This is a genomic window from Chitinophaga tropicalis, from assembly GCF_009758205.1.
GTDB lineage: Bacteria > Bacteroidota > Bacteroidia > Chitinophagales > Chitinophagaceae > Chitinophaga > Chitinophaga tropicalis.
On record NZ_WRXN01000023.1, the window covers coordinates 1 to 49,568 of the forward strand.

The 49,568-nt window shown below is 45.5% G+C and carries 40 protein-coding genes, 2 tRNA genes and 1 rRNA gene; 24 read left to right on the forward strand and 19 right to left on the reverse strand.

Annotated features, from left to right (window positions below; translation table 11 throughout):
• Nucleotides 1-464: 464 nt before the first annotated feature.
• A tRNA-Glu gene (locus GO493_RS28975) sits at nucleotides 465-539 on the reverse strand.
• A gap of 97 nt (nucleotides 540-636) precedes the next feature.
• Between GO493_RS28975 and GO493_RS28980 the strand changes: the two genes are divergently transcribed.
• Entirely contained in the window at nucleotides 637-1,023 is a 387-nt protein-coding gene (locus tag GO493_RS28980) for an ANTAR domain-containing protein (protein ID WP_157309741.1), read from the forward strand.
• A gap of 68 nt (nucleotides 1,024-1,091) precedes the next feature.
• Here GO493_RS28980 and GO493_RS28985 read toward each other — a convergent pair whose 3' ends face one another.
• Nucleotides 1,092-1,931, reverse strand: coding sequence for a dienelactone hydrolase family protein (locus GO493_RS28985; RefSeq protein ID WP_157309742.1), 840 nt, complete (start codon nucleotides 1,929-1,931; stop codon nucleotides 1,092-1,094).
• Between the two features lie 236 nt (nucleotides 1,932-2,167).
• On the opposite strand from GO493_RS28985, the gene GO493_RS28990 reads away from it, so the two are divergent.
• Nucleotides 2,168-2,617: an Hsp20/alpha crystallin family protein gene (locus tag GO493_RS28990; RefSeq protein ID WP_157309743.1), complete on the forward strand. Its 450-nt coding sequence runs from the start codon at nucleotides 2,168-2,170 to the stop codon at nucleotides 2,615-2,617.
• A 134-nt stretch (nucleotides 2,618-2,751) separates the two neighbouring features.
• A complete protein-coding gene (locus GO493_RS28995) occupies nucleotides 2,752-3,006 on the forward strand; it encodes a hypothetical protein (RefSeq protein WP_157309744.1) in 255 nt (84 codons plus the stop codon).
• Between the two features lie 50 nt (nucleotides 3,007-3,056).
• On the opposite strand, the gene GO493_RS29000 is transcribed toward GO493_RS28995, so the two are convergent.
• Both GO493_RS29000 and GO493_RS29005 read right to left on the reverse strand, forming a co-directional pair.
• A complete protein-coding gene (locus GO493_RS29000; protein WP_157309745.1) occupies nucleotides 3,057-3,989 on the reverse strand; it encodes an alpha/beta fold hydrolase in 933 nt (310 codons plus the stop codon).
• A gap of 126 nt (nucleotides 3,990-4,115) precedes the next feature.
• On the reverse strand, nucleotides 4,116-5,381 hold the full coding sequence (locus GO493_RS29005; protein WP_157309746.1) for an erythromycin esterase family protein: 1,266 nt from the start codon (nucleotides 5,379-5,381) through the stop codon (nucleotides 4,116-4,118).
• Nucleotides 5,382-5,552: 171 nt separating this feature from the next.
• On the opposite strand from GO493_RS29005, the gene GO493_RS29010 reads away from it, so the two are divergent.
• Together GO493_RS29010 and GO493_RS29015 are read left to right on the forward strand one after the other, a co-directional pair.
• Entirely contained in the window at nucleotides 5,553-6,602 is a 1,050-nt protein-coding gene (locus GO493_RS29010) for a sensor histidine kinase (protein ID WP_157309747.1), read from the forward strand.
• Nucleotides 6,603-7,283, forward strand: a complete 681-nt coding sequence (locus GO493_RS29015; RefSeq protein ID WP_157309748.1) for a LytR/AlgR family response regulator transcription factor — start codon at nucleotides 6,603-6,605, stop codon at nucleotides 7,281-7,283.
• Nucleotides 7,284-7,291: 8 nt separating this feature from the next.
• Here GO493_RS29015 and GO493_RS29020 read toward each other — a convergent pair whose 3' ends face one another.
• The 5 genes from GO493_RS29020 to GO493_RS29040 form a co-directional block, all read right to left on the reverse strand.
• A complete protein-coding gene (locus GO493_RS29020) occupies nucleotides 7,292-7,705 on the reverse strand; it encodes a DsrE family protein (protein ID WP_157309749.1) in 414 nt (137 codons plus the stop codon).
• 10 nt (nucleotides 7,706-7,715) lie between these two features.
• Nucleotides 7,716-8,657, reverse strand: a complete 942-nt coding sequence (locus GO493_RS29025) for a c-type cytochrome (protein ID WP_157309750.1) — start codon at nucleotides 8,655-8,657, stop codon at nucleotides 7,716-7,718.
• Nucleotides 8,658-8,662: 5 nt separating this feature from the next.
• Nucleotides 8,663-9,373: a twin-arginine translocation signal domain-containing protein gene (locus tag GO493_RS29030; protein ID WP_157309751.1), complete on the reverse strand. Its 711-nt coding sequence runs from the start codon at nucleotides 9,371-9,373 to the stop codon at nucleotides 8,663-8,665.
• Between the two features lie 129 nt (nucleotides 9,374-9,502).
• Nucleotides 9,503-10,270 carry a helix-turn-helix domain-containing protein gene (locus tag GO493_RS29035; RefSeq protein WP_157309752.1) on the reverse strand — a complete coding sequence of 256 codons (768 nt, stop codon included), beginning with the start codon at nucleotides 10,268-10,270 and terminating at the stop codon, nucleotides 9,503-9,505.
• Nucleotides 10,271-10,424: 154 nt separating this feature from the next.
• Entirely contained in the window at nucleotides 10,425-12,308 is a 1,884-nt protein-coding gene (locus GO493_RS29040) for a chloride channel protein (RefSeq protein ID WP_157309753.1), read from the reverse strand.
• A gap of 149 nt (nucleotides 12,309-12,457) precedes the next feature.
• Here GO493_RS29040 and GO493_RS29045 point away from each other — a divergent pair, with 149 nt between their 5' ends.
• Entirely contained in the window at nucleotides 12,458-13,090 is a 633-nt protein-coding gene (locus tag GO493_RS29045; protein ID WP_232539151.1) for a Crp/Fnr family transcriptional regulator, read from the forward strand.
• 53 nt (nucleotides 13,091-13,143) lie between these two features.
• Here GO493_RS29045 and GO493_RS29050 read toward each other — a convergent pair whose 3' ends face one another.
• Both GO493_RS29050 and GO493_RS29055 read right to left on the reverse strand, forming a co-directional pair.
• Complete coding sequence (locus GO493_RS29050) at nucleotides 13,144-13,905, reverse strand: hypothetical protein (RefSeq protein ID WP_157309755.1); 762 nt, start codon at nucleotides 13,903-13,905, stop codon at nucleotides 13,144-13,146.
• Between the two features lie 102 nt (nucleotides 13,906-14,007).
• A tRNA-Glu gene (locus tag GO493_RS29055) sits at nucleotides 14,008-14,082 on the reverse strand.
• 163 nt (nucleotides 14,083-14,245) lie between these two features.
• On the opposite strand from GO493_RS29055, the gene gap reads away from it, so the two are divergent.
• The 4 genes from gap to GO493_RS29075 all read left to right on the forward strand — a co-directional run bounded on the left by gap (nucleotide 14,246) and on the right by GO493_RS29075 (nucleotide 21,139).
• Nucleotides 14,246-15,262: a type I glyceraldehyde-3-phosphate dehydrogenase gene (gap, locus tag GO493_RS29060; protein ID WP_157309756.1), complete on the forward strand. Its 1,017-nt coding sequence runs from the start codon at nucleotides 14,246-14,248 to the stop codon at nucleotides 15,260-15,262.
• 114 nt (nucleotides 15,263-15,376) lie between these two features.
• Nucleotides 15,377-16,573 carry a phosphoglycerate kinase gene (locus tag GO493_RS29065; RefSeq protein WP_157309757.1) on the forward strand — a complete coding sequence of 399 codons (1,197 nt, stop codon included), beginning with the start codon at nucleotides 15,377-15,379 and terminating at the stop codon, nucleotides 16,571-16,573.
• Nucleotides 16,574-16,689: 116 nt separating this feature from the next.
• Nucleotides 16,690-17,946, forward strand: a complete 1,257-nt coding sequence (gene dctA / locus GO493_RS29070; RefSeq protein ID WP_157309758.1) for a C4-dicarboxylate transporter DctA — start codon at nucleotides 16,690-16,692, stop codon at nucleotides 17,944-17,946.
• A gap of 16 nt (nucleotides 17,947-17,962) precedes the next feature.
• The gene (locus tag GO493_RS29075; RefSeq protein WP_157309759.1) at nucleotides 17,963-21,139 is read left to right on the forward strand and encodes a sensor histidine kinase; all 3,177 of its coding nucleotides are present in this window, start codon (nucleotides 17,963-17,965) and stop codon (nucleotides 21,137-21,139) included.
• 59 nt (nucleotides 21,140-21,198) lie between these two features.
• Here the strand turns inward: GO493_RS29075 and GO493_RS29080 are convergent, their stop codons facing one another.
• The 3 genes from GO493_RS29080 to GO493_RS29090 are packed head-to-tail and all read right to left on the reverse strand — an operon-like array spanning nucleotide 21,199 to nucleotide 23,064.
• A complete protein-coding gene (locus GO493_RS29080; RefSeq protein WP_157309760.1) occupies nucleotides 21,199-21,990 on the reverse strand; it encodes a TPM domain-containing protein in 792 nt (263 codons plus the stop codon).
• Between the two features lie 13 nt (nucleotides 21,991-22,003).
• Nucleotides 22,004-22,459 carry a TPM domain-containing protein gene (locus GO493_RS29085; protein WP_157309761.1) on the reverse strand — a complete coding sequence of 152 codons (456 nt, stop codon included), beginning with the start codon at nucleotides 22,457-22,459 and terminating at the stop codon, nucleotides 22,004-22,006.
• Between the two features lie 14 nt (nucleotides 22,460-22,473).
• Nucleotides 22,474-23,064 (reverse strand): LemA family protein, encoded by a 591-nt coding sequence (locus GO493_RS29090; protein WP_157309762.1) that lies wholly within the window; start codon nucleotides 23,062-23,064, stop codon nucleotides 22,474-22,476.
• Nucleotides 23,065-23,389: 325 nt separating this feature from the next.
• Between GO493_RS29090 and GO493_RS29095 the strand changes: the two genes are divergently transcribed.
• The gene (locus GO493_RS29095) at nucleotides 23,390-23,854 is read left to right on the forward strand and encodes a response regulator (RefSeq protein WP_157309763.1); all 465 of its coding nucleotides are present in this window, start codon (nucleotides 23,390-23,392) and stop codon (nucleotides 23,852-23,854) included.
• 5 nt (nucleotides 23,855-23,859) lie between these two features.
• On the opposite strand, the gene GO493_RS29100 is transcribed toward GO493_RS29095, so the two are convergent.
• Nucleotides 23,860-25,068, reverse strand: coding sequence for a FecR family protein (locus GO493_RS29100; RefSeq protein WP_157309764.1), 1,209 nt, complete (start codon nucleotides 25,066-25,068; stop codon nucleotides 23,860-23,862).
• Between the two features lie 77 nt (nucleotides 25,069-25,145).
• Nucleotides 25,146-25,394, reverse strand: a complete 249-nt coding sequence (locus tag GO493_RS29105; RefSeq protein ID WP_157309765.1) for a sigma-70 family RNA polymerase sigma factor — start codon at nucleotides 25,392-25,394, stop codon at nucleotides 25,146-25,148.
• A gap of 266 nt (nucleotides 25,395-25,660) precedes the next feature.
• Between GO493_RS29105 and GO493_RS29110 the strand changes: the two genes are divergently transcribed.
• From GO493_RS29110 to GO493_RS29125, 4 genes are all read left to right on the forward strand, one after another.
• Nucleotides 25,661-27,040, forward strand: a complete 1,380-nt coding sequence (locus tag GO493_RS29110) for a dipeptidase (RefSeq protein WP_157309766.1) — start codon at nucleotides 25,661-25,663, stop codon at nucleotides 27,038-27,040.
• Between the two features lie 41 nt (nucleotides 27,041-27,081).
• Nucleotides 27,082-27,477, forward strand: a complete 396-nt coding sequence (locus GO493_RS29115; protein WP_157309767.1) for an RNA-binding S4 domain-containing protein — start codon at nucleotides 27,082-27,084, stop codon at nucleotides 27,475-27,477.
• Between the two features lie 114 nt (nucleotides 27,478-27,591).
• Complete coding sequence (lysA, locus tag GO493_RS29120) at nucleotides 27,592-28,812, forward strand: diaminopimelate decarboxylase (protein WP_157309768.1); 1,221 nt, start codon at nucleotides 27,592-27,594, stop codon at nucleotides 28,810-28,812.
• A 507-nt stretch (nucleotides 28,813-29,319) separates the two neighbouring features.
• A complete protein-coding gene (locus tag GO493_RS29125) occupies nucleotides 29,320-31,653 on the forward strand; it encodes a GAF domain-containing protein (RefSeq protein WP_157309769.1) in 2,334 nt (777 codons plus the stop codon).
• A 78-nt stretch (nucleotides 31,654-31,731) separates the two neighbouring features.
• Here GO493_RS29125 and GO493_RS29130 read toward each other — a convergent pair whose 3' ends face one another.
• Both GO493_RS29130 and GO493_RS29135 read right to left on the reverse strand, forming a co-directional pair.
• Nucleotides 31,732-35,397 (reverse strand): BamA/TamA family outer membrane protein, encoded by a 3,666-nt coding sequence (locus tag GO493_RS29130; protein ID WP_157309770.1) that lies wholly within the window; start codon nucleotides 35,395-35,397, stop codon nucleotides 31,732-31,734.
• An 11-nt stretch (nucleotides 35,398-35,408) separates the two neighbouring features.
• Nucleotides 35,409-36,248: an SdiA-regulated domain-containing protein gene (locus GO493_RS29135; protein WP_157309771.1), complete on the reverse strand. Its 840-nt coding sequence runs from the start codon at nucleotides 36,246-36,248 to the stop codon at nucleotides 35,409-35,411.
• A 123-nt stretch (nucleotides 36,249-36,371) separates the two neighbouring features.
• On the opposite strand from GO493_RS29135, the gene GO493_RS29140 reads away from it, so the two are divergent.
• The 5 genes from GO493_RS29140 to GO493_RS29160 are packed head-to-tail and all read left to right on the forward strand — an operon-like array spanning nucleotide 36,372 to nucleotide 42,166.
• Complete coding sequence (locus GO493_RS29140; RefSeq protein ID WP_157309772.1) at nucleotides 36,372-37,619, forward strand: Pycsar system effector family protein; 1,248 nt, start codon at nucleotides 36,372-36,374, stop codon at nucleotides 37,617-37,619.
• Nucleotides 37,620-37,642: 23 nt separating this feature from the next.
• Complete coding sequence (gene ppk1 / locus GO493_RS29145) at nucleotides 37,643-39,706, forward strand: polyphosphate kinase 1 (RefSeq protein WP_157309773.1); 2,064 nt, start codon at nucleotides 37,643-37,645, stop codon at nucleotides 39,704-39,706.
• Between the two features lie 20 nt (nucleotides 39,707-39,726).
• On the forward strand, nucleotides 39,727-40,233 hold the full coding sequence (locus tag GO493_RS29150; RefSeq protein WP_157309774.1) for a thioredoxin family protein: 507 nt from the start codon (nucleotides 39,727-39,729) through the stop codon (nucleotides 40,231-40,233).
• A 7-nt stretch (nucleotides 40,234-40,240) separates the two neighbouring features.
• Nucleotides 40,241-40,744, forward strand: a complete 504-nt coding sequence (locus tag GO493_RS29155; RefSeq protein ID WP_157309775.1) for a DUF4442 domain-containing protein — start codon at nucleotides 40,241-40,243, stop codon at nucleotides 40,742-40,744.
• Nucleotides 40,745-40,762: 18 nt separating this feature from the next.
• Nucleotides 40,763-42,166 (forward strand): MBL fold metallo-hydrolase, encoded by a 1,404-nt coding sequence (locus GO493_RS29160; protein ID WP_157309776.1) that lies wholly within the window; start codon nucleotides 40,763-40,765, stop codon nucleotides 42,164-42,166.
• Between the two features lie 116 nt (nucleotides 42,167-42,282).
• Here GO493_RS29160 and GO493_RS29165 read toward each other — a convergent pair whose 3' ends face one another.
• Complete coding sequence (locus GO493_RS29165; RefSeq protein WP_157309777.1) at nucleotides 42,283-44,820, reverse strand: M1 family aminopeptidase; 2,538 nt, start codon at nucleotides 44,818-44,820, stop codon at nucleotides 42,283-42,285.
• A gap of 262 nt (nucleotides 44,821-45,082) precedes the next feature.
• On the opposite strand from GO493_RS29165, the gene GO493_RS31380 reads away from it, so the two are divergent.
• The 4 genes from GO493_RS31380 to GO493_RS29185 all read left to right on the forward strand — a co-directional run.
• Entirely contained in the window at nucleotides 45,083-45,583 is a 501-nt protein-coding gene (locus GO493_RS31380; protein WP_157309778.1) for a biotin/lipoyl-containing protein, read from the forward strand.
• A gap of 111 nt (nucleotides 45,584-45,694) precedes the next feature.
• The gene (locus GO493_RS29175) at nucleotides 45,695-47,425 is read left to right on the forward strand and encodes a hypothetical protein (protein ID WP_157309779.1); all 1,731 of its coding nucleotides are present in this window, start codon (nucleotides 45,695-45,697) and stop codon (nucleotides 47,423-47,425) included.
• A gap of 300 nt (nucleotides 47,426-47,725) precedes the next feature.
• Nucleotides 47,726-48,478, forward strand: coding sequence for a tRNA pseudouridine(38-40) synthase TruA (gene truA, locus GO493_RS29180; protein WP_157309780.1), 753 nt, complete (start codon nucleotides 47,726-47,728; stop codon nucleotides 48,476-48,478).
• 761 nt (nucleotides 48,479-49,239) lie between these two features.
• A 16S ribosomal RNA gene (locus GO493_RS29185) occupies nucleotides 49,240-49,568 on the forward strand; the annotation flags it as partial.

Below are 49,568 nucleotides of genomic sequence, written 5' to 3' on the forward strand. Positions count from 1 at the left end.
TCAATGCTAAGATTAAAGCCTTTAGAAATGCACTAAGGGGAGTCAGAGATGTAGAGTTTTTCCTTTACAGATTAGCCAAAATCTATGCTTAGAATCAAAATCCCCCAAGTTTTCAACTTGATCCGATTTATACGAGGAGTTCACAACAAAACTTATTGGAGAACGGAAGGCAACTGCGGAGGAATTGGGAAAGATGGGAAATGAGGTGTCGAACCTGGATAAGTGTGTCGATGAGATCATTAACTACGCAGCTAACCTCGCCACCACCTGGGATTTAGGCGCCTACGCCGAAAAACAACAACTTCAATTCTTACTTTTTCCCGAAGGAATGTCCTATAACCGGAAAAATGACCAGTGTCGAACCACACGCGTAAATGAAGTCTTCCTCTCCATCGCCCAACTGTCGCACGAATTAGCTCAAAAGAAAAACGGAGATAATACTTTCGTACTATCTCCGTCATCTTTGGTACCGCGTACGGGAGTCGAACCCGTCATTCCTCCGTGAAAGGGAGGCGTCTTAGCCGATTGACCAACGCGGCCTTTCCCGTTTGGGATTGCAAAGGTAGGAAAAAACTTTATTCAACAAAATTTATTTTCAACCATTTTTCAGCCTATCACATTTCCTACATTTGTACCATGAGGAAACTGAACATATTAATAGCTGAAAACGATACAGACGGCAGAGCGCTGATCAAATCATCTTTTGATGGTTCCGGTCTCTTTAATGTGATGGCTGTTGCTGCAGACGGCAAAGACCTGCAGGATATTATGGAAAGCGGGGACATTTTCTACCCTGATGCCATCCTATCATCTGCCGCTCCGGGATCTGACATCCTGTATTTTATAAAGACAAACGATGCTTTCCGGGAAATACCCGTGGTAACTTACTCGCACTCCGCTACAGACAGCAACGTGGAAAAGTGTGAAAGAATGGGTACGCTGAAACATTTTATTCAGCAAAGAGAAGCTCCGGCATATGAGAAATTTGCAAAAGAGCTATATGATTTTCTTTCAGGAGAATAGTTTCTATGCTATAAAATGGAAAGGGCCGGTTTTTACAAAACCGGCCCTTTCTCATTCAAAAAGCGCTATTACTTAAATATCTGTGCAAAAAACGCCTGCATATCTTTAAAAGATGCCGTATCTGCCGCTGCGTTATAAACAATAGGCAAATTAAACTTCTTACCTTTCTCTGTAGCTGCAGGATTAGTAAACGCATGAGTAGCATTTGCATACTCCTTGAAAGTATACGGGATGCTCAGGGAATCCAGCTGTTTCCTGAAAAGAACCACATCTGCATGAGGTACCAGTGAATCTGCCGCACCATGACAAACCAATATCTGTGCTTTTAGCAGCTCTTTCACCGGAGGCACGCCCTTCAGTCCGCCATGAAAGCTTACTACACCATTTACAGGCAATCCCAGCTTAGCGCCATTCAGCACCATAGATCCGCCAAAGCAATACCCGATAGCCGCAATACGGGTAGTATCTACGCCAGGAAAGGTCTTGGCTTTAGCCAGCGCCGCTTCCAGACGACTTTTACCCAACTGTGGATCTGTATAGAAAGGTGTAGCATATTTACCCGCCAGTTCAGGATTTTCTGCTACTTTACCGTTACCATACATATCTATGCCCAGGGCAAAATAACCAAGCTCTGCCAGCTGTTTAGCCCTGCCTTTTACATAATCATCAAGGCCCCACCATTCAGGAACGATCAGGACAATAGGCTTTTTCGCTGTGGTATCATCACTGTAAGCTACAATGCTTTTCAGCGTAACACTATCCGCCTGGATATCTACAGCCTCTTCTTTAATGGTAACGGCCGCGGTGCTGTCGGCCTTCTTCTCTGAAGTGCCCGTACCACTGTTACAGGCTGCCATAAAGAGAGCAATGGCAGCAGGGGCGAGGATAGTTGCAATGTTGAATTTCATGTGATAGTTATTGAGTTATATAATGATGTTATAACAAATGATGGTAAAGGTAATAATTCCATGATTCTTCCCGGATTTGTCATGTTAACATTCACCCCGAAAAGTTGTCAGACTTACTGAAAAAAAATCAGTCCTTTTCTTCATGGCATTTAGTTTGTTTCATAAAAATGAAAGCTACCTGTTATAAGGGTTCATTTATATTTTATTTGTTCACTTATTAAAAAAGGAGGTTAATTATGTCACTTGTTAAAAGAGATGGAAGTCGCATCCCATCAATCTCTTCATTATTCGACGACTTTTTTAGCCGCGAGCTTTTTAATTGGGGTAACAGTAACTTTTCTTCCACAAGCACAACAGTCCCGTCTGTAAACATCAGGGAAACGGCCGATAATTATGAGGTAGAAGTAGCAGCGCCAGGTATGGATAAAAAGGATTTCAATATAGCCCTTGACGGTAACCTGCTAACTATTTCTTCAGCCAAAGAGCGCCGGGAAGAAAAGAAAGAAGCTAATTATACCAGGAGGGAGTTTAGTTATCAGTCTTTCCAACGCAGTTTTGAACTGCCTAAAGACGTAGTGGACGAAGATAAGATCAACGCCAGGTATGAAAATGGGCTATTATACCTGACTATTCCTAAGAAGGAGGAAGCTAAACAGAAAGCTCCCCGGATGATTGAGATCAAATAAAAGATAGCTGAAGATATTGATATACGGCCTTTTCCAATACGCAGGCTGTCTTGCCTCAGGGCAGCCTGCTTTTGCCTTAACCCAAATACACCATTATCATTATGACTCAGGACTTATTTCAAATCACCGTCAACATGCGCGTAGCTGAAGGTTATGTTGAAACAGGACGTTTCTATATCGGACCTGATAAGGAAACCGCATATGAGGTATTTGAACAGCTGAAAGGCTCTTCCTCCTGTGCCGGTGCTTCCATGCTTCGTCTTGACCTGGTTGAACAGAACAAAGAGCTGAATACCGTATGTAAAATGCTGGAATGTACACTCTGTGACATAGCAGAAAATGTGAAAGTGATAGTAAGAGAAACATTCAGACTGGTTAACCTGGAATAACAATGGAAAAGAGTACATACTGACTCTTTTCCATTGCTACTCCTGCAAGATTATTTTGCTTTCTGAATAAAGCTTAAAAGTGTTGAATTGAATTTCTCCAGCTCTTCGATAAATAAGGCATGGCCGCTTTTCTCCATAGGAACCAGTTCTGAGTTGGTCAGTAAGGCATGCATTTGCTCAGCCAGGTCGTAAGAACAGATCCTGTCCAGTTTGCCATGAAGTATCAGCGCCGGGATCTTAATTTTCTTCAGATCGTCTCTCAGGTCAGAATCACGAAGTGTTTTCAATGCCTCGCCCATTGCATAGGGAGAAGCCTGGGCCTGTATACCGCCTAACCATGCACCGTAACCGGGAGATACACTGGTTTCATTAGCAGGGAATATCTTACCGAAATTCTCGAGCAACTGAGGCCTGTTGGTATTGTTCAGGGCAATCAGGCCATTCACATCTTCTTTAGTCCAGATACCATAATTGAAATCTGATCTTTTTGTCCATATCGGAGCTGCTGCGCCAAACAATGCCAGTTTGGATACGTGTGCCGCATTATATTTGGCAACGTAGTGGATAACCGTTGCTCCGCCCATTGAAAAACCACCAATTGTGGCGTTCTCTATCTTCAGTTTATCCAGTATTACTTTTATATCATCAGCAAAAACATCATAGTTATACTTTCCACCGGGTTTATCAGAAAGCCCAAAGCCTCTCAGGGAAATACCGATTACCCGGTAGCCTTTCTGAATGAAATAGGCATACTGATATTCATACATTGCATCACTTAAAGGCCAGCCATGTATAAATACTACAGGTTTTCCTTCTCCCAGGTCAGTAACATGTAATTTGACGTTCGGTTCTACTTCAATATATTCTTCCCTTCCCAAACCTCCCGGTTGTCTCTTTGTTTGTGAAAAAGCTGCGCCTGATAGTAACAGTGTAGAGAATATAGCTGTGATTACAACAGCAGCTACGGTTGAATTTCTTTTCATTTTATACTTTTGAAAATGGTTTTTATAGTTTGTTGTTTTAGCAGATGATCATCAACTATTGTGCTGCAAAGATGAGACAGTTCGGGGTGTTTGAAAATGCAGAATTTACGCCTCTTATTGCACATTTTACTGCTTATTGACTGAAAGAGGCTTTGTTAATGGAGTTGCTGCATGGGTTTCTTTTATAAACAGGAAAGCATCAAACAGATTGGTCATATTGGTCATATCATATGTTTTAGGGCCACTGTCAGGGTTGTATCCTATAAAACGTAATGGCCTCTCTTCTCTCTTCCGGTTATATTCTGCCGGGAAGAAATAGTAAGCAGGCAAAGCGGAATTGTTCAGGATAGAATCCCAGGAATTTTCCTTTGGCTGTTGTAAAGAATAGGCTGACATAGGATTTGTATAAGTATCCCGGGCTTCGGTGGTGGCGGCAAAAGTACCGGTAGCAGTTCCGGTACCAAGGACAAAGTAGTTTCCCGGGAACATTTTTAGCAGGTGTCCGCCGGTCCCGCCTACCTCGTTATTAAAGATTCCTTTCTTTGCCAGATGAGCATTATGCGCCCAGATGATCATCTTTTCGCCAGGCGCGCCTGCCAGTAAGAAGGCATTATAAGCCATACTGCTATCGCGGGATATTCCTGCCGTCTGGCTTACTGCGCTGTAAAAAGGCCCAAAACCCTGTTTGATATTCTCCAGTGCCGTATGACAGATAGCTTTCTCCGGAATGTTCATGCCGGCAAGCCTTTTGTCCAGGGTATCCGCCAGGAGGTATCCCCGGTGGCTGCTTTGTGATAATAATGCGAAGTCCGGTTTATAGCCTTTCCGGTTCATTCCTTCCCATGCTTCATCCTGTAAGGCAGCTGGCAATTCGAGATCGTTAAGTGATTTCCGGATGCCTGTATCCGTTATATTTCCAAGCAAACGTTTCAGCAACATAACATCCGGCTTAAGCATAACATAGTCCAGCCCTTCTATCCTGACCTTCCGTTTATGCGTTCTGTTATATTCCCTGGTCCACATCAGTAACTCCCTGGTCTCTTCATTTTGCCAGATGCTAAGAAGGTATTTTCTCATGAGTGTATCCGGAGAAGTGCTGTTACGCAGCTCCTGTTCCAGCAGCCAGGTATCGCTGAGGTCATTCTCAAAGGCTATGTGAGTGAAGCCTTTCTCTTCCACCAGTATCCGCGTTATCCAGTAGCGGAACCTGTAGAATTCAGCTGTGCCATGTGTGCCTTCGCCCAGTCCCACAAACTTTTTATTTCCCATCTGGCTGATCAATGGGCTGACTGATTGCCTGAATGCTTTATAATTCCGGGTGTCTGCCTGCATCTCTTGTGCAAAGATATTGTGGGCAAGCAGGAGGAGGAGAAAGGTCAGCGTTTTATGCATGGTGTATTTTATTTTCCTGTAAAAAAACAGGAGATTCACTCCATAAAGCGAATTACCCGGCAGAGAACATATAAGGGCTGCCAAAGGAAAGCTCATTGTTGTTGGTCGTGCAAGGAATGTTGTTTGTCGGAGAAAGTATATTATAATAACCTGTAAACAGATATTTACACCGTGCTTAAGAAATTTAATATCACCTTTCCTGTTGTACTGGAGTTGCTGATATGGATATTATATGCCGCCATTTATAAATATTCATATCACCTGGACCATGCACAACTGCCTTGGATTCCAGGCAATGATTTCCCCTATCTGCAGCTTTGTTTATTCAGTGTCTGTTCTACTTTATACCTGGTACCTTATTATCGCTGGGCTTTACCCGAGCTGGTAGCCAGGAAGAAATACCTGGCCCTGTCCGGGTTGACAATTATATACTTTGCTCTTATCACTGGGTTGAACAATAGCTATATGGCCCGGTTATTTGCGGTATTTACAGAAGATGTAAATGTCCATGCTTACTTTATGGCATTATACCGTCCGTCTTTCCGCGATCTGAATCTCGTGTTCCTGGATTTTATTGCTTTTGCAGCCATTGGTTTTGCCCGGTTCAGTTACAGGAATGAGGCCCGGTTATATAAAGCAGAAACAGATAATCTGCGTCTGCAGCTTAATTTGCTGAAGGTACAGTTACAGCCTCATTTTCTTTTCAATACATTGAACAGCCTTTACGGTATGAGTCTGACGGCGCCGAGGGAACAGACTTCCAGGTATATCCTCCTGCTGTCACAGCTGATGCAGCATATATTATATGATGGAGCAAAAGAATACATAGACCTGGACCATGAGATATCTTTCATGCAGAATTACTTTGAACTTGAGCAGATAAGATATCCTAAGTCGTCAGTTGTTTTCAATATAAGAGAGCTGAACAAGGATACCAGGATACCGCCTATGTTATTCCTGCCATTGATAGAGAACAGCTTCAAACATGGAAAGCATAAAATAGCGGATGATGCGGCGGTGGAAGCAGAACTGTTTATGAACGGGAGGGATTTGGTCTTCAGTGTGAAAAACGATATTTTGGATAAGAAGAGGGAGGCTACGCAGGGGATAGGATTGATCAATATCCGGGAAAGACTGGAACTGTATTATCCGGGAAGGTCCCGGCTGTTGCTGCAGGAGCAGGATGGCCGGTATTATGCGGAAGTAATTATAAAATTATAAATGAATTGTATAATTGTTGATGATGAGCCCTATGCGCTGGAGGTACTGGGGCATTATATAGCCCAGACGCCGGAGCTGTGCCTGCAGGCGGCATTCCGGAATACGGTGGAGGCCTTTGAATATCTTTCCCGGCATACAACAGATCTTTTGTTCCTGGATATTGAAATGCCGCTTGTCAATGGTATCAGCTTCCTGAAGGCTTTACGGGAACCACCAAAGACGATCTTTACAACAGCTTATAAGCAGTATGCCTTTGAGGGGTATGAGCTGGAAGTTGTTGATTATTTATTAAAGCCTTTCTCATTTGAGCGGTTCTCCAGGGCCATACAAAAAGTCAATGCCGGCAGGCAGGAGCCCAAGCCTGTACAGGGAGAGACCCTGCTGATGAAAGATAAGGAAGGATTACAGCATATCAGGCAGGAGGAGATCATCTATATTGAAGGAAGTAAGGATTATATCAAAATAAATACGGCAGGCAGGCCCTATATTTTTTATCATACGCTGAAGGGCGTGCTGGATAAGCTTGATCCGCATGTTTTCATTCAGGTACACAGGTCTTATATTGTCAACAGGCAATACATCCGCCGCATCCGGGAAAACAGGATTTCCCTTCATGACGGGGTGATGATCCCTATTGGCAGATCATACAGGGAAGACTTGATAAGGTTTCTGAAAGGATAGTTGAATGATTACTGCGCTACTTTAATATATCCCCATCCTTCGCTCTGACGGGTAATGATCTCGTAGATAGCGTCAGGTACAACTGTAACACCGGGCAATAATTCACTTGCATCTATATTCTTTCTTTTGAGTGTGAAAGCGCAGACTTTGAATGTGGCTTTTTTCTCATTGATCAGGTCTTCTATATCTTTTGCAAATGCTAGGTTTTCTTTGCATACCATATCAATTCCTTCGCTATACATGGCCACTTCCAGTTGTGCATCCGGTCTGGCTTCCTTGATACCTTTGATCTGGCGAAGTACGGCCGAATAGTTTGCCGGATCTTTGCTGGTCAGATCAAAGATCACTCTGTAAGGTACTTTCTGAGCATACATGTATATACTCCCTGAAAGTAAGAGCAGCAGAAGAGTTAGTTTTTTCATACATCAGTTTTTAATGTTCTCGTTTACGCATTGCCTGCTGAATAGGTCCGAACGGGCCATATTTATGTTGTTGTGCCGGAAATGTATCCGCAAAGGGACCGAAAGGATGATCTACAGGTTTGGTATGTATATTTGGCCAGTCCTGCGCGTATTTTTTTTCCGGTCTGTGCTGTGTAATAATGAACGCTGCAACATGCCAGGCTTCGTCATCACTCAGCTGTGGACTATTATAACTTGCTCCCAGGGGCATGTTGTTTTTGATATACCCTGCCATTTTGGTGATACGATAAAGCCCCGCGCCGGTGTTGAAGCTGCCTTGTCCCCATAAAGGAGGATACTGATACCCAGCGCTATCTGCCTTTTTTTTCCCTTCTCCATTCTGACCATGACATAGCATACATTTCTTCGTGTAAACTGCGGCGCCTTTCTGCGGATCTGCTGCCTGTTTTAAAAAGGGCAGCTCTTTAATGCCGCTTCCTGCCGGCCTGATATCTCTCGGCAGGTGCTGGCCAAGCCAGCGCATATATGCTACCATAGCCCGCATTTCGATACCGTTGCTATCTATGGGGCTACCATTCAGGCTTCGTTCCAGGCAGTCATTGATCTTTTTTTCAAGAGATTCAATGGTGCCGCTCCGTGCCCTGAATTTGGGATAGGTGGAAAATGCGGCTCCGTAATTGTTACCCCAGGGGACGGTACCGGCAGCAAGATGACAGTTCTGGCAATTCATGCCGTTGGTGAATGTGCCCACTGTTCCGCCGGGTCCGAGATACTGAGCTGTATTCGCGATCAGGTCACGCCCATAGCGGATCTGCATACCTTCTTCTGTATGAGGTATAGTTGAGGTGTCAGGGGCGGTCCATAAAATTTCAGATATCTGCTTATCCCTCTTACAGTTCAGCAAAATAATGATCAGGGATACTCCCGACAGCAATATCTTCTTCTTTTTCATGAAATTTATCCTGCGAAGCAGTATCCGCAGCCCTTTTCCTGGGCGCGGCCAACAGCCCATACACCGGATGGTACAACATGTATTCCGGGCAGTACTCCTGCCAGCCAGTCGGCCTTCACAGTGGCGGGATCAAGGCCCATACCTCCTGCAACTGCGGCACTATATACTGTAATAGCCATATTACATACACAGAACATCACCCCACTCTTTTGTAACTGATCAATGCCTATCTCTACCGGCCCTAATCCTGGTACAACAAAGTCATTAGGTTGCGGTTTCCAGAAGGGATTCCTCAATGAAGGGGCTTTAGTGGCCGGGTCTTCGGCCTTGAATACCTCTCCGAGCTTGTATTTGGTCCACAGTGAATTCTCCATTGCATATGGAATAGCATCATGTCTTAATACCACTACTACAGAACAGTCCTGTTCCGGGGTACCGGTAGCGGCATTGGTGAGCAGGAAGACTTTAGGCCATGCAAACGGGAAGATCTCGTGCGGACGGGTGGCATCTACTACCAGTTTGTGTTTACCGGTGATCTTCTTAAACCAGGCATCCGGGTCCTCCTCAGATGAAGGAGAGAAGGCTGAGTGTTCAGATGCAGCCTTAAGATTCAGAGGCCCTGCCAGTGAGGCCAGCCCCAGGGATGTGGCCCCTAATGCAAGCCGATTCAGAAAATCACGACGTGAATTGTGCGGATCATGAAAGAAGTGTGACATATAGTATAGTTTAATTGGTTTACATATGCACTTGTTGGAGGTCTTTCATGTTAATTGGGGACGTGGTCAGGGACGGGATGTAAAACTAGACTAAAAACTACCGCAGGCATGGGAAAAAAGTGACAATCTTCAGAAATCCAATGCCTGTTCAAGCCCGGTGGCAGGGAATTGCCGGACCTCCGGCAACGAGCCCGTGAAATAAAGATATTCCTGCCGGAGATGCTTCTGGTCATAATACCCGAATTTACGCGCCAGCTCCGCCAGGGAAATTGTCTGTTGTTCTGCGATGTATTTCATCATCTTTTTGAAGCGTACAATACGGGAGAATATTTTGAGATTCATTCCTGTCTGTTTCAGGAAATGGCGTTCCAGCGTACGTTTGGTGATAAAAGTTTCTTTTTCCAGTTCATGAATGCTGGCATTGCCATTGGAAGAATAGATAAGCGCAATGGCAGAAGAAATACTCCTGCAATATTTTTTGTTATGCTTCAGTGTTGTGGTTAAAAAGGATTCTATCAGCCGGATTTGTTCCCGGTAACGGTCTGTTTCTTTCAATTGGGAGCGAAGCTCTTCCAGGCAGGGCAGGGGAGGAGAGCCGAATACCCGGTAATATCCGTCAGATTTAAAGTTCAGCATGATCATGCGCGTGCCAGGAAAAAAACGCAGGCTGTAAGGCTGACTGTTAGGTTCCAGGATGATCAGGCTTTCCAGGAACTGACGGCGCTGAAGATCGCAGATGGTTTGCGGCCGGCCTATATTAAATGCCAGCCCGGGAATGACATGCGGTGCCACTAACTTATCCTCATAGCCGGAGAGGAAGGTAGATTCTATCAGTTGATAAGAATGAATATACGGAAGTAAAACATCCGAGGGGATGTTTGTCGTAACCCGGAACATTATAAGATTGTTTGGCCAGATAAATTTCGGGAATCTTTCGGAGCCCGCATAAAAGAAGCCCCTCATTAACAAGACGTTAATTATTATAAGCTATTGCCCTGAAATAAAAACGGGGATAATACTTTTGTACTATCCCCGTTTGTCAGTATTTACCTCAGCTCTTTCCCCTGGATCTCTTAGATTGTTCTTTCCTCAACATTTTCGTTTTGGCCAGTAACCGGTAACTACTTCGCCTTATTGAAATTTCCCGTTGATGTTCGTTACTATCGTCACGCCTTCTGCGATAAGCAGAGAGTATCAGGTGTTTTGTAATAATGCCAGCTACCTTCCCCTTGTTTTGTCTTGAAACTACAGGCAACAGGTCCAGCTTATGTTCTTCCATTAAGGTAATGGCGGCAAGTAAAGTACTGGCGGGAAACACGTAGACCTCTTCATATTCCAGCTCAGAGATGGTAGTATGTCCTTTTAATATTCCTTCATACAGATCTTTTAAATTTATTGCTCCGGATACCTTATCCTCGTTATTAAAGATAATTGCGCCATATCCGTTCTGTATTTTTGAGTTTTCCAATACTTCTCTGATACGTTCATTCGCCGTTACTGCAGGGATGTTTTTATCCATCACCTCTTCCACAACCAGCTCCCGCAAGATATCGGGTTCGTACGCATCTGGTGTTTGCACACCCCGCCGGTTAATTTTCTCCGTCATTATACTGCTTTTCATCATAAAGAAGGAAACGAAGTAGGATGCTGTACATGCCCCCAGCAATGGTAATAAGCCATGTGGTTGCAAGGTTGTTTCAAAGGCAAAGACTATAGATGTGAGCAGGGCTCTTGCTGACCCGGCAAACATGGCTGCCATTCCTATCAGGGCGCAGGTAGGCAGGCTGATATTAACCTGGGGGAACAGAGATGCTACAATAAAACCGAGTCCCAGTCCGGTAGCGCCTCCAATGGTTAACAGCGGTGCAAGCGTTCCTCCTGAAGTGCCGCTGCCTAAAGAGATAGACCAGGAAATAAATTTAAGGAAACACAGTCCCAGTATAAGTTGAATGCTGATGCTACCACTCAGCAGCTGTGAGATATTGCTATAACCAACTCCCATTGTATAAGGGGCGAAATAACCTGTTATACCTACTGCGAGAGAGCCTATTGCCGGCCACCACATCCAGTGAACAGGTAGTTTTTCAAACATGTCTTCAATAAAATAGACGCTTTTGGTCACAAAAGCGGCAATCAGGCCTATAACTGCACCCATGCCTACATAACAGATCATTGCTTCTGTTCCTGCCGGCGGAATGGAAGGCATTGAAAATACGGGAGCATCGCTGAAAAGAGCATAGTGCATGGCTGCGCCTGTTGCGCAGCCTAATGCCACAGGGATAATAGAACGGGGAGAAAATTCAAACAGCAGCAATTCAATGGCAAGTAATACTGCCGCTACCGGAGTTCCGAAAATAGCAGCCATACCGGCCGTAGCCCCGGCAGTCAGCATAATTTTCCTTTCATTGGGGGAAATATGCATGATCTGTCCGGTCAGCGAACCAAATGCGCCACCAGTAGATATGATAGGCCCTTCAGCGCCAAAGGGGCCGCCGGTGCCTATGGAAATAGCGGCAGAAAGTGGCTTTAATAAAGTAATGATAGGTTTTATGCGGCTTTTATTTGTAAGTACCTGTTCCATGGCTTCCGGTATTCCGTGCCCACGTATGGCTGAAGATCCGATGCGTGCCATAATACCCACCAGCAATCCACCTATCACCGGTATGAGAATTACCCACCAGCCATGATGATTGCCTGCCGGACTGCTTTCTTCAATTGAAAATTTTCCGTAAAATGAAAGATTAGTGATAAGGCTGATCAACGCCACCAGCACTTTTGCGATAAAACCTATTATAATAGCATTAAATATTACCTGGATGCTCAGGTATAAGATCCTTTTTGACACCAGAGGCCGGTTTTCTTCCAGCTCCCTGTCAATAATAAGGTCAAGGGAGGGCGCTATTGAAATAGATTCATCAATATCTTTATCGCGCATAAAATGTTGTTTTTTCTGCAAAAGTATTGCTAAAACAACATTTTATTAAATTTATTTATTAAAATGGCTTTTTATAATATTGTTTAGGCAATGTTTTAGTAAATTTGATTATGCATCACGAGACCAATTGCTTTTTGAAAAAATATGCTTTGCCTGAATGGGAAGCTGCGATTGATAACAATTCTAAGCTGTTGACTTTCAGGAAGGGACAGACAATATTCCGGGAAGAAGAACCTGTTACAGGATTCTATTTTCTGCATGAGGGAAAGGTTAAAATACATAAAAAGTGGGGGGCGGATAAGGAGCTTATCATCAAACTAGCAAAGGAAGGCGATGTTCTTGGGCACAGGGGAATTGGTGCAGACCAGCATTATCCGGTCTCTGCCACTGCCCTGGAAGATGCCTCAGTCTGCTTTATCTCTACAGAGTTTCTTAAAACTACACTCAGGGTAAATCCTGAGCTTACTTACCAGTTAATGCTTTATTACGCCAAAGACCTGCAGGAGGCAGAAAAGGGAATGCGGAACATGGTGCATATGGATGTAAAAAGCCGTATTGCGGATACCCTGCTGAAAATTGCAGAAGTATTCGGCTGTGACAAAGAAGGTACCATTAAAGGCACCCTTACCAGGCAGGATATTGCGTCTTATGCCGGAACTACGTATGAAACAATATTCAAAGTGATGAACGAATTTACGGCAGATCATATCATTGAACTTTCAGGAAAAACGATCATTATTAAGAACAAACAGAAATTATCCTCACTTATAAAGCAGGGGTAAATAAGAAAGGTTGCTCAACAGAGCAACCTTTCTTATTTACCCCAAACGGGGAATTATTTAACCTCCACCGGTAGCTTATTCTCATCCTCAAAATAATAGACCCGCAATGTTGGATTCGCTTCCTTACCAAGCCATATATAATGCTGCTCATTATACCGGCGGGAGGCAGCTTCATCTAACACCATGGTATCATTCTTAATTGTAAACACGGAAAATGGATCATAGGTGCCAACCTGTCCAGGTCCCAGGCTATCTATAGCCCCACCAGTTATTTCGTAATCTGTTTTGCGGCACAGGAATTCCGGTTTGCCATCCAGGTCCATGTCCTGCAATTTCATAGGAGTTTGAATTGCGTCGTCAAAAACCATCTTAAAGTGTGTCCCCTGGCCATAGATAATGTTAAAATCACTTCTTCCCGCTCCATAAATATATCCAAACAGCAGAATTTCAAAATGGTTATTGTCTTTATAAACAAAAAAATGGGAGGATTCCACTGCATTCTCGTTTTCCTGTAAAAAACTCTCATCCACAACATCCCACATATTGTTTGTCTCAAATGACTTCCGGTCGCCTCCGTTCAATGAAATCTCAATCTTCTGAAATGTACCGAGATCGCCCTCTTCCGCAGGTTTAGAAAGTGTAAGGGTATCGATCTTCCCGTCATTATTAAGATCTGTGGTTATTACTTCATGAAAATCGGCAGCTACGGTATCTTCTGCCATAGAAATACTATCTGCGGGCAATGCTGTCGGTTGCACCGATGGTTGACAGGCACTAATAATAATCAGGGAGAAAAAGAGATAATTCAGTTTCATAGGGATAAATATGCCAGCAAATATAATCTTTTATCCTGGCCTGACCGAGCTGCCTCAGCTTCATAGGAGCACAAAAAAAGCCACTTGTAAGTGGCTTTTTATTGGTACCGCGTACGGGAGTCGAACCCGTCATTCCTCCGTGAAAGGGAGGCGTCTTAGCCGATTGACCAACGCGGCTTCTAAATCTATGGCGCGATCCATATTTTAGGACTGCAAAGGTAATCGGTATTTCCATATTTACAAAAAAAACTTGCTTAACTTAAATTTATATTGCTTTATCCCTGTATTGCTTGTAAATTCGCTACTCAATTTTTTTCAATCTCAACAAACTCAGTGTAAAATGGGAACTACTCTTAAAATCGGTATTAATGGTTTCGGTCGCATTGGCCGTTTAGTGTACCGTCAGATCTACAAGATGCCAGGAATAGACGTGGTAGCTATTAATGACCTTACAAGTCCCGCTGTATTGGCTCACCTGCTGAAATACGATTCTGCCCAGGGTCGTTTTGACGCAGATGTTAAGCATTCTGATAACGCCATCTCCGTCGACGGAAATGAAGTGAAAATATACGCACAGAGAGACCCATCGCAAATTCCCTGGAAGGATCACGGTATTGACGTGGTAATCGAATCTACAGGGTTCTTCACAGACAAAGATAAAGCAGCAGCTCACCTGACTGCTGGTGCTAAGAGAGTTGTTATCTCTGCTCCTGCTACCGGCGATCTGAAAACAGTTGTTTTCAACGTAAACCATGATATCCTGGACGGCAGCGAAACCATCATTTCCTGCGCTTCCTGCACCACTAACTGTCTGGCGCCAATGGCGAAAGTACTGGACGATACCTTCGGTATCGAAATGGGTCTGATGACTACCATCCACGCCTACACCAACGACCAGAACACCCTGGACGCTCCTCATCCTAAAGGCGACCTCCGCCGTGCACGCGCCGCTGCTGCTAACATCGTGCCTAACAGCACCGGTGCTGCAAAAGCTATCGGCCTGGTACTGCCTAACCTGAAAGGTAAACTGGACGGTAACGCTCAGCGCGTACCAACTATCACCGGTTCCCTGACAGAACTGAGCACCATCCTGAAAAAGAAAGTAACTGCAGAAGAAATTAACGCTGCTATGAAAGCTGCCGCTAACGAATCTTTCGGTTACACTACAGACGAGATCGTGAGCAGCGACATCGTTGGTATCCACTTCGGTTCCCTGTTTGACGCTACACAGACTAAAGTAATGACTGTAGGCGACAAACAACTGGTGAAAACCGTATCCTGGTACGATAACGAAATGAGCTACGTATCTCAGCTGGTACGTACCGTTAAGTACTTTGCAGAACTGATCAGCAAATAAGCTGGCAGCTACTCTTATAATATTATAAGTTGATAAGTGGTGAATGGTAAATGGTGACATAAGACACCATTCACTGTTCACCATTTACATTTTATTATCCTAAAATATTCACCAATGAGCCAATTCTCCAACTATAATTTCAGCGGCAAAAAAGCAGTTGTGCGTGTAGATTTCAACGTGCCTCTGAATGATAAATATGAAATCACTGACGATACCCGTATGACAGCGGCAGTGCCTACCATTAAGAAGATCCTGAAAGATGGCGGAAGCGTTATCCTGATGTCTCACCTCGGACGTCCGAAAGATGGTCCTACAGAAAAATACTCTCTCAAACACCTCGTATACCACCTGGTGAAACTGCTGGACGGCGTTACCGTGAAATTTGCGGAAGACTGTATTGGCCCCGTAGCTGAGCAGGCTGCTGCTAACCTGAACGGCGGAGAAGTACTGCTGCTGGAAAACCTGCGTTTCCACAAAGAAGAAGAGAAAGGAGATAAGACATTTGCAGAAAAACTGTCCAAACTGGGCGACGTATACGTAAATGACGCCTTTGGTACTGCACACCGTGCACACGCTTCCACAGCTGTTATTGCTCAGTTCTATCCTGCAGACAAACGCATGTTCGGTCTGCTGATGGAAGCTGAAGTAGGCAACGCCGAGAAAGTGCTGAACGGCGCTGAAAAACCGTTCACCGCTATCCTGGGTGGTGCTAAAGTGAGCGACAAGATACTGATCATCGAAAACCTGATGGAAAAAGCCAACAACATCATCATCGGTGGCGGTATGGCTTATACTTTCCTGAAAGCACAGGGTAAAGAGATCGGTAACTCACTTGTTGAGAACGATAAACTGGAACTGGCACTGGAACTGCTGGCTAAAGCCAAAACTAAAGGTGTACAGCTCATCCTGCCTGTTGACTCTGTAGCCGCAGATAAATTTGCTGCAGATGCCAACACCCAGGTAGTAAGCAATGACAACATCCCTGCCGGTTGGATGGGACTGGATATAGGAGAAAAATCAGTTGCCCTGTTCAGCGAAACTATCAGCCAGTCAAAAACGATCCTGTGGAATGGTCCCATGGGCGTATTTGAAATGAAAGCTTTCCAGAATGGTACCAAAGCTGTGGCAGACGCTATTGTACTGGCTACTTCCAAAGGTGCTTTCTCCCTGGTAGGTGGTGGTGACTCCGTTGCTGCTGTAAACCAGTTCGGACTGTCTGAAAAAGTTAGTTATGTATCTACCGGTGGTGGCGCTATGCTGGAGTTCTTTGAAGGAAAAGACCTGCCAGGTATCTCTGCTGTAAAAGCATAATGTAAATATTCAGGCCGGAACCTCCGGCTACAGGAAAGCCTTCACCATATGGTGAAGGCTTTCTTTTTAAAAGGAAGGCCGGCCGGCCGGAAATTATTTTTTAGTATCTTGAATGCATGGGTCAATTATATAAGCATCTATACTTCCAGGTGATAGTAGCCATCTGCCTGGGAATTCTGGCAGGAGCACTATTCCCGGCTATAGCGCCAACCGGTGAAATGATGAGTAAGATCTTCATCAACCTCATAAAAATGCTGATAGCTCCCATTATTTTCCTGACAATAGTACTGGGAATAGCCCGCATGGGAGATATGAAGAAGGTAGGCAGGGTAGGAGGCAAAGCCTTGCTGTACTTTGAAATAGTCACCACACTGGCCATTACAATAGGCCTGATAGTAGCCAATCTCCTGCAGCCAGGCAAAGGCATAGCCTTCACCAATACAGATACTTCTGCCGTTGCAAAGATCGAGAAAGCGGCCGAAGGCTTCAGCTGGACAGAATTCCTGATGCACATCGTCCCTTCCAATGCCGTAGAATCCTTTGCCAAAGGAGATATTCTCCAGGTGCTCATCTTTGCGATACTGTTCGGTTATGGCATCACCAAAATGAAAGAAAGTGGCCCCGCACTCCTGCTCACATTTGAAAGAATATCTGAAGTTTTCTTCAACGTTCTGAAGCTTATCATGAAACTGGCGCCGCTGGGGGCTTTCGGTGGAATGGCCTTTACAGTGGGTACATACGGGTTAAAATCACTTACGCCCATGATCAAGCTGATGGGATGTGTATACCTCACCATGTTCTTCTTTATAGTGGTAGTATTAGGAACAATTGCCAGGATGTACCGTTTTAGTTTGTGGCAATACCTTAAATTTATAAAGAATGAAATACTGATAGTACTGGGTACGTCTTCTTCCGAATCGGCACTGCCGGGACTGATGGAACGACTGGAGCAGCTGGGATGCGCCAGGCAGGTAGTAGGCCTGGTAGTGCCCACAGGATATTCATTCAACCTGGATGGTACCAGCATATACCTGTCTATGGCTGTAATATTCCTGACGCAGGTGTTCAACGTAAACCTCACCTTATTGCAGGAAATAACTATCATAGGTATACTGATGATCACTTCCAAAGGTGCGGCAGGCATTACCGGCAGTGGTTTTATTGTACTGGCATCTACATTATCCGTTATTAAGGTGATTCCTATAGAAGGACTGGCAATACTGATAGGAGTGGACCGTTTTATGTCTGAAGCAAGAGCCATCACCAATATCATAGGTAATGGAGTAGCCACCATTGTGATGGCAAAAAGCGAGAACGCATTTGACGAAGAGAAATACCGTGCAGCTATCGGTGGAGGTCACAAAACTATATAATCCTTTCGGCCCCAATATGAAAAGGCATTTTTCTGTCGGCTTATATGTCCATGCCATGTTATTATGGCTGATGATGTATTGCCCGCCGGTGAATGCCCAGGAACCACCCAACTCTTACAGCTTTGCACACCTGGACCGGGAAAACGGCCTTGCCAGCAATCATGTCTCTGCTATTCTACAGGACAGTAAAGGATTCATATGGATAGCCAGTACGGCCCTTCAGCGTTATGACGGCAGTAACCTTGTTACCATTGCCAGTTTCGACAAAGTTCCCGGTTCTATTTACTATGATGATATCTGCCTTTGTGAAGATAGAAAAGGACGGATCTGGATGGGAGCGCCGGACAATATCCGTTATTACGATCCCGCCAGATCGGCCGTTACCGTGCTGAAAATTGATATACAGCCGGTATTGCAGGGCTCTCTCCATTGCAGCCGTATCATTGAAGACCATGCCGGGACAATATGGGCCACTACCCAGGAAGGCCTGCTGCAGTTCGACGAAGACAGGAAAAGCTTTATCAAACCTCCCGGTATCCCCGAATCTCTCCGCAAACTATTATATAGTACTCTTATTGAAGATGCTGCCGGAAACCTCTGGATCAGCGGGAGGAATGGCATCTATATGCTTGACCCTGGCCGGAAAAAGCTCTATCATGCAGATAATAATCCTTTCAGCCATCCACTACTGACCATTCGCAGCAGTGTAAAGCGGTTCTATATAGATGCCGGCCACCGTATATGGGTAGCCTCCCGCGGCGGAGATACATTGTATAGGTATGACCCCACAGCCAATGCCCTGAAGAAATTTGTTTTCCCCTTATACGGAATGGCGGGTAATAAGAGCCCCCAGGAAAATATGGTGACAGATATCATTTCCGACGCAGAACAGCATGTCTGGATATCAACAGAACTGGGAGGTGTTTACCAGTATAATGACAGCACAGGCAAATTCACTGCTAATATAAAGGCCGATAACACGGACGATAAAAGCCTCCATTATGATTTTGAGGTGAACTGTTTTCTGAACGACCGTGACGGCCGGCTCTGGATAGGGACTGACAGGGGGGTAAATATACTCGGGCTGCAGGACCCTTCTTTCAGGATCATGGACCACCGTACCCGCTTCCATAATACTACCACACATTTACCGCGTACAGAGGTGACCGGTCTTTTCCAGGATAGCAATGGAAATATTTATGCCGGTTACTGGGGAAAAGGATTCAGCTGGCTGCAGCCGGGACTGGAGCTGAAGCAACAGTTCACATATGGACAGAATGATCCTGCTCATCAGCTGAAAGAGGAGCGGAGCCTGGTCTGGAGCTTTGCAGAAATGCCTGGAGGCCAGGTACTGATAGGACAGGAGAATGGCTGGTTGTCGGTATTTGATCCGCAGCAAGGAAAGTTCACCGCCCACCATCACTCACCCCTGTTTGGCGAACAAACCCTGATGACCATGCTGCCATTAAGTGATACTTCCGTCTGGATAGGTTTGTATAAGAAGGGCATTGTTCGTTGGAATGCAAGGAAAAATCAGTTCTATGCTTACCCCGAACTGCTGCAGTTTGTAAAACGTGCAGCGACGGTCATGGATATTGCTCCCCAGTACGATTCCCTGTTATGGCTGGCCACCAGCGATGCCGGCCTGATAAGATTCAATGTTTTCTCCAGGCAGCTTTCCCTGCCGGGGATCTTTCATATCGATAAACTCACCATCAGTAATATTACCTGTCTTGATTTCCTGGATGATACCACACTGGCTGCCGGTACTGATCATGGATTGTGGTTATACAACACCAGGAGCGGGAAGGCGCAACCATTAAAGATCAATGGCGCGCTGTTTGATGAATGGGTGCTCAACATGCAGAAGAACGGGCGTGAAGGGCTGTGGTTCACCACCCAATATGGCTTTTACAGGTTTAACCGTAGCAGGGGAAGCCTGGAAACATTTGTACAGTCAGTCGATATCATTGACAATACCCGGAAGGTAAGACGGACCATATCTCCTTTGCGGAATGGCTGCCTGATGGTAGGCGCCTCAGATCATTTTGTAGTGTTTGATCCTGCTCATCTCAGGGTAGCGCCTCCTCCGCCGGATGTAACGATCATCAATTTCAGGGCAATGGATACTACCGTGCAGCTGGGACTGACGCAGGAAGGATATACACCGGTGGTATTATCACACCGGCAGAATTTTATCAATATTGAATTTAAAAGCCTGCAATACCAGCATGAAACACTGGACTACCTGTTCCAGCTGGAAGGAGTGGATGAAGAATGGGTGAAAGCAGAAGGAGTGCTGGTAGCAAGGTATACCAATCTGCCTCCTGGCACTTATGTATTCAGGGTACGTAGTGTAAATAAGGCCGGTACCTTTTCGTCTCATGTTACTTCGTTGTCTGTCAATATCATGCCTGCCTTCTGGCAAACAAACTGGTTCAGGGCATTATGTATCCTGCTGATAGCAGTGCTGATTTATGTCTATTTTAAATTGCGGGTGAATGCCATTAAGCAGGAAGCCCGCAGAAGAACAGCCATACAACAGCAGATAGCCCAGCTGGAAATGAAGGCCCTGCGTGCACAGATGAACCCTCATTTTATTTTCAATGCACTTAATTCCATACAGACGTTCATGATGAAACGGGAAACAGAACAGGCCCTGTCTTACCTGAGCCGTTTTGCCCGCCTGATAAGGAATGTACTGGACAATTCACAGCTGAACAGCATTCCTGTATCCAAGGAGCTGAGAATGCTGGAGAATTACCTTGAGCTGGAAAAGCTTCGTTTTGCCGATCAGTTTAGTTACAGTATTACTGTTGATCCGGATATTGATCCTGATTTTACAGACATTCCTACTATGGTGTTACAGCCATTCCTGGAAAATGCCATCTGGCATGGCTTACTGCATAAGAAAGAAAAAGGAAGGGTAGATATCAGGTTTCACAAACGGGAGGATAGCGTGCTTTGTGTGATAGAGGATAATGGAATGGGAAGAGAGAGAGCCGCTGCACAACGGGGAGGAGAGGAGCATCATTCCCGTGGTTTACAGATCACGCGTGACAGGCTGGCGTTGTACAACCGCCGGTTTAATATGAATGCTACGTTTGATATTGAAGATCTGTATGATGAAGATGGGCAGCCGGCAGGGACCCGCGTTAATGTCTGGTTCCCGCTGCATGATGATAATGGTTGAACTAAAAAAGAGAAGCTTTCGCCTACGGGCAAAAGCTTCTCTTTAAAAACATTCTTTTCTTACCAGTTGCCACTGGCTCCGCCACCACTACCGGAACCTCCGCCAAACCCGCCGAAGCCTCCTCCGCCGCCACCCCAGCTGTCTCCGCCGGAGCTACCTCCGCCAAAGCCGCCAAGGCCACCCAGTCCGCCAACCGGTCCTATCCAGCCACCCCAGCCGCGCCTGCTGATAGTAGTACCACCGGTACCACCGCCGCCACGGTTTCTCAGGATGATGATAACAATGAAGATGATGATCGCAAGGACAAAGAGCCCGCCGGCATTGCCGGTAGATCTGCCTCCCCTGCGGGGTGAGGTGTCTTTATACTCGCCGGCCGCTGCCGCTATGATCTTGTCTACCGCTTCATCTAATCCCTGGTAGTAGTGCTGCTCACGGAAATTGGGTTTGATGATCTGGTCAATGATACGGTTGGCTATTGCATCCGGCAATACGCCTTCCATACCAGTGCCTGTTTCTATACGTATTTTCCGGTCCTGTACAGCTACGAGAATAAGCACGCCATTGTTCTTTTCTTTAGTGCCTATGCCCCAGGTACGCAGGATCTTCAATGCAACTTCGGCAATGTCATAGTCGCCGGCTGTAGGTATTGTTACGATAGCGATCTGCGTAGAGGTACTATCGTTATAGGCTACAAGTTTGCTTTCCAGCGTCTCTGCCTCGTTTCCTAACAATATACCCGCCAGGTCATTTACCAGTCTTGGCGGGTTGGGCCTGGGAGGAATGTCCTGGGCCTTTACCTGCCATCCGGTAATTATCAATAAAACCAGCCATAACCAGCAAACTTTCCTCATTGTGTTTAATTTTTTATCTACCGATCACAATATCATCGGGTAATTCGTTTTCATCGCCCCCTTCAAAAGGAAAGTGGCCGCAGAGCGTTTCTCCTATTTCAGTGATACACGCTTCAATACCGCCAATAATATCATTGCGGGTAAAATAGCTGATCATCAGGGCCGCTTCCTTTTCCCAGAAAGAGGTACCTACTTTTTCATGGATGCCGCTGTCACCCAGTATTGCATATTGCCTGTCCTTTAATGCGATGTAAAGCAGCACACCATTTCTTAAGCGGGTTTTCTCCATTCCCAGCTGAAGGAAGATTTCCTGTGCCCTGTCCTTAGGGTCTACATATTTGCAATGACTTTCTACGTATAGCCGTATCTCTCCACTTGTCATTCTTTCGGCATTACGTATAACCTGTACCAGGCGTTCTTTTTCAGCCTCCGTCAGGAGTTCCTTTTTTTTGAACGGGAATATGCTCATAAAAGCAGATTTTTTTAGAACTGAACCTTGGGAGCATCTTTTGCAGCCTGATCTGCTTCAAAATATCCTTTAGGAGCAAAACCACCGAAACCGGCAATGATATTGTTAGGGAAGGTGCGGATAGAGCTGTTATATCCCTGAACAGAAGTGTTGAAATCATTACGGGCAACGGTTATACGGTTTTCAGTACCTTCTATCTGTGCCTGCAGGTCCAGGAAGTTCTGGTTGGCTTTCAGTTCAGGATAGCTTTCTGAAACAGCCAGTAATCTTCCCAGCGCTGCGCTCAGCTGGCCCTGCGCCTGCTGGAACTGTTGTACTTTCTCAGGGGTGAGATCGTCAGGGTTCACCGTGATCTGCGTAGCTTTTGCACGCGCTTCTATCACTTGTGTCAGCGTTTCTTTTTCAAAGTTAGCTGCGCCTTTAACGGTAGCAACAAGGTTGGGAATAAGATCACTTCTGCGCTGGTACTGGCTTTGAACAGCGCCCCATTTACCTTTCACGCCTTCTTCAAGTTGTACGATAGAGTTATATTTGGATACACCGCAACCTCCAAATACAAGAATAACGGCGAGGATAACAATAATTACTACTGTACTTTTTTTCATTTGAATAAAGATTTTAAGTTTTAGTCTGAATAGCAGAGGCAAACATAACGGGTTTTTTTTAATCTGCAAGGTGTTCAATTAACGATAAAACACCGTTATTTTACTTTCACAGCCAAGATGTTATCGTTGTCGAAAAAAAGAATAGCTGAATGTGTGTTTCTCTATAATTTTGTCACATATTTCCGGTAGTCTGATTTGGAACGGTTTGTAAATAAGTGAGTTAGGATTAAAGAGTCATGTAAGTTCTTGTTTTTCAGGAGTCTATCATCTTTCATTCGTTTGTAACGCTTTTATTTTTAATTAATTTGAATTTAAGTCTGCGTCAATGAGTGCACAACACATCCATATTCTGTATGTCGATGATGAGATACACAACCTGAATGCTTTTAAAGCATCGTTCCGTAGGCTTTACACAGTGTTTACGGCTTCATCGGCAGAAGAGGCGGAAAAAGTATTGGAACAGCAGGAGATACAGATCATTATCTCTGATCAGAGAATGCCTAAGATGACCGGGATCGAATTTTTTGAATCTATCCTTAACAAATACCCTGAGCCTATACGCATTTTATTAACAGGGTATGCGGACATCAATGCAGTGATCGATGCCATCAACAAAGGACAGGTATACAAGTATTTTTCCAAGCCCTGGAATGATGAAGAACTGCGGCATAACATCGAAAAGGCATACGAAGTATATGCCCTGCGCAAAGAAAACAAGGAGCTGACAGCTAAATTGCTGGATGTCAATGAAAAATTGGAGTTCCTGTTACGTCAGAAACTGATCTCCTGATCTCATCAGGGTTTTTTAATGGCAAAATGAACGGTCCCATCATAAATCTGGTAATCAAGCCCTGTTTCAAGACAGATCTCTTCAAGAAAGACCTTAACAGACTGATCCTTGTCCAGTTCTCCTGAAAAAGTCTGACGCGCTATGGATGGTGAAGCAAATTCCAGCTTCAGGCCAAACCAGCGCATCATAACAGGACCAAGTTCAGCAAGCGGCTTTTTACGGAAACGGTAAATACCGTCTCTCCAGCCAAGTGTAACATCTTCGTCAAAGCGTTTTACCTTAAAACGTTCTCCCGGCCGGTAAATGGCTTCATAACCGGGTTTTAAGGTAACATCCAGGCTGTCTCCTACATCTGTTATAACACTGCCCGTGACCAGTGAAGTGGTGATCACGTTAGCATCGTATGAATTTACGTTGAATGCCGTGCCCAGCGCTATCACTGAAGTAGTGCCCGTATGTACTATGAACGGTTGTGAAGGATTATGCGCTACCGTAAAGTAAGCCTCTCCTTCCAGGTACACTTCCCTGGTCTTACCGGGAAATATAAAGGGGAAGCGGAGGGTGGAACTTGCATTGAGATGTACTTCCGTACCATCAGAAAGCTCTATCCTGTAATCTGTCTGCGGGGGTACGGTCAGCGTATTCCATTCTACTGCACTGCTCTGGTAAATGGAGTCATGCGTGATCCTGCCCGGAGGAGGAGGCGCCTGCACCATCATGCTGTCATGTTCAGGTTCCGCAACCGTAAGAGAAGCATCACTGGTTACAGTTTCCGGCAGGACCGCAACCTGCAGGGGCGCCCGCATCCTGTTACTGCGGGGCGTAGTAATATGTTTAGCCAGTACAGCTGGTTTCGAAGGAAGGAATGCAGGTTGGACCTGTTTCCTGAAAAACAACAGGCCACCACCAATAACACATATTGCAACCAGTATTGCTGCAGCTGCACTGTGACGTTTTACAAGCCGGAAGGCCCTTACATGGAACGGCCTGGGAGCCAGTATAGCGGCTACCTGGTACCAGTCGTTCTCCACACGGAGATCGTTCAGGAACTCGCTGTTAGTGTAAAGGATCGCTTCCTCCTGCTCCAGCCAGCATTTACGGACCTGCTCATCTGTCTGGATAACCTTTTGCAGCAATTTATCTTCCACTTCACTTAGATCGCCAAGCTGCTTTCGCAGGAGTAATGTGTATATATACTCTTGGTCGTATTTCATCTTATCAGAGAAGATTAGTCTGGGTTATGGATATGTCTTCTTTCAATGTTGGTTTCGTATCTGTCTTGTATGTCCGGTTACCTGTCCATCGCTATTGCCAATGTGGGGTATAAGGCCATAGGAACAACTGCGGGGCCCGTTTTGCAGGGGGGGCAGATAGCTTTTTCTTTTATTGTATCTCCCCGTTGCTGTAAACATCGCTCATACAGTAACTGGTAAAAATATCCTCCGGCAGAATGAGTGATATTCAGGTATGCTTTCTTCTTCCATACTTCAATGAATAACTGCTGGACGGTTTCTTTTGCTTTTTCGGGGTTTCCTAACATCTGACAGGCTTTGAGGCATAACGGTTTATAATATTTCATGAAAAAGTATTGGTAGGCCTCAAGTTTATTATCCTGCTTTAGTGCGGATAACATGACAGTATCCTCGCTGATTTGCATACGATAATATTAATTGGTTAATCAAGGTGCCGGTTTGAACTATTAAGTTCGATTAAAAGAATAAGAAACTTGTTAATGAGATGTTAATAAGCGCTATTTTATGACTTTCCCTTAAATTGCACCTTTCTAAAAGTTTAATATACTGGATCATGCAAGTTTGGAAAGACTATCAGGCAAAGAATAAGGACCGTTTTTTGGAAGAGCTGCTGTCACTGCTGCGTATTCCTTCGGTTAGTGCCGATTCCCGTTTTGCCGCCGATGTGAAAACCTGTGCTGAGGAAGTGAAGAAAAGGCTGGAAGAGGCCGGCGCTGAGAATGTAGAAGTTTGTCCTACCGCCGGACACCCAATAGTATATGGTGAAAAGATCATTAATCCCGCATTGCCTACAGTGCTGGTATATGGCCACTATGACGTTCAACCGGCAGATCCGCTGGAACTGTGGGACAGCGGTCCGTTTGAACCGGTTATCAAAGGAGATAACATTTATGCCCGCGGCAGCGCGGACGATAAAGGGCAGTTCTACATGCACGTAAAAGCGCTGGAGATCATGACCAAAACAGATACACTTCCCTGTAACCTGAAATTCATGATAGAAGGGGAGGAAGAAGTAGGTTCGTCCAACCTCGGCATCTTTGTAAAGGCCAATAAAGAGAAACTGAAGGCAGACGTAGTACTGATATCAGATACCTCTATGATAAGCCTCCAGGACCCTTCACTGGATACAGGCCTGCGCGGTCTTTCCTATATGGAAGTGGAAGTGACCGGTCCTAACCGTGACCTGCACAGCGGCGTATATGGCGGAGCTGTCGCTAACCCGGCTACCATCCTCTGTCAGCTTATCGCTTCCATGCACGATGAGAATAACCACATTACCATCCCCGGTTTTTATGATAAAGTACAGGACCTTAGCAAAGAAGAACGCAAGGCCCTGAACGATGCCCCTTTTGATGAGGCTGAATACAAAAAAGACCTGGGCGTGGATGAGCTCTGGGGTGAGAAAGGCTATTCAACCATAGAACGTACCGGTATCCGCCCCACCCTGGAAGTGAACGGTATCTGGGGTGGTTATACCGGCGAAGGTTCCAAAACAGTACTGCCCTCCAAAGCATTTGCCAAGATCTCTATGAGACTGGTGCCTAACCAGGACTGGATCGAGATCTCTGAGCTCTTTAAAAATCATTTTGAAAAGATCGCTCCCAAATACGTAAAAGTAAAGGTGACCACACACCATGGCGGCAGCCCTTATGTAACGCCAACTGATCATGTGGCTTTTAAAGCTGCCAGCGAAGCTATCAAGGCTACCTTCGGTAAATCCCCCATCCCCGTACGCGGTGGCGGAAGTATTCCTATCGTAGCACTGTTTGAAAAAGAACTGGGACTGAAAACCATCCTGATGGGCTTTGGTCTGGATAGCGATAACCTGCACTCACCTAACGAAAAGTACGGACTGGCCAATTTCTATAAGGGAATTGAGACCATCCCTTACTTCCACAAATACTTTGCGGAATTAGGACGCACATCAGCTTAATTTTTTAGCCGGCCACGTGCCGGCTAAATTTTCTCTTTATCATGCAAAACACAGAAAAACTCCGACTTGATAAATATCTCTGGGCCATCAGGGTATTCAAAACCCGTACCCAGGCGTCTGCTGCCTGCGAAGCCGGCAAGGTAAAAATGAACGGTACCTCGGTAAAAGCCGCCCGCGCCGTAGGGATCGGAGATAAATATGAGATCAGGACCGAAGCCCGGAAATGGGTGATCGAAGTAGTAGGTCTGCTCGCCAACAGGGTACAGTATACCGAAGCTATTAAATATTATGTTGATATTACTCCGGAAGAAGACCAGCAGGCCAACCAGCGTACTGCTGCCAGCTTCCATACCGGTAAACGCCCCAGCAAGATCGGCAGGCCTACCAAAAAGGAACGCCGTGAACTGGACGATTTTATGGGAGGCGAGGAAGAATAAAAAACGCCTTCAAAAGACTTTCTTTATAACTGGCCGCCCTGGGCGGCCAGATTCCGTTATACAAATCCAATTTTGCGTAGTAAATTCGCGGGATTTTAAATCCGATCTCAATCAATGTCTAAGCAAAGCGATCTTCTCTCCACAGATTTCCTGGTGAAAGTGGCTGAAGAATTTGGAACACCAGTATATATATATCATGCTGAAAAAATAAAGATCCAGTACGAAAAGCTGCAAAGCGCTTTCCATAAAACGGATGCCCGCTTCTTCTACGCTTGTAAGGCACTTACCAATATAAATATCCTGAAGTACATCAATTCCATTGGCTGCGGACTGGACACCGTATCCATCCAGGAAGTACACCTGGGCCTCAGGGCAGGATTTGAACCAAAGAACATTATATTCACTCCCAACTGTGTTGACCTCGAAGAGATCATTGCAGCCAAAGACCTGGGTGTGAACATCAACATAGATAACATTTCTATACTGGAGCAGTTTGGTAACCGCTTTGGCGACTCTTACCCCATCTGCATCCGCCTGAACCCGCATATCATGGCTGGAGGTAATTACAAGATCTCCACCGGCCACGTAGATAGCAAATTCGGTATCTCCATTCACCAACTGCGTCATATTGAACGCATTGTGAAGAGCACCAAACTGAAAGTAACAGGGCTGCACATGCACACCGGCTCTGAGATAAAAGATGTAGACGTATTCCTGCGCGGTGTGGATATCATGTTTGAACAGGCCGTACATTTCCCTGATCTTGAATTTATTGACCTGGGCAGCGGTTTTAAAGTAGCTTACCAGTCTGGCGATCCTGAAACCGATATCAATCTCCTGGGACGTAAACTGTCTGAAGCATTCAACAAATTCAGCCAGACATATAACCGTCCGCTGCAGGTGTGGTTTGAACCTGGTAAGTTCCTGGTAAGCCAGTGTGGTTATTTTGTAGTGAAGGCGAATGTGATCAAACAAACCACTGCTACTGTATTTGTAGGCGTAAACTCAGGCTTTAACCACCTGATCAGACCTATGTTCTATGACGCCTTCCACCTTATTAAGAATATCTCAAACCCAAAAGGCACCGAAAGGATCTATACTGTAGTAGGTAATATCTGTGAAACAGATACCTTCGGATGGGACCGTAAACTGAATGAAGTAAAGGAAGGAGATTACCTTGTATTCTATAATGCAGGCGCCTATGGTTTTGAAATGGCATCCAACTTCAACTCCCGTCTTAAACCGGCAGAAGTACTGGTAAAAGATGGTAAAGCACAGCTTATCCGCAGGCGTGATACACTCGAAGATCTGCTGAGAAACCAGATAGAGCTATAAATTCTTCCCTAAAGTTTTCAAGCTGCGCGCAGCGCTAAAAAATCTTTTACTTGAATTTTGAGCCGGCCGCAGACCGGCCTGCTCAAAAAAAGGTTTTGCCGAAGGCGAGGGCACTGAAAAAGTAGTTTTCTTTAAAGAAATATTCGGGTAGGGGGTGGAGAATATTTTCGAATAGACGATTCTCAGAGCCTACGTAAGGACTTTTTCAGTGCCCTCGCCGAAGGCAAAACCTTTTTTTCAAATTCTACATCAAAAAGAAATTTAAACTGATATACAACCAATTTCCCTAACCTGACATAATAAAAAAATAACTAACACCTTACAGATTAGAATATTATTACACGCAAATCAGGCAGTTTTTTGTGTTCGTGGTAACAAGTTTTAACATAACTTTGCCCTACCAAACCACACTTTCTCTGCTTAATCCTGCAATACTGTTCACACAATATTTTATAATCCCATTCGTCTGAAATAATAAGGATGAGTCATTTTTACTTATAATTGAATATGAAAGTTTTATCTGCTAACTCGGACGTAATGAAAGAGGAGGCGCTGATAGACAGCCATATCTCTTTCGGGCCCTACATCAGGTTCCTGAAAGAAAAAGCGGCTAACAAATCAGACGCCCGCTCAGCTTACTACGGGCAGATTGTTAAGCAGTTCGAAAATAATCCTGCCCTACTCGGACCTATAGCCGGGGCGGACGATCTATCAGCCTATCAGGAATATATAGACCTGATCATTGCAACTATCTTCCCGGTTACGACCGATATGGACAAGGATATTTATGGGATCGGCGTCCCCCATAAATTCGCTATTTTCTACTACTCAGATCTGTTCCGAAAGCTTTTTACAGGCAACGGAGACAAACTCATGGCTGTGCCGGAAGGCATCTCTCCGGCAAAAGTTAAAAAGGACAAGCTGGAGTGGCTGTACAAACTGCTGCTGGAAAAAGTATACGGCTTCCCGGTAGAATATCGCAACGATATCATTCATCACATTACACTACCCGATAGCAACGGTCTGAAGAAATATGTGAAGATCCAGGTCGACCCGCGCTTTGTAGACGTAAAGGTAAAAGGAGAAGTACCCGATATCTCTTATGACCATATCTGCAAAAAGGAATTTTGTGTGGATATGCTGCAGGAAATGCTGCCACTGGACAAATTCTCACTGGAAGGCTTCGTGATCTGGACCATACAGGATGTTACCAAAGATGAAGTTCAGAACAGTATGAAGAACCTGATCCTGGACATGCATCGTGGTAATGAACAACAGACCTACCGCAGGATGGAAGAAGAGGTGAAATCCCTCATGCAGAAGGAGGATATCAGCGTTCATATCGTGCCTATTCCAAAGATCAACGGCCGCTATGTATTGGAATGCGATCTGTGCGAGAACGGAGTAATGCTGGGTGTGATCAATAATGAAAAACAACAGCAACAGCTCTTCCAGCAACTGATACAATACCTTATGCAGCAACGGCAACCATTGCTGATCCCGGAAGTGACAGAAGCATCACTACATGCCTATCCGTTCCTGAAGTACCTGTTGCTGAAAGGTATCAGAAGCTATGTAATGGCGCCGGTCTGGCATGAAGATCAGCTGCTGGGCATTGTGGAAGTAGCTTCCTCCACACCTGGCAGGGTATCAGGAGAAACAATAGGGGCAGCCATGCCTGCATACCCACTGGTAAGCATGCTGCTGAGCCGTGGCCTCGATATCATGAACAGCCGCATCACAGAAGTCATAAAAGAACAGTTCACTGCATTGCAGCCCGCTGTAGAATGGAAGTTCACTGATGCCGCATGGCATTATCTCCATACACCGAAGAAGGACCGTAAAGACATCGGCAATATAGCCTTTGAAGACGTATACCCTCTCTATGGCGCTGTAGATATCCGCAACTCTTCCACAGAACGCAGCAATGCTATACATGAAGACCTGCGGGAACAACTGGTGCTTATTGGCGAAACACTGGACCATATAGGTAAAACTATCTACCTGCCCCTGCTGGAAGAACTGAAGTTTAAAAACGATGAACTGATCACCGGTATTACCAGTGGCATGCTGTCTGAAGATGAGCTGAAAACAAACAACTACCTGGATGAAGAAATAGGCCCTCTGTTCCGTCACCTGCATGAAAGTCATCCTTCCCTGCAGCCGGAACTGGAACGTTATTTCTCACTCGTAGATAAAACAGAAGGCCATATTCAGCATCACCGCCAGGAGTATGAAGACAGCCTCGCCAGAATCAACTCCGAGATCAATAAGTACCTGGATAAAGAGAAGGATAATATCCAGCACTCTTTCCCCTGCTACTTTGAAAAATACCGTACCGATGGGGTAGAGTACAATATTTATATCGGACAATCTATCTCCCGGGACAGGAAGTTTGATAACCTGTACCTCCGTAATCTCAGGTTATGGCAACTGACATCTATGGCTGAAATAGCCAGGATGACCAATAGCCTGATCCCTGAACTGAAAGTACCGCTGCAAACCACTCAGCTGATCCTCATCCACAGCAATCCGATCGATATCAGCTTCAGACAGGATGAACGCCGCTTTGATGTGGAAGGCGCTTACAACATCCGCTATGAGATCATCAAGAAGAGGATCGATAAGGTAAGGATCAGGCAGACAGGTAAACGTCTTACCCAGCCAGGTACCGTTTCTATCGTATACTCATACGCCAGGGAAATGGAGGAATACCTGAAATACATCACCTTCCTGCAGAACAAAGGATTACTTTCTTCTGACGTGGAAATGCTGGATCTTGAAGACCTTCAGGGAGTAAGCGGGTTAAGGGCTTTACGCGTGAAAGTAAATATGGAATAAACCCGCCGCAGGCTTCTTAAAAAAAACGCTTTTGCCGAAGGCAAAAGCGTTTTTTTTAAGAAGCAATTCTCAACGATGTTAAAATCTGAACCCAAACGTAATATAAGGCAACACTCCTTCTTCAGAACGTCCTACTGTTGCTGTCAGCACAAACATATTGATAGGCGTAAAGAAGAGCCCTCCGCCATAACCATCATGCCAGGCACTGGAACTTTCTCCTTTATACCACACCCTTCCCACATCATTGAACGCCAGCAAGCCAACAGTAGCAGGGAAAAGATATGAACGGAACTCAAACAGTTTTACCCTCAGCTCAGTATTGTTATATACCATGCCGTTACCGGAGAAGCGGTAGTTACGGTAACCACGCAGGTTCTGTATACCTCCCAATGTCAACGCCTGGAAATATTCATATCCACCACGTAATAAACCTCCGCCGAAACGGGTTACGAATACTACGTTGGTAGGTGCATGAAAGCTGGCATAGATACTCATATCCGTCTGCAACTGCAGGTAATGGCGTTTATCCTGGTTCAGTCCCTGGTTGGCAAATGCCGAAGTATTCCAGAAAATACCACGGGTAGGCATCAGCTCATTATCCCTTGTATCTATCTGCAATGCTACGCGGAAGCCTGCATAGGACTTGGATTCAAATACAGAGAGTGAATCCAGGCCGTTGTGTGCAAAATCAGTGATGATGCGGTCTTCTGTCTCGTCTTTGTCAAGACTGTAATAGGTAAATGAAGGACCATACAGCAGCGATACATCCGGCGACAGTTTGCTTCTCAGCAGTGGTTCCACATTAAACAGGCTGAAACGGGTACGGTAATAACGGATGGTTTTACTCTTGTCAAACACCGTTTCATTACCAAAACCAAAGAAGTTGATAGTATTGTTAGGCGCTTTGGCACTGGCAGACATGACAAGGTCCGTTTTGCCTATTACATCGGTGAACTCACCCAGGTATTTAAACTGCCAGGCTTCAGTAGCCAGTGCATGTCCGACAATAAGGCTTTGCCTGCTGGCAAACGGTCTTTTACGGAAGCCCTGCGTAGTGTATTGGAAGCCTAAACCGAGGGAGAGCCCGTCATCCTGGTTAAATCCTGCTGAAGCCAATGGCATCAGCTTGTCATAAATAAACCTGAATGGCGTACGCTCGTAGCGTATATTGGCCGGATCGGACGATATGATCTTCCTTTCATGCCCGCCCAGCAGGAAAGTATCCTGGCTGTTTGACAGGTCATAGATCTTAATACGGTGGCCGGCGCGTACATCTGAGCTATCTATATAGGTGTCTTTATCACTGCCTCCTATAATACGCATCCGTACAGGAGTACGGTTATCTCCTTTTATGATGTACCTGTCTCCTCCGCCGAAACCGAAGAGCCTTACTTCCTTCGTCACCTTCGGATCAAAGATGCGGTTATAAATAACCTGCTCAATCTCACCCTGCTTATCTATCTTATTCACTGTAACGGATAAACGGCCTTCTGGTAAACGTTCAATGGAGAACAGTTCCCGTTTCTTACTGCCGGTTATTTCCACATGTTTTGAAATGAAACGGTAGAATTTCAGCGATTCTTCCTCCAGGATCTCACGGCGTGCTTTCAGTGTATTGTAGGTACGCGCTCCTACCATTGCTTTGATGGTATCGGGAAAACGCTCTACAGCCGATGCCAGCACGGTATCTGTCATCGTTGTTACGAAGGTATGGGCAATCTCCTTCCACTGCTGCTCATTCAGCTCATTCATGAAAGAACGGTCAAATGGCTGTGCTGTTGGGTTTTGTCCCTGTATATACCGGATCTTCGGACGGAAGCCCTGTATATTAGGCATGGCCCACTTACGGGAAGCAATACGGGGGATAGCGCCTTCGTTGATGAAGAATGCCTGGTCACGATCGCGGGGAATAGGATAATAGCTTTTTGTCTTTTCCTTTTTATTCTTCTCAACACCCCAGCGCCACTGATCGTCATGGCGGTCCCAGTCAGCAATAAGCCAGTCCAGCAAACGTGCTCTCAGTACTTCAGGCTGATTTACGGTATTGTCATTATCTCCGTGAAGCTGTTCTAACAGTTTAACGGTATTAAGACTTTTCCCTTTGATATCGGGCTCTCTTTCTTCGAAAAGATATACATCATTCCCATAAACATTGGAATAGATGCCCAGGGAAGTATCTTTCGGCACATACATGAATGTTGGGTTGGTATGATGTACCCCTGCAGATTCTGCCAGTGAAGCCACAACAAGCGGGGCATAAGGGTTGGAGGCAGAGATCTGGTCCTGTACCACGTCTTTGGCTACTGTTTCTCTCAGCGCTTCCGGCACTGCTTTATCCGGGTATTTCTTCATGGAACGGATCACCCATTCATTTCCTTCTTTATCTTCCAGTCTCAGGGAGAGTGTCTGCATGCCTCCGCCACGTTTAAGCACTTTCAGCCCGCCTTTCTCTTTCTGCATATCCATCACCGGGAAGTTAAGCGGGGTAGACCATACATTGCGGTAGTTCCTGCCCAGCAGCCAGTAATGAAAACCACTCTTACCGGCATATTGGGAATCGGCCGGCATAGTAACCGTTGGCGGCAGCTGGCTGGCTGGCAGACCAGCATTTTCGATAGCGCTGGATTTTACGTCCTGGATGCTGAAAAGTTGCTGCGCATATACCGGGGCATCTGCATGGCCAACAGTATAGTATTGTACAGATACATGCCCGGTATTAGATATTTCCAGCGCGCTGTAACCATTTTCATTGCTGGCAAAAAGCGACTTGCTGCCTTTTTTTACCCTTGTCTCTTTGGCGCCGCTTCCACTGATAACATAATAGTTCTGCTGGTCTTTGATCAGCTGCAAGGTATGGTCATGACCGGAAACAAAAATGGCGGGGCCATGAGGTCTGAATGCGGCTTCCACTCCTTTGATCATTGCCTGGTAATGCGGATTGGGAATATCTTCCGGAGTTCCGAACACCCCGCGGGTAAGCGGATAGATAGAGCCCAGTACGGGTAGTGGTATGTAAAGCCCTTTCTTAAGATCGGTAAAAGGGAAGATATGTTGTTTGATCGTATAATAGCCACCGTGAATGCTGTAACTGCGGAAGGGATGGTGAGACGCAAAGATCAGCAGTTTGTTGCGGTTACGGCTTACAATGTCACTGAGCTCTGTCAGCACATCTTCTTTCGTCTTAAAATCGCAGGAAGATTCAGGTCCGGGCTTGAGATAAGGGAACAGCCACCATTCTGTATCCATCACAATAAGAGTGGTATTCTGATCTATCGGTACTTCTATAGGCCCGGGACAGCCGTCCTTAGGCAGGAAGCTTACATTGGGCAGCTGAAGGGAATCAATATACTGTTGCTGGTTAACAACGGTCTGCCAGCCATCGGGCCTTGACTTCTTCCAGTCATGATTACCGGGAATGAAGATACCCTGTGCGGCAGTATTACGTAACAGGTTCACCTGGTAATCTATGATCTGTCTGGCTTCGTCATACCTACGGGCGCCTGCATCGGGCATGCCCGCAGGGTAGATGTTATCACCCAGGAAAAGAACGGTAGTTCTTGGGTCCTGGAGGTTAAAGCGTTGCTTTACGGCATCTATTACCGGGTTATGACCATCCTGGTGCAGCTCTCCTGCATCACCTATCAGTATGATCCTTCTTGCAATGCTGTCTGTCTGTGCCTGGCTCAGGAAGGGAAGGAGAAGGAAGGGGAGGAGGTGTCCTATTCTGGGTAAAATGCTCTTCATTGTTGCTTGGTTCAATGGTACTTAAATTTCAGAATGTTTGCCTGTGATTCGTCTGATGTTTCGTTGGAAATATACATATCGCCGTTAGGGGCAAACGAGATCCCTTCAGGTTGTACAAACCGCCTGCGTCTTAAATTGTATGCTTCCTGCACTTTGCCGTTCAGATCTGTAATAACCAGCAGGCGGTTTACAGCAGCCACTATGTACAGTCGCTTCTCTATTGGATGGATTGCGGCTGCAGATGGTTTGAAATGACCTACATCTCCACCGGTAAGCCGGGCTATGTCTTCCACCCTGATACGGTAAACCGGCGAGCTGTCATATGTCATGGAAGGCAGGTCAAACCGGTAGGCCGTGGTAAACCCCTGGAGTTTATCTTCTTCACAGTTTTTACAGACAGCTATAAGGCTGTTCCTGGCAGAGTCAAAATAAAGAGACTCAAATTCCCGTTTGCCGCGCAGCCCCAGCTTATAGGGGGTAGCATCCACAGTGTCAGTAAACATTCCATTTACATGATACAGTGTACCATTACTCTTTAGTACGAACCATTCTGTTCCGTTAGTGGCAATGTCTTCATAGTCACCGCTTTTATCAAATTTAGAAGTGGGATAGGGCTTGTTTGTACTGACATCTATAGAATGGATCTTGCCTTCCTCATCATTGATAGCCAGAATATGATGCTCATCCGGCGCCAGCACAATACCGGATATTTCCTGCATGGACTGCCTGACCCTGAATTTCTCGGGCGATTCGAGATTATAACCTTTGGGTGAAGTATATTGTTTGTCATCCTGGTCAAATGTATTACAGGACAAAAACAGGAAGAACATTGCAATGTGCTTTACTTGCATAAGTGTGACGTTATTTTAAATGCGGAAACACAGCCTGATACACTACCTGGGATCCGTGCACTAAAATTAACTCAAAAATGCAGTAACTTGCTGATCTCAGTTTTGCTTTTTTAACTAAGGCTTATGCAAACAGGAACAATCATTGAAGCAGCACAGACATATGTTGCCACCCGGTACCAGGAGTACCCGCACCCTAACCTGGTATACCACAATTTAGAGCATACCCAACAGGTAGTTGCGGCAGCAGAGCAGATTGCAGCGCATTACCGTTTAGAGGAAAAGGACCTCCTGGTAGTATATGTAGCATGCTGGTTTCATGACCTGGGCTATCTTATGGGCGAAACTAAATACCATGAAGAGAAAGGGGCGGAACTGGCAAGAGAGTTCCTGGATATACAACAAATTCCTGCAAATGTACAAGAGCAGGTGACCGGCTGTATTATGGCAACCAAGATGCCGCAGAACCCACATACGTTGCTGGAGCAGATTGTTTGTGATGCAGACCTTTTCCACCTGGGCCTGAAAGATTTCAAACAACGCTCCAAGCTGCTCAGGCAGGAAATGGAGCTGACCACCGGCGCCGAAATACCTGCCGCAGCATGGAACAGAAGCTCCCTGCGTCTCCAGGAAGAACATCATTTCCATACAGCATACTGCAAAGCCTTACTGCAATCGCAGAAAGAAGAAAATATCACAAAGCTGAGAAGCAAGCTGGAAAAGCAGGAGGGGAAAAAAGAAGAAAAAGAGGAAAAGGCAGAGAAGAAAGAGAAAACTGAAAGTAAAAAGGCGGAACTCACCACCCCTGAAAAAGATAAAAAGAAAGAAAAAGAACCTAAACCGGGCAGGGGAGTGGAAACAATGTTCAGGACCACTTCTACCAACCATATACGCCTCAGCTCCATGGCAGACAGTAAGGCCAATATCATGATCTCAGTGAACTCTATCATTGTATCTGTGATCCTGGGTGTATTGTTCCGTCGCCTGGAAGACTATCCCAACCTGATCATCCCAGCTATCCTTTTCCTGGCAACAGGGGTTATTACCATCATCTTTGCCGTGCTGGCCACACGTCCTAACGTCAATGTAGGACGTTTTACCAAAGCAGATATAGACAGCAAGAAAGTAAACCTGCTCTTCTTCGGTAACTTCCATAAAATGTCCCTGGAAGAATATACCTGGGCTATGAAGGAAATGATGAAAGACAGTGAATACGTATACGGTAGTATGATACAGGACATTTACCACCTGGGTGTGGTATTGGGTGCCAAGTACAAGCGCCTGCGTACCTCTTACAACATCTTTATGTTTGGCCTGATCATCTCCGTGATCGCCTTTGTAATAGCAGTCCTCTTTTTCCCGGTGAAGAATTAAGCATGAGCAATAATAATATGTCAATGAATGTTCCTTTGTTTGACCGTGATCTGAGCTGGCTCTCGTTCAACTATAGAGTGTTGTGTATGGCAAAGGACAATGAAGTGCCTTTGTACGAAAGAATAAGATTCCTTTCCATCTACTCATCGAACCTGGACGAATTCTTTCGTGTGCGCATGCCTGCTATACTGGCTGTAAATAAACTGTTACGTTCCAATCCTGCTGCCGCAGGCGAAGATATTCTCTCGGGAGATACCCTGCCTACCATTCAGGCAGAGATCAACCGGCAGCAACAGGAATACGGAGCTATTCTTACCCGGCAGCTGCTGCCATTACTTCAGGAGAATAATATCCATCTTTACTATAACGAGCATATAAAGGGCCAGCATCTCCCGCAGATGCGTGAATATTTCCTCAATCGTGTGCTGGCCTTCCTGCAGCCTACATGGCTGCATAAGAAGAAACCGGAAGAGGTGTTCCTGGAAAATAACCAGCTTTACCTGGTTGTTGCGCTCACGGAAACAGCCAACCCTGATATGCTGCAATATGCGCTGGTAAATATTCCCAGCTCCCAGCTGCCCAGGTTTACTGAACTGTCTGCCATAGATAATGTGCATTATATTGCTATGCTGGATGATATTATCCGGTATAATATTGATTTTCTCTTCCCGGGATATACGGTAGACAGATGTTACAGTATCAAGATCACCCGCGATGCGGAGACAGATATGAATGAACTGGCCAGCGATATCCTTGACCAGGTAGAAACCATGATAGTGAAGAGAGAACTGGGTATTCCCACCCGTTTCCTCTACGACGCTGCCATGCCAGTGTCAATAAGACAATTGCTGGCAGGGTACTTCCATATACTTCCGGAAGAAATGGTGGAAGGCGGGCGGTATCACAACCTGAAAGATCTGGCAGATCTGCCCATGCCTGTAAAGTCTCCCCTGTTCACTTATCCCCGGCAATCCCCGGCGGGCATCCCTTCCCTGGATGAAGCACCCCGGTTGCTGGAAGAGGTGCTGAAACGGGATATTATCTTACATACCCCCTACCAGCGGTACGACTACCTGCTGCGCTTCTTCAATGAAGCTGCTGCCGATCCTGCCGTACAGGAGATATATATTACCTTCTACCGCATAGCTTCCGGTTCCCAGATCGCCAATGCCCTTATCAGCGCTGCCCGTAACGGTAAGCAGGTGACTGTATTCGTAGAACTGAAAGCCCGTTTTGACGAGGCTAACAATGTTCGCTGGGCCAGGAAAATGAAAGAGGCGGGAGTAAAGATCGTATATAGCATACCCGGACTAAAGGTACATGCCAAAATAGCCCTGGTAAAACGCCGCCGCGGATATCAGTGGGACTATGCCGGTCTGATGGCTACAGGCAATTTCAATGAAAGCACTGCCCGTTTTTATACCGATCATGTATTGATGACATCCCACCCGGGTATTACCCAGGAACTGGAACTGCTGTTCCTTTATCTGCAAACAAGACAACAACCGGATAAATATAATTTCCTGACCTTCAATCACCTGCTGGTTGCCCAGTTTAACCTGGTAGACCGCTTTAAAGGCCTGATTAACAGGGAAATTGAAAATGCCAGGGCCGGAAAGCCTGCCCATATCATTATCAAACTGAACAACCTCCAGGAGAAAGACATGATAGCCGCTCTTTATACAGCCAGCAGGGAAGGAGTGAAGGTAGAAATGATAGTACGCAGTATCTGCTGCCTTTTGCCGGAACAGGAGGAAAGCAGTAATATTACTGTACGCCGTATAGTAGACCGTTACCTGGAACATGCCCGCGTATTTATCTTCCATAATAACGGTAAAGAAGAAGTGTATATGGGATCGGCAGACTGGATGAACCGTAACCTGCACAGGCGTATAGAGGTTTGTTTTCCCATTTACGAACCACAGCTGCAGGCCCAGGTGAAAGAGATCATCCGTTTGCAGCTGGCAGATAATACCAATGCCGTACTTTTAAATGAACAGCTGCAGAATATTGAACAGCAACGGGCAGAAGGGAAACCTTCCGTGAATGCGCAGGCATCCGTTTATACTTATATACAATCATTATAAAAGCATTAATGTAAACGCAGATGAGAAAAACTACCTGGTTGACCGCTATAATCCTTTTTCTTGTCGTATCCTTTGCCAACGCCCAGGAACACCTTGACCTGGAACATATCTATAACCCGGATGCAGACGCTGTGGCTGATCTGGCCCGGATAAAAGAGCAGGCTGCAAAGGAAGGGAAGCATGTGTTATTGCAGATAGGCGGTAACTGGTGCATCTGGTGTAAACGGTTCTACAAATTTGTTCATGATGATGCCGGGCTGAAAGAGCTGACAGAAAAGAACTATATAGTCTATCACCTGAATTACAGCAAAGAGAACAGGAACCTGCCGGTACTGGCAACACTGGGATATCCGCAACGGTTCGGTTTTCCCGTACTGGTCATCCTGGATGCAAAAGGTAACCGGATCCATACCCAGAATACCGGTTTGCTGGAATCGGCAGACTCATATGATAAAAAGAATGTGGCAGCGATGTTGAAGCAATGGGGCCCGGATGCGTTGAACCCGGCCTATTACACAACCCAATGACCCTGTTATGGAAAGCACTCCCCTGAAAGCCGGCGCCGCAGACTTTATGCGCCTGGCCGTTCATCCGTTGAAATTCTCATTGTACCTGCTGTGGAAACTGCCCAGCGCCTGGCTGGCCGGAGTACGGCTCAAACAATTAACAGCAGAACATTGTATTACTGTGGTGCCTTACCGTTGGCTGTCACAAAACCCTTTCCGGTCCACTTACTTTGCCTGCCTGGCTATGGCGGCAGAAATGAGTACCGGTATCCCGGCAATTATGTATACCCGGGAAGCATTGCCCCGGAAGGTATCTATGCTGGTAACAGGTATGAAGGCAGACTTTGTTAAGAAAGCCACAGGCAAAACATGGTTTACCTGTAACGGGGGGACAATGATCAGGGAGGCTGTTGCCAAAACCATTGCAACAGGCGAGCCGGTTACCATTACGGTAGAAAGCATTGGCAAAAGCCCCGATGGCACAGTAATTGCCTCCTTTGAGATCACCTGGTCATTTAAGGCCAAAACATAACTTCATCAATTCACCACAATGAAAATAGCATTTCACGGAGCGGCACGTACGGTTACAGGTTCCAAACACCTGATCACTTTAAAGAACGGGAAGAAGATATTACTTGACTGCGGTATGTTTCAGGGCATGGGCAGGGAAACTGATGCCATGAATATTGACTTTGGCTTTGATGCGGCGGAAGTAACGTATATGGTCCTTTCCCACGCACATATTGACCATTCGGGATTAATTCCCCTGCTGGTAAAGAGAGGCTTTAAGGGAACTATCTATTGCACTCCGGCTACATTTGACCTGGCAGAGATACTCCTGCTGGATTCTGCGAAGATCCAGGAAGATGATACCAAATTCTCAAATAAGAAGAGAGCCAAAGAAGGTCTGCCTCCCCTGGAGTCACTGTATACAATAGATGATGCAAAAAGAAGTATAGGAAGATTTAAGAAAGTGAACTACAGAACATGGTTCCGGGTGGATGATGATATTGAGATATATTTCACAGATGCAGGCCATATCATTGGCAGCGCTGCTGTTCATCTCCGTATCACGGAGAACGGGAAAACCACCCAGGTTTCTTTCAGTGGAGATATAGGCCGTTATAACGACGCCATCCTCAGATCACCGGAAGTATTTCCCCAGGCAGATTATATCCTGCTGGAATCTACCTATGGCAGCACTTTGCATGCAGAGGCCGAGCCTTCAGATGACAGGCTGATACAATATATTCACAACACCTGTAAAGTAAAGAAAGGGAAACTGATCATACCAGCTTTCAGTGTAGGACGTACGCAGGAGTTACTGTATGCACTCAACAGGGCGCAGCTGGAAGGGAAGCTACCCCATGTAGATATTTTTGTGGATAGTCCGCTTTCCATGGAGGCAACAGATGTGGTGAGAAGTCACCCGGAAGTATTTAACAGGACAGTTTCCAAAATGCTGGAAATAGATGATGATCCGTTTAACTTCCCCGGACTACATTATGTTAAAACAGTGGATGAGTCAAAAATGCTGAACTTCCGGAAAGAGCCCTGCGTAATCATTTCCGCATCAGGTATGGCGGAAGCTGGCAGGGTGAAACATCATATCGCCAATAACATCAATGATTCCCGCAATACTATATTACTGGTAGGGTACTGTGAGCCTCAGTCCCTCGGCGGCCGCCTGATGAGAGGCGCAAAAGAGGTCTCCATTTATGGCACCCGCTATGAGGTGGAGGCTGAGGTAGGTGTTATCCGCTCAATGAGCGCTCATGGCGACTATGAGGATCTTAGCCAGTGGTTATCCTGCCAGGACCCGGGAGAAATTAAAAAGCTGTTCCTGGTACATGGTGAGTATGAAGTGCAGACTATTTTCAGAGACTGGCTGCTGAAGAAAGGTTTCCAGGATATCATTATACCTGAAAGACATTCAGAAGTAGGGCTAGGATAAAACATAAAAAAAATAGCCGGCCGCAGGCCCCCTCTCAAAAAAAATGCTTTCACCGAAGGTGAAAGCATTTTTTTTGAGCAACCATCCGCACTACTCCCGCTCAAACAAACCCTTAATTAATTCTTAAGCTCCCCAGCCACTTTCTTCATATAATCACTCTGCTTAAGCAACCCTGCTTTCTTATCAGCACTCGCAATAGACGCCTGTTTAGCCTTACTATCTGCAATAGGAAGCAGCATCCCTGCCAATCCTTCATTGATCATTTTATTATTAAAAAGCTTAGCCATTTTCTGTATCTGCTCTACACCCTTCAATACCGCATCAGTATTATCAACCTTTGCCAGTATAGTAAGATACAGCACTGCTGCATCTACTTTTTCCTGTCCGCTGGCATCATTAAACGTTTTCGCGAAGAAATCAATATCATTTTCACTTCCTTTCTTTGCATACACGGCAACAATGGCAGTGCTCAACGCACCCCTGGAATCTTTTTCCAGTTGTTTACCCAGTGCATAGGCTTTGTCAAGGTCCAGTGCAGCCAGTGCTTCCAGTGCAGCGCCTGCTGCTGCATATGAACTATCTTTTGTAGCAGTTTCAAACAGGGAGGTCAGCTGTATATCCTGTAATGTGCCTAACTGTGTAAGTGCCGCTGCACGTACAGTAGAGCTTTCATCTTTTTCAGCAAGGGTACGTAAAACAGGCAGCGCCTGAGCTTTCATCTCCGGATCATCCAGTTTTAATCCGTTAATGGTCAGCGCACGCAGTCCGTAGAATTTATCTTTCAGCGCCGCCAGTACTACTTTACGTGCTTCCGCATTGGCAGCCTGCTCTTTCAGACAAGCCTCTATTGCTTCACGACGATCCAGGTATTGTGGTGCATGAGAGTACTGGAAAACGTAGGTGCTGATATCCCTGTTCTCTTTCTTCACTGCCAGCAGCACTTTATCTGCATCAAAGTTTACCAGGTCTGGCTGAGAAGCGCTGGGAAGGGTAAAGGTGGATACTTTACTGTCGATGATCACATTATGCCTCTGTTTCTTACCATTAGCGTAGATGTCTATCGCTACAGGCAAACGGTAAACCTTATCTCCAGCCTGTTGCTGTTGTACCGTTACGGTAACTTTTTTAGCAGTGGCGTCATAGCTGGAGCTGATATCCAGTACGGGGTATCCCTGTCCGAAATACCATTGGTTAAAGAACCAGTTCAGGTCCTGACCACTTACTTCCTCAAATGCCAGGCGAAGCTGATGAGCCTCGGCTGATTTAAAGGCATTGGTTTTCAGGTAAACGTTGAGAGACTTGAAGAAGGCGCTGTCTCCCACTACATTACGCAGCATGTTCAGGATACGGCCGCCTTTCTGGTAGCTGATAGCATCAAACATATCCTCTTTATCATGATAATGGAAGCGTACCAGGTCACGGTCGCCGGCATACTGAGTGAACTGCAGGTAGCTTTTCATGGCTTTGTAAGCATGGTCGTCAGCCATATCTTTACCATATTTGTAGGACAGCCAGAGGTATTCGCTGTAGTCTGCAAAAGATTCATTGAGAGTAAGGTTGCTCCAGGACTCTGCAGTGGTCAGGTCGCCAAACCAGTGATGGAACAGCTCATGTGCAATAACGGCTTCATCATAATGGTTATTATCCAGCAGTTCCCGGCTGGTTTTCTGAACAAAGTCCCCATGCAGGGTTGCAGTGGTATTTTCCATAGCGCCGGAAACATAATCACGCGCTACTACCTGAGAGTATTTCACCCAGGGATATTCATATCCAAGCAGGTTGGAGTAGAAGGTAAGCATTTCAGGGGTATTGCCGAAAATAGCCTTTGCATAGGGAGCGTAAGCTTTTTCTACATAATAGTTTACTTCTTTCCCTTTCCACTGGTCTTTTACAATGGCGTAATCGCCTACAGCCATCATAAAGAGATAAGGGGCATGGGGAAGGTCCATTTTCCAGGTATCAGTACGGGTACCGTCAGCATTGTTTTTCTGGCTGACCAGTTTTCCGTTGGAGAGGGTTACATATTTCTTATCTACCGTCATGCTGATCTCTTCCGTTGTTTTCTGGTTCGTTTTATCTATAGTAGGGAACCATACGGAGTTAGCCTCGGTTTCACCCTGTGTCCAGATCTGCACAGGTTTATCTTTTTCTGCGCCGTCAGGATTGATGAAATACAGGCCTTTGGCATCTGTAATAGCTGCGCTGCCCTGTGCCTTTATTTCTTCAGGCTTGGATATATAGTCTATATATATAGTGTAAGATTCTGCCGCCTTGTAAGACCTATCCAGCTGTATATGCAGCTGTGAGCCGTCATAAGTATATTTTAAAGGAGTGTTCTTTCCGCCCTTTACCAGTTCTACCTGCTTGATTTCCATTTCTTTTGCGTCCAGTGTAAGGGAGTCTGTTGTATAGAAATGGGGTTTGAGGGTGACCCAGGCTTTACCGTAAAGGTATCTTTTAGCATAGTCGAAGCGTACATCCAGTTTGGTATTCACCAGGTCATTGATCCTGGTTGCTGAGCTGCGGTATATTTCAAGTGAGGGGTCTTCCTGTTTTGGTGTGGTCTGCTGTGCTGTTGCCGGCGCGTAACATAGGATTCCTGTAATACCTGCTATCAGCACGCTTCTAAGCGTTTGCTTCCAAGGTTCTAACATGATAATGAATTGTTTTTGCCACGAATTAACAGGAATTATCACAAATAATGACGATAGCGGCTGTTAATATTAACCAAATCATGATAACTGGCTATTATTCATGATCATTCGTAATAGTAGTACACTTAATCCCCTTCATTCAGAGAAATCAACCGCACGCAGCGCAAAAAAATCTCCCTCAAAAATTCTTTCACCATAATATCCCCACCCTCTAACTAGTTAAAAACCTTATTTTTGCCCCGGTTCAGCTATAAAACATGTTATGATAAAAGCAATCGTAAATGGTGATTTATCGTTTACTGTGGAACGAAAAGGAGCTGTGTTAACGGGTAACGGTCAACCGGTAGAATGGTCGGATGTTACATTATCCAATGGTAATCATAGTATTATAATGGATGGGCATAGTTATATGGCCCAGGTAATAAAGATTGATCGGGAGACGAAAACCGTCACAGTTTTGATTGATCAGCAGGAATATGAGGTGTTGATAGAGGAACCGATTGATCAGTTGCTGGCAGCTATGGGTATGAAAGATGCCCTTACCAGGAAGGTGAATGACATCAAAGCGCCTATGCCGGGCCTTGTATTGAAAGTCCTGGTAGAACCGGGTCAGGCTATAAAGAAAGGAGAGCCTGTGCTTATCCTGGAAGCCATGAAAATGGAGAATGTATTCAAAGCGGTTGCCGACGCCGTTGTAAAAGAAATCCGGGTAACAGAACGTACTGCTGTGGAGAAGGGAGAGGTATTGGTGATATTGGAATAGTATTTGTATTTACCAGCTAATAATCAGTGTATAATAACACTATCAAGGAATGACGGGCCCATTGTCCGTCATTTGTAGTTATCTATCTAAGATAAATATATGGTTCAATATTTGAAAATAAGCTTGTTCTCACTGTTTTTCCTGGGGTGGGTTGCAGGAGTATCTGCCCAGGACGCGCAGTATTTTGTATATATACAAAGCGAAAGATCACAGGTTTTCTACGTAAGATATAATGATAAGCTGATCCCTTCTTCAGATAAGGGATACCTGATCCTGTCAAAGATGCCGGCCGGCACAGCTAACCTGCGGATAGGTTTCGCTAAAAGCGAAGCCCCGGAACAGCAGTTCCAGATCCGCTTAACGGGACAGAACGACCAGGGCTACCTGCTGAAATCTGATGGGAATGGCGGACATGCGCTGTATAACCTGCAGACCTTCGCTATGATCAGGCCTTCAGAGAAAGAAACCAGAAAAGATCCGGTTATAACAGAAGCAACGCCGGCAGCTGTAACAACAGAACCTGTGGCAGCAGTTACCGAGCCTGCAGCAGCTCCGGTTCAGGCAGATACTAATAGTAGTGTTACAACTGCAGAAGTAGCGCCTGCCCCGCCCGTACCTGCAGCGCCTGTAAGCAGCGAGGAGCAGACAAAAGCCATGATGGCCTCTCTGAAGAAAGACCTGGATTCTACTTTCCCTTCCAAAGAAGGTACTGTAACTGTTGGTCCCGGTACCCGCCCGGTAAAACAACCGAATAAGTTCTCAGAAGCCCTGGATAAGGTTGTAAAGGATGACCGTCCCGAGGAAGTGATAACAGAAGAACCGGCTGCTGTTGCTCAGGCAGTAGCTCAGCCTGCGGTGCCTGCTACAGCCGTAGTGGAAGAAACGCCTGCTCCTTCAAAGAAACGTAAGAGAAGGAGAGACCGTGAACCGCTGACAGAAGAAGAACAACAGCTGCTCACTGCAGTGATGGCTGAAGAGAAAAAGGCCGCTACTGTGGAGCTGCCTCCTGCTACTTCTCCTGCGGTGGAACAACCTGCACAAACTCCGGCGCCGGCAGCGAATGAACCCGCTTCTGTGCCTGCCCCCGAAGAACCTGCAGTAACAGAGAAAGTAGATAAGAAGGAGAAAAAACAAAAGAAGAAAAAAGGAGATGATCCTGATTTCATCGACTTTATGGATACCGGCGGTCACCAGGCATCTGCGGTGGCTCCTGCAGCATCAGTCCCGGTAACTACAGATATTCCGGCTACTGAAGAAACACAATCATCCAAAAAGAAAAAACGTAGCAAACTGGCTGAAAAGCTGGATACTATTGATACTACAGAACATCCCAATAACATCCTGACAGATTCAACGAGCGGTTATGCTGTAAATGATCTGTCAATCGATCATCCTAAAGAAAGTCGTAAAGACAGGAGAAAGAAGAAAGCTGCCGATGCGGAAATAGCTCCTGAAACAGTCATGGTCGCGCCTCCGGCGCCAGTTACCGGTGAAACGGTTATGTCGGAAGACAAGAAGCTGTCTCCGTCTTTAAAGATGATCAATTCAGATTGTACCAAGGTGATGGATGATGATACCTTCCGTAAGATGCTTCGCAAATTCGTAGCTGGTAAGGATGATGATGGAATGATAGATGTTTTCCGTAAACAGACAAAGGGATATTGTCTGGAAGCATCCCAGATCAAAACATTGACCCAGTTATTGGGTACAGATGAATCCCGTTACCGTTTGCTGGATCAGGCCTATCCTAAGGCTTACAATTCTGAAGAGTTTAGCGGGCTGGTAGATCTGTTGCAGAATGATTATTATAAGGGTCGCTTTAAAGCCATGCTTCGGAAATAGTAATCCTAGCTGGCCGTAGGCCGGAAAAGCGCCTTCAAAAGATCGCAGTTCTTTTAATTTAATTCTAGCTGGCCGCAGGCCAGAAAAGCACCCTCAAAAAATCGCAGTTCTTTTAACTTAATTCTAGCCGGCCGCAGGCCAAAAAAAATATCCTCAAAAAATGGCTTTTACCGAAGGTAAAAGCCATTTTTTGAGCAGTTTCTTCGCATTGAAAGCTCAAACCGCTCCACTACTTCTCTTGAGTAATTCCCCCTTTTTATTTTTACACCTTACCTTCGCGTACTGCAAACCAGAGGGATTATGAGATATTTTATAGAGGTAGCATACAAAGGAGCGGCTTTTGCCGGCTTCCAGGTACAGGATAATGCTAAGACAGTACAATCTGAGATTGATCATGCTATCAGTACCCTGATGCGAACTTCTGTGGTAACCACGGGTTCCAGTCGAACTGACGCTGGTGTCCATGCTATGCAGAATTTCCTGCATTTTGACATGGAGCAACCATTACATCCGCAGTTCCTGTATAAAGTAAATGCTATTCTGCCATCAGATATTGTAGCCAGGCATATTTACCAGGTAGCAGATGATGCCCACTCCAGGTTTGCCGCTTTGGGGCGTTCTTACGAATACACGCTATACATGAAAAAAGACCCTTTCCTGCAGGACAGGGGATACTTTTTCCCTTACCGCCTGGATATTCCCCTTTTGCAGGAGGCGGCAGGGATCATTAAAGAATACCAGGACTTTACTACATTTTCCAAGAGGAATACCCAGGTGAAGACCTACAACTGTGCAATTAAAGAATCTTACTGGGTGACGGGAGAGGAGAGGCTGGTGTATAATGTAACCGCTAATCGTTTCCTGCGGGGTATGGTAAGAGGATTGGTAGGAACTATGCTGAGGGTAGGAAGGGGAAAGCTATCTATAGAAGGGTTCAGGCAGGCTATAGAAAGCAGGAACTGCGTCAATGCTGATTTTGCGGTACCTCCCCAGGGATTGTTCCTGATGAAGGTGGCATATCCTGAAGGTATGCTGGGGCAACCGGTTCAGTGAACGGCATATCAGTCCACCTTTAGTCCACCTTTAGTCCGCCTTTAATCCACCTTTAAAGCATGTTTCAAGCATATCTTAAGCATGTCTTAAGCATGTCTTAAGCATGTTTAGTGTATGTATTGCGGTACCTAAAGTGCTCCACGGTATCCCTTAAATGTCGTTTATATATCCATCCATGTTATACCGTCTTATTACTCAATAAATTCTCTGAATTTTAAAAGGTAGTATCTCAGTTTGCCCCGCAGGGCCAAACTACTCTCGGATAAAAAATCTCAAGCTGATACACTATTTTTTAAAAGAAAAATTTGGTGGTAATTTAAAAACCACTACCTTTGCGTCCCGCTTTGATAGAAAGCACTACACGAAAGCTCTTCCAGGTACGGTTTATTCTCCTTTTTAACAAACATCAGGTAAGCTGAAATGCTTGCCAGTATTGTTTTTTGCAGGATTGAGAAGTTTGAAAAATAACTTTAAAAAACTTCAAAATAAATTAGGTAGGAATCAAAAAAAGATACACCTTTGCAACCCCAACGCAAACGACGCGAAACGGAAAGAGTTCTTGAAATAAAAAATGATGTCCTGGTGAAACGCGCCACACAGATCGGATCTGAGACATTAACGAAGTTGAACAACAGGTTCAACGGAAGTTCTTTGAAAGAATGGAAACAACAGCATAATAAACACAGGTAATGTTAAGCGAAAAACATTAGATACACGAACGTCTGATTTCGCGAGAAATTAGTCAGTATCAAAACTTCTTTACAATGGAGAGTTTGATCCTGGCTCAGGATGAACGCTAGCGGCAGGCCTAATACATGCAAGTCGAGGGGCAGCACAGGTAGCAATACTGGGTGGCGACCGGCAAACGGGTGCGGAACACGTACGCAACCTTCCTCTAAGTGGGGAATAGCCCGAAGAAATTCGGATTAATACCCCGTAATATTGTTGGATGGCATCATCTGACAATTAAAGAACTTCGCTTGGAGATGGGCGTGCGTCTGATTAGGTAGTTGGTGAGGTAACGGCTCACCAAGCCGACGATCAGTAACTGGCGTGAGAGCGCGACCAGTCACACGGGCACTGAGACACG

Coding starts and splice junctions, on each gene's coding strand:
- GO493_RS28980 (WP_157309741.1), top strand. CDS start 637: ATGAGGAAACTGAACATATTAATAGCTGAAAACGATACAGACGGCAGA.
- GO493_RS28985 (WP_157309742.1), bottom strand. CDS start 1,931: ATGAAATTCAACATTGCAACTATCCTCGCCCCTGCTGCCATTGCTCTC.
- GO493_RS28990 (WP_157309743.1), top strand. CDS start 2,168: ATGTCACTTGTTAAAAGAGATGGAAGTCGCATCCCATCAATCTCTTCA.
- GO493_RS28995 (WP_157309744.1), top strand. CDS start 2,752: ATGCGCGTAGCTGAAGGTTATGTTGAAACAGGACGTTTCTATATCGGA.
- GO493_RS29000 (WP_157309745.1), bottom strand. CDS start 3,989: ATGAAAAGAAATTCAACCGTAGCTGCTGTTGTAATCACAGCTATATTC.
- GO493_RS29005 (WP_157309746.1), bottom strand. CDS start 5,381: ATGCATAAAACGCTGACCTTTCTCCTCCTCCTGCTTGCCCACAATATC.
- GO493_RS29015 (WP_157309748.1), top strand. CDS start 6,603: ATGAATTGTATAATTGTTGATGATGAGCCCTATGCGCTGGAGGTACTG.
- GO493_RS29020 (WP_157309749.1), bottom strand. CDS start 7,705: ATGAAAAAACTAACTCTTCTGCTGCTCTTACTTTCAGGGAGTATATAC.
- GO493_RS29025 (WP_157309750.1), bottom strand. CDS start 8,657: ATGAAAAAGAAGAAGATATTGCTGTCGGGAGTATCCCTGATCATTATT.
- GO493_RS29030 (WP_157309751.1), bottom strand. CDS start 9,373: ATGTCACACTTCTTTCATGATCCGCACAATTCACGTCGTGATTTTCTG.
- GO493_RS29035 (WP_157309752.1), bottom strand. CDS start 10,270: ATGTTCCGGGTTACGACAAACATCCCCTCGGATGTTTTACTTCCGTAT.
- GO493_RS29040 (WP_157309753.1), bottom strand. CDS start 12,308: ATGCGCGATAAAGATATTGATGAATCTATTTCAATAGCGCCCTCCCTT.
- GO493_RS29050 (WP_157309755.1), bottom strand. CDS start 13,905: ATGAAACTGAATTATCTCTTTTTCTCCCTGATTATTATTAGTGCCTGT.
- gap (WP_157309756.1), top strand. CDS start 14,246: ATGGGAACTACTCTTAAAATCGGTATTAATGGTTTCGGTCGCATTGGC.
- GO493_RS29065 (WP_157309757.1), top strand. CDS start 15,377: ATGAGCCAATTCTCCAACTATAATTTCAGCGGCAAAAAAGCAGTTGTG.
- dctA (WP_157309758.1), top strand. CDS start 16,690: ATGGGTCAATTATATAAGCATCTATACTTCCAGGTGATAGTAGCCATC.
- GO493_RS29075 (WP_157309759.1), top strand. CDS start 17,963: ATGAAAAGGCATTTTTCTGTCGGCTTATATGTCCATGCCATGTTATTA.
- GO493_RS29080 (WP_157309760.1), bottom strand. CDS start 21,990: ATGAGGAAAGTTTGCTGGTTATGGCTGGTTTTATTGATAATTACCGGA.
- GO493_RS29085 (WP_157309761.1), bottom strand. CDS start 22,459: ATGAGCATATTCCCGTTCAAAAAAAAGGAACTCCTGACGGAGGCTGAA.
- GO493_RS29090 (WP_157309762.1), bottom strand. CDS start 23,064: ATGAAAAAAAGTACAGTAGTAATTATTGTTATCCTCGCCGTTATTCTT.
- GO493_RS29095 (WP_157309763.1), top strand. CDS start 23,390: ATGAGTGCACAACACATCCATATTCTGTATGTCGATGATGAGATACAC.
- GO493_RS29100 (WP_157309764.1), bottom strand. CDS start 25,068: ATGAAATACGACCAAGAGTATATATACACATTACTCCTGCGAAAGCAG.
- GO493_RS29105 (WP_157309765.1), bottom strand. CDS start 25,394: ATGTTAGGAAACCCCGAAAAAGCAAAAGAAACCGTCCAGCAGTTATTC.
- GO493_RS29110 (WP_157309766.1), top strand. CDS start 25,661: ATGCAAGTTTGGAAAGACTATCAGGCAAAGAATAAGGACCGTTTTTTG.
- GO493_RS29115 (WP_157309767.1), top strand. CDS start 27,082: ATGCAAAACACAGAAAAACTCCGACTTGATAAATATCTCTGGGCCATC.
- lysA (WP_157309768.1), top strand. CDS start 27,592: ATGTCTAAGCAAAGCGATCTTCTCTCCACAGATTTCCTGGTGAAAGTG.
- GO493_RS29125 (WP_157309769.1), top strand. CDS start 29,320: ATGAAAGTTTTATCTGCTAACTCGGACGTAATGAAAGAGGAGGCGCTG.
- GO493_RS29130 (WP_157309770.1), bottom strand. CDS start 35,397: ATGAAGAGCATTTTACCCAGAATAGGACACCTCCTCCCCTTCCTTCTC.
- GO493_RS29135 (WP_157309771.1), bottom strand. CDS start 36,248: ATGCAAGTAAAGCACATTGCAATGTTCTTCCTGTTTTTGTCCTGTAAT.
- GO493_RS29140 (WP_157309772.1), top strand. CDS start 36,372: ATGCAAACAGGAACAATCATTGAAGCAGCACAGACATATGTTGCCACC.
- ppk1 (WP_157309773.1), top strand. CDS start 37,643: ATGAATGTTCCTTTGTTTGACCGTGATCTGAGCTGGCTCTCGTTCAAC.
- GO493_RS29150 (WP_157309774.1), top strand. CDS start 39,727: ATGAGAAAAACTACCTGGTTGACCGCTATAATCCTTTTTCTTGTCGTA.
- GO493_RS29155 (WP_157309775.1), top strand. CDS start 40,241: ATGGAAAGCACTCCCCTGAAAGCCGGCGCCGCAGACTTTATGCGCCTG.
- GO493_RS29160 (WP_157309776.1), top strand. CDS start 40,763: ATGAAAATAGCATTTCACGGAGCGGCACGTACGGTTACAGGTTCCAAA.
- GO493_RS29165 (WP_157309777.1), bottom strand. CDS start 44,820: ATGTTAGAACCTTGGAAGCAAACGCTTAGAAGCGTGCTGATAGCAGGT.
- GO493_RS31380 (WP_157309778.1), top strand. CDS start 45,083: ATGATAAAAGCAATCGTAAATGGTGATTTATCGTTTACTGTGGAACGA.
- truA (WP_157309780.1), top strand. CDS start 47,726: ATGAGATATTTTATAGAGGTAGCATACAAAGGAGCGGCTTTTGCCGGC.